The organism is Saccharicrinis aurantiacus (genome assembly GCF_947489045.1).
GTDB lineage: Bacteria > Bacteroidota > Bacteroidia > Bacteroidales > Marinilabiliaceae > Saccharicrinis > Saccharicrinis aurantiacus.
This window is the reverse complement of sequence record NZ_CANLCN010000022.1, coordinates 1-57,671: the sequence shown is the minus strand read 5'-3', so window position 1 is coordinate 57,671 and position 57,671 is coordinate 1. Positions and strand designations below refer to the sequence as shown.

General features: G+C 34.5%; 40 protein-coding genes (1 of these 40 running past the window's edge). 9 read left to right on the top strand and 31 right to left on the bottom strand.

The features are described from left to right. Positions 1 to 2,326 carry the 5' portion of a beta-mannosidase gene (locus QMO11_RS19025; RefSeq protein WP_282039251.1) on the bottom strand. Its footprint begins 251 nt before the window's first position, so 2,326 of the gene's 2,577 nt are visible here — the first part of the coding sequence; it begins with the start codon at positions 2,324 to 2,326; the stop codon falls past the left edge of the window. Positions 2,327 to 2,508: 182 nt separating this feature from the next. Here QMO11_RS19025 and QMO11_RS19020 point away from each other — a divergent pair, with 182 nt between their 5' ends. From QMO11_RS19020 to QMO11_RS19010, 3 genes are read left to right on the top strand one after another with little or no spacing between them, the layout of a single operon-like run. Further along, positions 2,509 to 3,507, top strand: a complete 999-nt coding sequence (locus QMO11_RS19020) for a LacI family DNA-binding transcriptional regulator (protein ID WP_282039249.1) — start codon at positions 2,509 to 2,511, stop codon at positions 3,505 to 3,507. Between the two features lie 53 nt (positions 3,508 to 3,560). Further along, positions 3,561 to 4,634 (top strand): ROK family protein, encoded by a 1,074-nt coding sequence (locus QMO11_RS19015; RefSeq protein ID WP_282039247.1) that lies wholly within the window; start codon positions 3,561 to 3,563, stop codon positions 4,632 to 4,634. Between the two features lie 33 nt (positions 4,635 to 4,667). Beyond that, positions 4,668 to 5,639, top strand: coding sequence for a type I phosphomannose isomerase catalytic subunit (locus QMO11_RS19010; RefSeq protein WP_282039245.1), 972 nt, complete (start codon positions 4,668 to 4,670; stop codon positions 5,637 to 5,639). A gap of 512 nt (positions 5,640 to 6,151) precedes the next feature. Here QMO11_RS19010 and QMO11_RS19005 read toward each other — a convergent pair. From QMO11_RS19005 to QMO11_RS18905, 21 genes are all read right to left on the bottom strand, one after another. After that, positions 6,152 to 7,618 carry an ankyrin repeat domain-containing protein gene (locus QMO11_RS19005; RefSeq protein ID WP_282039244.1) on the bottom strand — a complete coding sequence of 489 codons (1,467 nt, stop codon included), beginning with the start codon at positions 7,616 to 7,618 and terminating at the stop codon, positions 6,152 to 6,154. Positions 7,619 to 7,777: 159 nt separating this feature from the next. Next, a complete protein-coding gene (locus tag QMO11_RS19000) occupies positions 7,778 to 8,449 on the bottom strand; it encodes a hypothetical protein (protein ID WP_282039243.1) in 672 nt (223 codons plus the stop codon). Positions 8,450 to 9,087: 638 nt separating this feature from the next. Beyond that, positions 9,088 to 9,798 carry a DUF6261 family protein gene (locus QMO11_RS18995; RefSeq protein WP_068471780.1) on the bottom strand — a complete coding sequence of 237 codons (711 nt, stop codon included), beginning with the start codon at positions 9,796 to 9,798 and terminating at the stop codon, positions 9,088 to 9,090. Between the two features lie 519 nt (positions 9,799 to 10,317). After that, a complete protein-coding gene (locus tag QMO11_RS18990; RefSeq protein ID WP_282039240.1) occupies positions 10,318 to 11,946 on the bottom strand; it encodes an outer membrane protein assembly factor BamB family protein in 1,629 nt (542 codons plus the stop codon). A gap of 208 nt (positions 11,947 to 12,154) precedes the next feature. Beyond that, the gene (locus QMO11_RS18985; protein WP_282039239.1) at positions 12,155 to 13,780 is read right to left on the bottom strand and encodes an outer membrane protein assembly factor BamB family protein; all 1,626 of its coding nucleotides are present in this window, start codon (positions 13,778 to 13,780) and stop codon (positions 12,155 to 12,157) included. A gap of 15 nt (positions 13,781 to 13,795) precedes the next feature. Continuing rightward, positions 13,796 to 14,167, bottom strand: coding sequence for a hypothetical protein (locus QMO11_RS18980; RefSeq protein WP_282039238.1), 372 nt, complete (start codon positions 14,165 to 14,167; stop codon positions 13,796 to 13,798). Between the two features lie 83 nt (positions 14,168 to 14,250). Continuing rightward, a complete protein-coding gene (locus tag QMO11_RS18975) occupies positions 14,251 to 15,417 on the bottom strand; it encodes an outer membrane protein assembly factor BamB family protein (protein WP_282039237.1) in 1,167 nt (388 codons plus the stop codon). A gap of 12 nt (positions 15,418 to 15,429) precedes the next feature. Beyond that, complete coding sequence (locus QMO11_RS18970; protein ID WP_282039236.1) at positions 15,430 to 15,831, bottom strand: hypothetical protein; 402 nt, start codon at positions 15,829 to 15,831, stop codon at positions 15,430 to 15,432. 193 nt (positions 15,832 to 16,024) lie between these two features. Then, on the bottom strand, positions 16,025 to 16,861 hold the full coding sequence (locus tag QMO11_RS18965; RefSeq protein WP_282039234.1) for a hypothetical protein: 837 nt from the start codon (positions 16,859 to 16,861) through the stop codon (positions 16,025 to 16,027). Beyond that, complete coding sequence (locus tag QMO11_RS18960) at positions 16,851 to 17,039, bottom strand: hypothetical protein (RefSeq protein ID WP_282039232.1); 189 nt, start codon at positions 17,037 to 17,039, stop codon at positions 16,851 to 16,853. Before QMO11_RS18960 ends, QMO11_RS18965 begins: the two co-directional genes overlap by 11 nt. Next, positions 17,036 to 17,290 carry a hypothetical protein gene (locus QMO11_RS18955; protein ID WP_282039231.1) on the bottom strand — a complete coding sequence of 85 codons (255 nt, stop codon included), beginning with the start codon at positions 17,288 to 17,290 and terminating at the stop codon, positions 17,036 to 17,038. The genes QMO11_RS18960 and QMO11_RS18955 overlap by 4 nt, the downstream gene beginning before the upstream one ends. A 76-nt stretch (positions 17,291 to 17,366) precedes the next feature. Beyond that, on the bottom strand, positions 17,367 to 18,401 hold the full coding sequence (locus tag QMO11_RS18950; protein WP_282039229.1) for a beta propeller repeat protein: 1,035 nt from the start codon (positions 18,399 to 18,401) through the stop codon (positions 17,367 to 17,369). 275 nt (positions 18,402 to 18,676) lie between these two features. Continuing rightward, complete coding sequence (locus tag QMO11_RS18945) at positions 18,677 to 20,293, bottom strand: outer membrane protein assembly factor BamB family protein (protein WP_282039228.1); 1,617 nt, start codon at positions 20,291 to 20,293, stop codon at positions 18,677 to 18,679. A 15-nt stretch (positions 20,294 to 20,308) separates the two neighbouring features. Beyond that, the gene (locus QMO11_RS18940; RefSeq protein ID WP_282039226.1) at positions 20,309 to 21,616 is read right to left on the bottom strand and encodes a hypothetical protein; all 1,308 of its coding nucleotides are present in this window, start codon (positions 21,614 to 21,616) and stop codon (positions 20,309 to 20,311) included. Position 21,617: 1 nt separating this feature from the next. Continuing rightward, positions 21,618 to 22,658 (bottom strand): type VI secretion system tube protein TssD, encoded by a 1,041-nt coding sequence (gene tssD / locus QMO11_RS18935; protein ID WP_282039224.1) that lies wholly within the window; start codon positions 22,656 to 22,658, stop codon positions 21,618 to 21,620. A 401-nt stretch (positions 22,659 to 23,059) separates the two neighbouring features. Beyond that, positions 23,060 to 24,136 carry a methyl-accepting chemotaxis protein gene (locus tag QMO11_RS18930; RefSeq protein WP_282039222.1) on the bottom strand — a complete coding sequence of 359 codons (1,077 nt, stop codon included), beginning with the start codon at positions 24,134 to 24,136 and terminating at the stop codon, positions 23,060 to 23,062. 168 nt (positions 24,137 to 24,304) lie between these two features. Then, a complete protein-coding gene (locus QMO11_RS18925; RefSeq protein WP_282039220.1) occupies positions 24,305 to 25,135 on the bottom strand; it encodes a glycoside hydrolase family 2 protein in 831 nt (276 codons plus the stop codon). A 147-nt stretch (positions 25,136 to 25,282) separates the two neighbouring features. Then, on the bottom strand, positions 25,283 to 27,481 hold the full coding sequence (locus QMO11_RS18920; protein WP_282039219.1) for a T9SS type A sorting domain-containing protein: 2,199 nt from the start codon (positions 27,479 to 27,481) through the stop codon (positions 25,283 to 25,285). A gap of 133 nt (positions 27,482 to 27,614) precedes the next feature. Beyond that, positions 27,615 to 29,183, bottom strand: coding sequence for a hypothetical protein (locus tag QMO11_RS18915; protein ID WP_282039218.1), 1,569 nt, complete (start codon positions 29,181 to 29,183; stop codon positions 27,615 to 27,617). 24 nt (positions 29,184 to 29,207) lie between these two features. Then, complete coding sequence (locus QMO11_RS18910) at positions 29,208 to 31,028, bottom strand: RagB/SusD family nutrient uptake outer membrane protein (protein ID WP_282039217.1); 1,821 nt, start codon at positions 31,026 to 31,028, stop codon at positions 29,208 to 29,210. Positions 31,029 to 31,041: 13 nt separating this feature from the next. Continuing rightward, positions 31,042 to 34,155 (bottom strand): SusC/RagA family TonB-linked outer membrane protein, encoded by a 3,114-nt coding sequence (locus QMO11_RS18905; RefSeq protein ID WP_282039215.1) that lies wholly within the window; start codon positions 34,153 to 34,155, stop codon positions 31,042 to 31,044. Positions 34,156 to 34,443: 288 nt separating this feature from the next. On the opposite strand from QMO11_RS18905, the gene QMO11_RS18900 reads away from it, so the two are divergent. Next, the gene (locus QMO11_RS18900; protein WP_282039213.1) at positions 34,444 to 38,583 is read left to right on the top strand and encodes a two-component regulator propeller domain-containing protein; all 4,140 of its coding nucleotides are present in this window, start codon (positions 34,444 to 34,446) and stop codon (positions 38,581 to 38,583) included. Positions 38,584 to 38,676: 93 nt separating this feature from the next. On the opposite strand, the gene QMO11_RS18895 is transcribed toward QMO11_RS18900, so the two are convergent. The 6 genes from QMO11_RS18895 to QMO11_RS18870 all read right to left on the bottom strand — a co-directional run bounded on the left by QMO11_RS18895 (position 38,677) and on the right by QMO11_RS18870 (position 45,932). Continuing rightward, on the bottom strand, positions 38,677 to 39,843 hold the full coding sequence (locus tag QMO11_RS18895; RefSeq protein ID WP_282039212.1) for a T9SS type A sorting domain-containing protein: 1,167 nt from the start codon (positions 39,841 to 39,843) through the stop codon (positions 38,677 to 38,679). A 349-nt stretch (positions 39,844 to 40,192) separates the two neighbouring features. Further along, positions 40,193 to 41,338: a CaiB/BaiF CoA transferase family protein gene (locus QMO11_RS18890; protein ID WP_282039211.1), complete on the bottom strand. Its 1,146-nt coding sequence runs from the start codon at positions 41,336 to 41,338 to the stop codon at positions 40,193 to 40,195. A gap of 4 nt (positions 41,339 to 41,342) precedes the next feature. Continuing rightward, a complete protein-coding gene (locus QMO11_RS18885) occupies positions 41,343 to 42,488 on the bottom strand; it encodes a CaiB/BaiF CoA transferase family protein (RefSeq protein ID WP_282039209.1) in 1,146 nt (381 codons plus the stop codon). Between the two features lie 3 nt (positions 42,489 to 42,491). Continuing rightward, the gene (locus tag QMO11_RS18880; RefSeq protein WP_282039207.1) at positions 42,492 to 43,628 is read right to left on the bottom strand and encodes an ABC transporter substrate-binding protein; all 1,137 of its coding nucleotides are present in this window, start codon (positions 43,626 to 43,628) and stop codon (positions 42,492 to 42,494) included. A gap of 67 nt (positions 43,629 to 43,695) precedes the next feature. Continuing rightward, positions 43,696 to 45,144 (bottom strand): aldehyde dehydrogenase family protein, encoded by a 1,449-nt coding sequence (locus QMO11_RS18875; RefSeq protein ID WP_282039204.1) that lies wholly within the window; start codon positions 45,142 to 45,144, stop codon positions 43,696 to 43,698. Positions 45,145 to 45,158: 14 nt separating this feature from the next. Then, complete coding sequence (locus QMO11_RS18870) at positions 45,159 to 45,932, bottom strand: enoyl-CoA hydratase/isomerase family protein (RefSeq protein WP_282039203.1); 774 nt, start codon at positions 45,930 to 45,932, stop codon at positions 45,159 to 45,161. 792 nt (positions 45,933 to 46,724) lie between these two features. Here QMO11_RS18870 and QMO11_RS18865 point away from each other — a divergent pair. Then, positions 46,725 to 47,465: a hypothetical protein gene (locus tag QMO11_RS18865; protein ID WP_282039202.1), complete on the top strand. Its 741-nt coding sequence runs from the start codon at positions 46,725 to 46,727 to the stop codon at positions 47,463 to 47,465. Between the two features lie 11 nt (positions 47,466 to 47,476). Then, entirely contained in the window at positions 47,477 to 48,592 is a 1,116-nt protein-coding gene (locus QMO11_RS18860; RefSeq protein ID WP_282039200.1) for a methyl-accepting chemotaxis protein, read from the top strand. Positions 48,593 to 48,654: 62 nt separating this feature from the next. Here QMO11_RS18860 and QMO11_RS18855 read toward each other — a convergent pair whose 3' ends face one another. Beyond that, the gene (locus QMO11_RS18855; RefSeq protein ID WP_282039198.1) at positions 48,655 to 50,547 is read right to left on the bottom strand and encodes a methyl-accepting chemotaxis protein; all 1,893 of its coding nucleotides are present in this window, start codon (positions 50,545 to 50,547) and stop codon (positions 48,655 to 48,657) included. Between the two features lie 127 nt (positions 50,548 to 50,674). After that, positions 50,675 to 51,892 carry a glycoside hydrolase family 117 protein gene (locus QMO11_RS18850; RefSeq protein WP_282039196.1) on the bottom strand — a complete coding sequence of 406 codons (1,218 nt, stop codon included), beginning with the start codon at positions 51,890 to 51,892 and terminating at the stop codon, positions 50,675 to 50,677. A gap of 502 nt (positions 51,893 to 52,394) precedes the next feature. Here QMO11_RS18850 and QMO11_RS18845 point away from each other — a divergent pair. After that, positions 52,395 to 53,909, top strand: a complete 1,515-nt coding sequence (locus QMO11_RS18845; RefSeq protein ID WP_282039195.1) for a sulfatase family protein — start codon at positions 52,395 to 52,397, stop codon at positions 53,907 to 53,909. Between the two features lie 20 nt (positions 53,910 to 53,929). Here QMO11_RS18845 and QMO11_RS18840 read toward each other — a convergent pair whose 3' ends face one another. Continuing rightward, entirely contained in the window at positions 53,930 to 54,235 is a 306-nt protein-coding gene (locus tag QMO11_RS18840) for a transposase (protein WP_282039193.1), read from the bottom strand. A 426-nt stretch (positions 54,236 to 54,661) separates the two neighbouring features. Here QMO11_RS18840 and QMO11_RS18835 point away from each other — a divergent pair, with 426 nt between their 5' ends. Together QMO11_RS18835 and QMO11_RS18830 are read left to right on the top strand one after the other, a co-directional pair. Continuing rightward, entirely contained in the window at positions 54,662 to 55,780 is a 1,119-nt protein-coding gene (locus QMO11_RS18835) for an ABC transporter substrate-binding protein (protein ID WP_282039191.1), read from the top strand. 26 nt (positions 55,781 to 55,806) lie between these two features. After that, a complete protein-coding gene (locus tag QMO11_RS18830) occupies positions 55,807 to 56,670 on the top strand; it encodes a tyrosine-protein phosphatase (protein WP_282039190.1) in 864 nt (287 codons plus the stop codon). The last annotated feature ends 1,001 nt before the right edge of the window (positions 56,671 to 57,671 follow it).

The following is a 57,671-nucleotide window of genomic DNA, read 5'->3' as shown; positions in this document are numbered from 1 at the left end:
AAGTAAAATAGTACTTTTGTTCAGCCAAGAGTTTATCGTTATCCTTAAGGGTAATTGATAAATAGGTTTTCTTTTTATTTATGCCTTTTAACTCTGAACTTGCAAATGTGAAAATTTGCGTTGACGTATTGGCTTCGAGTTTAAGCTGCTGGTTAATTGTTTTGAGAACCTTTCCTCCAAAATCTTTTAGCTCAATTTTTAGAGATGCTTTCCTCTCTTGCTGAAAGTCAGAAACACCATATATTTCAATATTCCCCTTATTCTGCGTTGCACTAATTATTATAGGTTCAAAAGCTCGTTTAACCGCATAATGAACCGCTTTCCAATTATGGTAATAGTCTGTGCTGCTCCAACTGGCAACAGGCCAACAATCGTTTATTTGCCAATATAATGAACCCATACAATAAGGCATTGCTCTTCGGTGCGCCTCAATGGCCATACCAATACCTTCTGCTTGTAAAACATGACTCATATATAGAAACTCTTCAAAATCAGCAGGCACATTATAATACCAACTCATGTATTCTTTAATTCTCAAATTCCCAATTCCGCTGCGCTGATGTGCTGCCATTACATCAGATTCGATATCGAAATCCTCATTGCTCGCATAGGTTTTTACCGTATTCAATTCAGGAAAAGATTGAAACCCATATTCGCTCATAAACCGAGCTTTATATTTATCAAAATCTTCAAACCGGTGCAAACCATGCCACACGCCCCAATAATGCATGTCTCCAGATGTATTTACATCACTGGCATGTTGATCTATATCATAGCCTGCTTGTGGTGACGATGGCCAATAGTCGGCATTATTTGTAAATTCATCCACAACATCAGGTAATACTTTATGAAAGATATTCACATAAGCCTCCTGTATTTCTTCTTGCTGCGCTGGTGTGTATCTTTCTTTCCAGCCCCAGCCTCCTTTTCCAAAGTAATGCCATGCTATATTTATTTCGTTATTACCGCACCATAATACAATTGATGGATGATTGCGTAAACGAATTACATTATCTTCAGCTTCCTTTCTGATATTGTTTAACATGGCCTCATCGCCTGGATACATGGAACAAGCAAACATAAAATCTTGCCAAACCATGATGCCGTTTTTATCGCATAAATCATAGAAATAGTCATCTTCATAAACACCACCACCCCAAATGCGTAACATATTCATATTGGCATTTACAGCATCGGCAACAACTTTATCATAATCACTTTTTGTAACGCGAGGTAAAAAACTATCATTAGGTATATAGTTGGCTCCTTTTGCAAAAACACGAACTCCATTTAATTCAAAAAGAAATGATTCTCCTTTCTCATCTTCTTCCCTCACTAATTTAATTGAGCGTAAGCCTGTTGATATACTCTTTGTACTCACCAAATTAGTACCATTGCTAATTTGAATTTCAAAATCATACATATTAGGCTCTCCTAAACCTCTGCTCCACCATAACTTTGGATTTTCAATAGTAAAAGGAATGGCCACTTTATTCTCTCCTTTATTTATTTCAAAAGCTTGCTTTGCAACTATACTATTATCCTCTTTATTTCTAATGATGGCTTCTACATTAGAATGTGACTCTGCCTGAATATGAATTTCTGCCTCAAGTTCTGCAACATCATTATTCACCATTAATTGCATTAGATAAACCGATTCAATTTTGTAATCATTCCAAGCACGTAACTCAACAGGACGCCAAATACCAGAAGTAACAAATCGCGGTCCCCAATCCCAACCATAATGATAACCAGCCTTACGCGTAAAAACGGACACTTTTTTATCACCTAACTCTCCATTCTCCGATTGATCATTATTAGCGGGATAAGAATAAGGAGACGCATTATATAATTCTAAACCCTTTTTAATAGGCGAATGAAAAACTATTTTTAAATGATTCTCACCAACCTTTGCAAACTGCTTTATATCTGCATCCCACTCCCTGTGCATATTAAAAGCTTTTAATACCAAGTAATCATTTACAAAAACATCAGCATAAGTATCTAAACCATAGAAATGTAATTGAAGTTTATCTTTTGATAACAATGCCTCTTCAATCTCAAAAGTAGTTTCATATACCCAATCCTTTTTATCAACCCATTGTTGATCACGTTCGTTAGTTCTGTAAAACGGGTCTTCAATTTGCTTATTATTTAATAGATCGGTATGAATAGTACCAGGAACAGAAGCAGCTCCTCTATGTGATCCATCAACTTCGCTATAAACCCAACCTTCATTTAATTGCCTTATTTCCATAGATTCTTTTTTCTCTTGTTTACAAGCACTGAAGGCCATTAAAAGTCCTATAAAATAGATTATGCGCATACGATTTATTTTTGTGGTTATTTGTAGTATCATCATTAACAAATATAAACCTCAGCTCCATTTCATTTAAATGAAAATCTAACCATATATGATACTATTTCAACAAAATACACCATAAATAATGTTAGATTATTTTTTTATAAAGAAGAAAAATATACTTTTGCTAAACCGATTTAGTATAGATGGCAAAAATATCAATAAAAAAAATAGCTGAACTAGCAGAAGTTTCAAAAACTACTGTCTCATTCGTTTTAAACGGACGAGGAGATGAAAAAAATATTAGTAAGGCAACTCAAGATAAAATTACTGCCATAGCCAAAGAAAACCAATACCAAGCAAACCACATTGCACGAAGTTTAAGTATTGGCAAATCGTTTACAATTGGATTTATTGTTCCGGATATTTCAAACCCTTTTTACGGAAAAATAGCGCGCCATATTGAACAGTTTGCCGAAGATAAAGGCTATTCGGTAATGGTTGCGAGTACAAATGAAGATTTAAAAAAAGAAAAGAAGATTATTGATCAGTTTAAAGCACGACAGGTAGATGGTATTATATTAGCTAGCAGTGCTCCAAACTTAAGTACCTTAAATATTACACTAAATAAAAATTTACCAACCGTTTTATTTGATCGAGTTTTTAAAGATTCATCTCAATCCTTTGTTGATATTAATAACGAAGAAGCTGCAATGCAACTTACTGAAACACTCATCAATAAAGGACATAGCAGAATCGCCTTCTTTTCAACAACATCCTATTTACCAAATATTTCTGACCGAACTAAAGGCTACAAAGCAGCATTAGAAAAAAATGGAATTACATATGACAGTAAGATTCATTTTGAAATTGATTTTAAAAACAAAAAAGAAGAAATAGTAAATGCTTTTTCAAGCCTAATGAATACCGAAGATTGTCCTACAGCTATCTTATTTGTAAATAATGTATTGGCATCTGAGGCATTATGGTGTGTAAATACAAACTTTGCTGCATATAAGGATCAACTATCATTTGCCTGTTTCGATAATCTTGACCTATTTGATTACTCTTTACCCAAAGTAAGCTCTGTTATTCAACCCAGTGAAGAAATTGCCAACCAGTCAGTTTTCATGCTTTGCAAGCAAATAGAGGATACTATTGATAAGGAAGGCATTCAATTAAAAACAAAGATTATAAATAGATAATATATTTTTTATCGGTTTACTAAACCGATTTACTAAATGAAATAAATGATACTATGAATATATTTTCAGACGAAAGATTAGTACTAACCTTAGATGCGGGTGGAACTAATTTTGTTTTTAATGCAATTAAAGGTGGTAAGGCTGTACTTAAACCTCACGGAACACCTTCGTATGGTGATAATTTAGAAAAGTGCCTGCAAACCATGATTGATGGTTTTGAGCATATCAAATCGCAATTATCCGAAGATCCAATTGCAATAAGTTTTGCATTTCCAGGGCCAGCTGATTATAGCAATGGTATTATTGGTGACCTAGGTAATCTACCTGCATTTAGAGGAGGTATTGCTTTGGGTGATATGTTGAATAATCACTTTAACATTCCTGTATTTATTCAAAATGATGGAGACTTATACACTTACGGTGAAGCTCTTGGAGGTTTATTAATTGATGTTAACAAGCTATCGGAGAAACAGTATAAAAACCTTATAGGCATAACCTTGGGTACTGGTTTTGGCGCAGGCTTGGTACATAACAATACGCTTATTACTGGTGATAATTGTATTGCTGCCGAGGTATGGTTGATCTCTAATTCAATAAGTCCTGATAACAATGCAGAAGAAGGCGTAAGTACTCGTGCGATTATTAATACATATAATGATGCTATTGAAACGCCTGATTCTACTTTAATGCCAAAAGATATTTACGATATCGCTACAGAGAAAAAGGATGGTAACAAAGCAGCTGCTCTAAATGCTTTTAAGTTATTTGGTAAGCACCTTGGAGACTCTATCGCCAACCTAATTAATCTATTTGATGGTTTAGTGGTTATTGGCGGTGGACTAACAGGAGCCAGCAGTTTATACATGCCCGAAGTAATGAATGTGCTCAAGGGTAAGTTTAATTGCGGACAAGACCGCTTGGTACACAAAGTATATTGCCTAGATGATGAAGCGGAGGCTAAAGCTTTTACACAGTCGAATGGCAAACAAATAAAAGTGCCTTTCTCTGATAAAACAGTAAACTACGATGCAGAACAAAAAATAGCTATTGCAACAAGCAAACTTGATGCAAGTACAGCAATTTCGTTGGGTGCATATGCTTATGCTATAAAGGAGTTAGACAAATAGAAATTCACAAAAAGAAACGATAATAAAAACACTATGTTATATCCATTAAAATTTAATCCCATACTTAAAGAAATGTTATGGGGAGGAAAAAAGATTCCAGCAAAACTTAATATTGATGTGGCTGATGATGCTACTGTAGGAGAAAACTTTGCCATATCAGGTTTAAAAAATGATATGTCGGTAGTGAGCGAAGGCGCATTAAAAGGGAAAGCACTTGCTGATTTAATTGAAGAGCATAAAGGTGCGCTTATTGGCGATAAAGTGTATGAAAAATTCGGCACTAAATTTCCTTTATTGCTTAAGTATATTGATGCGAACGATGATTTATCAATACAGGTACACCCTAACGATGCTTTGGCTGCAGAGGTGCACAACTCGTTTGGTAAAACAGAGATGTGGTATGTTGTTGAATCAGAAGAAGGCGCTGCTTTAAATTCTGGTTTCTCTAAAAAGACTACAGCTGCCGAGTTTGAGCAAATGCACAACGAGAATAAAATAATGGATTTAATGAGCCCACACAAAACAGAAGAGGGCGATACATTCTTTATTCCTGCAGGTAAAGTACATTCAATTGGTAGTGGTAACTTAATTGCTGAGATTCAACAAACTTCAGATATTACTTATCGTATTTACGATTTTGACAGACGCGATAAGTTCGGAAACCCGCGCGAATTACACCATGAATTGGCTATGAATGCAATGGATTTTTCTGATGATGATTCTGGTAAAGTTGATTATTCAATTAAAGCAAACGAGTCGGTTAACTTGGCGACTTGCGAATATTTTACTACAAATATCATTGAAGTAAAAGAAAAAATAGAAAAGGATTACAGCGCTATTGATTCTTTTGTGATATTGATGAATGTAGGAGGAGCATGCAACATTGAGTGCAATGGTACAACTACTTCTGTTAATGAAATGGAAACGGTATTAATACCGGCTTCAGAAAAGAGCATTACAATTCAAACAGAAAATTCGGCTAAACTATTAGAGGTTTACTTATAATGATAAAAGGGAATCCATTTTCGGATTCCGTGATCTTACACTATCACAAAAACTGTGTAATTGAAACTACCAAGGGGATTACCCTTCGGTAGTTTTTTTTATTTTTAATAATTTACACAGTATGAAAAAAGAAGATTTATTACAAGATGATTTCCTTTAACAGTTTAAGAACGGAGATGCGTTAAACTGATTATTGAGTAGAAAAAGCATTGTACATCCGTTGCCTGCACAAAAATGGCAAGGTGCTTTTATCTCTATTTGTCATTGGGCATAATTTCAGCAATAATCAAATACAACAAACTCCCTAATCTTAAGACCAGGGAGTTTGAATGTTTATATTATTTAAAGCAAAATTACTTCTTACTCTCATCGAAGTATAAAGTAAACGAGCGACTATACACTGTACAATACTATCAGTCTAGGTTCAATAGATAGTCTTTTATCTCTTTATGAAACCGTGTGCAATCTATCGGCTTTTTCCCTTCAAAATCTTTTATTGTTTTATCAGCTCCTTACGCTGTTAAGAATTTTACTGCTGCAAGGTTTCCTAATTCACAGGCCAAATGTAGGGGTGACCTTCCATACTTATTTACAGCATTTATTTTTGCACCATTATTTACCAAAAGTTCAGCTCTATTTAGCTTATGTTTTTTTATAGCTGTAAATAATGGTGTTTCACCATCAATATTAATCGCATTTACATCGGCTCCTTTATTAATTAATTCATCAATGAAGATACTTTTATTTTCACGCCGCGATCCAGCTATTACATGAAGAGGTGTATTATTCCTAGTATCTCTACTGTTTATGTTAACTCCCGCATCTATTAGTAATCTTGCAATAGAAGTATCATAACATTTAAAGGCCTCATGTAAGGGTAAAGAACCTGCTGAATTTGCTAATTCTAGATCAGGTTTATACTTTAATAAACTGGGTAATACATATTGTTTATCGTTAAGTATAACAAGCATCAACGGGGTATTACCATCACTATCCTGTTTGTTAATATCGCCATTATTATCAATTAATGTTGATATAAGCAAGTCTAACTTGTCAGTCCAATAAACCTCATAAATATAATGTAAAGCTGATCGCCCATTATTATCAGCAATGTTTGCATTAAACCCCTTCTCATTAATAAAATAACGAATCATTTCACTAGAGCCTCCTAAAGTAGCATAATGCAATTCTGTTGCACCCTTATTGTCTTTACTTAAAATTGATCCATTGCGAAGTAATAATTTTGCAATATCAATATGTCCAAGTTCTAGGGCGTAGTGCAATGGAGTTACCCCTTGATTGTTTGCCTCGTTTATATCATAGCCAAACTGAATAAGGTAATTTACAATATCAATGCAATTACCACTAACTGCACGGTAAAATGCATTAGTTCCATCATTATCAACTACCATTATGTCAGCGCCCCTGTTGAGTAGTAGCTTTACAAGTTCAAAATTGTTATGCTGAGTTGCCAGATGAAGGGGTGTCACTTTTAAAGAACCCTGAAGGTTTAAATCAGCACCTCCTTTGATTAATAAATCTACTGTTTCTTCGCGTCCGAGATATGAGGGGTTAATTACTGATTTATTGTAATGTTCGCTTTCAACAAAATAATGAATTAGTCCAAATTTATTTGCCGAATATACTCCATCAGCCTTTGCTCCTAACTTAAGCAACGCTTCAATAACTTTTGTATTACGTGCCATAATAGCAAAAAATAAAGGAGGATATGACGAGCTTGCTTCAACAGTTGATCTATAAACCATGTACCCTTTATGCAATACATATTCATATGTATTTATAGTGCTGTTTTTAGTATCGTAATTAGGATTGAGTCCTAATTCTAAAATATGCAATACCTCTTTAGTATCGCCAGAATTAATGGCATTTACATATTGATTAAACAATTCTTGTTGATGCTGAGAAAACAAATTTAAGCTGCTTAGCAAAAGGCTAGTTAGTAAGAGATATTTGTTCATTGTAGGATTTTTATAATGCTTACTTTAAGGTTGTTGCTATTTCTAATAAATCAACACTTTGTAATGAAGTGGTTTAATAGATTTTATCATTTTTTATTCTGTATAAAAAAGACTAAACCTATTAACAGTCGTACTATAGTTAATAACAAATTAAAAGCATCAGTCGGTTATAATAATCTCTACAGGCTCAACAGTTGCATAGCTAGGTAATCTCCAAAAACTATTTTTATCTATCACACAAGTACCCTCTTTTATTACTTTAACGGCATAACCTAAAGAATTTAGGCGCTCTCCATTATTTATTGAGGATGAACTAGAAGTACTTCTTATATCAAAAAAGTCATTCTCTTTTAATGTCAATTTTTGTTTGGAACTGAAACTATAAAATACTTCAATAAAAATTAAATCGTTTAGCTTGGCGCTTGATGGCGATAAAATAGATATACTCTCCGATTCCCTTTTTACCGTATTAATTTCAACTTTATTTGAAACATATTCTTTACCCAACAAAGTGATACTATATGGGCCATAAGTATTTAATCCAACTTTATCTGGCGTTACAGTAATCGAAGTCCCAAACCTTCTATTATTATGAATACCCCAAAATTTATCAGAAGAGCTATCCTCTTGTTCTCCCAAGTTTATATCAAGCCCCTCTAACTCCAAGCTTATTGTAACTTGAGAATCTACAAAACCAGAAAAAGCCGATGTTTTAGCCACCAAACGTATTTCTTTTGCAACTGATGGTTTCTTTTTATGCTGTACTTTACTTGTACACGACAATAAAATACTTGATAAAATAAAAATGGTAAGGGTTTTGGTGCTAATCATTGTATAGGTTTTTAAAATTAATTTATAGTTAGGTATGCTCGCGTAGAGCGAAACTTTTGATATAGGCTTCTGTTTACATTTGCGCCAAAATACCACTGTTTAGTTTTAAAAAACAAACTTAACATAAATCAACAACTCTACAATATTATTCAACACATTTTATGCTTACACAGCTATTTAAATGTTATTGGATAGCACTTTTTTTCACATCATAATTGGTTTTATACCAATGTTGTCCCAAATAAATTTTCACTCAAGCCGTGAAGGCTTCTACTTTTTTCTACAGTCAAAAAAGTAGACAAAAAGACCGTCGACTGCACCCATTTCACTCAAAAACTTAAATTGGTGCTGAAACAATTAAGAATACTCAATTCTTAATTGTCCCGATATTTTAAACTCGCATCTTTTCGTGCCTCAAAGCACTCAAACAGAAAACAATTTTTAAACGTCAAATGCGAAGCTATTCATGAAGCCCTTTAGAATTAGACTTCCCTGAATAATTCAATCCAGTTTTTTGGTTCACTGGCTGAGGTCGATACTAAACAAGGCGTGCAGCACGTTATATAAAAACGTTTAGGATGCGATTGATAGTATTTATATAAAAAAGGGCTGAATAAACAGCCCTTGTTGAATAACACCTATGCCTCTACTTTCTTTTTACTACGACTTTTTACGGTAGTGTTATTGGTATCAATAATTTTATCAATGGTTAAGGCCAAACTACCATAAGTGGCTTGGTTTGCCTTTTGCATGGCGCCAAGGTAAAGTACTATATCGTTATTAACGATACTACATACCTCTTTTTTAATAAGCGAAGCACTTTTTAACTTGGCTTCTTGCGAGCTTTGTTCTTTATAATGAAGTTCGGCGGCATTAAATTTATTTTGCGCCGTAGCCAAAGCCTCAAAGGCATCGCTAACACCTGCTAATACATCAACATGCCCTTTTAATTCGGGCTTTAACATATCGGCCATTAGCGATTCGGTAAGCGAACTTTGCACGGCATAACTTTCGCTAATTATTTTAACGCCATACTTATCGTATACCTTTTTAAGGGCTGTTGCCGATGTTCTGAATGTTGGATTAGGGTTACGCTCAAAACCCATAAGCAGATAGTTTACCGACTGAATTAACTCGTCTCTAACGGCATCGAGCGTATCGAGTTCCGATTCAACAGAATCGCGTTTTATGGCAGTGGATAATTCGGCCACTTTAGATGTTAATTGATTAATAAGATTTGAGATATAGGTATCGGCACTTAAATCGACCCTACTAAAGGCTTCAAGTATAAGCTTGCTTGTTGCATCAACTTCGGTTACTCTGCTTTGTGTAGACAATTTGTTAATCATAATTAATAATTTTAAGATTAGTATATAGATGTTATTTAAAGTATTTTATTGGATTACTTGGCACTCAGGCTAGCTTTAAAAACGTTTTATTGGCTTCGGCCAAGCTCAGGTGCGCTTTAAAAGTATTTTATTGGCTTACTTGACTCTCAGGCTAGCTTTAAAAACATTTTATTTGCTTACCTGACTCTCAGGCGGGCTTTTATAATAATGTATCGCTCGGTTTAGTTACAACTTACCATTCACCAGCAATTATATGGCGAAATTTCTATTATAATACGAGATGCTTGTTTTTTACGTGGTGTACAATTTGAAGATGTGCTAGTAATGAGGGTGTGCTTTTGGGGTATCATAAATATTTAGGTTAAAGAATTTACTTATGTAAAAATAAAACCTTTATCCTAATTAGCAATTATTTAGACAAAAAAAAGAGTCCACCTTAAATTAAAATGAACTCTCATGTATCCTATTTGTGCATAAACTTGCCCTTTATTATTTCAATCTGAAAAAAATTAACAGTTATCAGTCATTAGTTTCCTCTAATATTTTAGCTGTGAAATAAACTTTATCGAAATCACTTTTTATGGTATACCCCGTTAGATTGTTATCCTTAACTATTTCGCCATTATACATTACAACTCTGCCTGGCATGGTAAATTTAATAGCTAACTTCTCGCCAATGGCATCTTTTGTTTTAATGTAAAGTACAAAATCTCCTATTATATCCTTTTCATCCCACTCTTCACCTATTGTTGTTCTATAACTTGTTGATATTAATACTGGCTTGGGTTCTTCTTTTTCTTCTTCTTCCTTCTCCTCGGGGAAACTCAGCATGGCGGGTTCCCATTTCTTTTTATCATTTTTTTTACTCACATCTATGGCTACCAATCCCTCAGCATCGGTAAAGTACAAAATATCATTTTCGACCACCAAATTTGAGGTAATCTTTGAATAGGAAGGAAATTCCCATTCTATATCACCTGTTTTACTGTTAAAAGCTGTGATAATATTCTTTTCTGTGATTACATAAACAGTATTTTCATTCAAGTATATAGGTATTCTGCCAGAAGGTCTGATAACACCTTCACCTTTAGGAAATAAATAACTCCAGCTTCTGCGAGGATACCTTAAATTAGTATACCTAATGTTATCATCTGGCAATTGCTCTAAAAAACCATTATTTGTTGGATAAAAATATCCACATTTAATTTGTGATTGCTTTGTTTTACCATTCTTGATATTTATTACAGAAAGGTTTTCGTTACCATCATCTAACCACAATAGATTATCTGTGATGTACATAGAATGATACCTACTAAACGGTTTGCCTATATTGCTTTTTTGCCATTGTAACTTACCCGTTATTTTATTAGTGCAAGTAATAGTCCAATTTGTATAAATATTTCCTTTTCCATCAACTGCATTATGTTGATGCATAACAATTTCGTATTCTTTATGATTGAAAATTCGTGTTGGGATAGGTTCGTTACACTTTATTAATTCTCCCGATCTATCATTTATTTCGTATAATTGATTGCTCCTATTGATAAATGGTAAATTTGAATATGAAGAATCTGCAGTCATTATGTATTGAGCACTATCAATAGACCACACTAATGTACCGTTTACTTTACTATGAGCATTTATAATATTATCATAAATAAAAGGCAGGATAATTAGGCTATCGGATTGTATTATACTTTCTTGTCTTTTAGAATAATTACAATCTGATTTCCATAAAATCTCACGGGTATCAGTATTAATTGACCATAATAAATGGTTTGCATATAGAAACAGAATATTATCATCTATTACTATTGAAGAATATCGTAGGTATTTGCGAGATATAATTGTACCTAAAAACCTTGGTGATTGAGAATAAGTAGAATCTCTTTTTTCCATCCATATTCGGTTTTTTACAATTGTTTCAACTTCCGTATAATTATCATAAGCTTCACTAAAGTTATTATAAACTTCCCTGTAAAGCTCTGTATCTTTACCTACCGAATCTGCTTTTAACTGTCTAAATAGAGCAAGCTTCTGTTTTACATCAGATTTTAAAGAATCTAACTGAGAAACTGATTGCCCCTTCACTGCACAGGGTAACAAACAAAGTATTACGCCTAGTATTATATATTTTATTTTCATCATTAAACTAAATACTAATTAATAACATCGTGTACGGCAAACATGTAATGGGTTATCAGGCATATAGTAATATACAAATCTCATGTGTTCTGTATCAAGTATTTTATACAAAAAGAAAAGAGTCCACCTTAAATTAAAATGGACTCTTATGTATCCTATTTGTGCATAAACTTGCCCTTTATTATTTCAATCTGAAAAAAATTAACAGTTATTAGTCATTAGTTTCCTCTAATATTTTAGCTGTGAAATAAACTTTATCGAAATCACTTTTTATCGTATAATCCCTTAGGGTGTTATCCTTAACTATTTCGCCATTATACATTACAACTCTGCCTGGCATGGTAAATTTAATAGCTAACTTCTCGCCAATGGCATCTTTTGTTTTAATGTAAAGTACAAAATCTCCTATTATATCCTTTTCATCCCACTCTTCACCTGTTGTTGTTCTATAACTTGTTGATATTAATACTGGCTTGGGTTCTTCTTTTTCTTCTTCTTTCTTCTCCTCGGGGAAACTCAGCGTGGCGGGTTCCCATTTCTTTTTATCATTTTTTTCACTCACATCTATGGCTACTAATCCCTCAGCATCGGTAAAGTACAAAACATCATTTTCTACCACCAAATTTGAAGTAATCTTTGAATAGGAAGGAAATTCCCATTTTACCTCACCTGTTTTAATGTTAAAAGCTGTGATAATATTCTTTTCTGTGATTACATAAACAGTATTTTCATTCAAGTATATAGGTATTCTGCCAGAAGATCTGATAACACCTTCTCCTTTAGGAAATAAATAACTCCAGCTTCTGCGAGGATGCCTTAAATTAGTATACCTAATGTTATCATCTGGCAATTGCTCTAAAAAACCATTATTTGTTGGATAAAAATATCCACATTTAATTTGTGATTGCTTTGTTTTACCATTTTTAATATTTATCACAAAAAAGGTTTCTTTACCATTATCTAGCCATAAAGATTCATTTGTGATGTGTAAATCATAGAATGTTAATGGCTCTTGTATATTACTTTCTTCCCATTGCTGTTTACCTGTTAATTTATTAGTGCAGGTAATAGTTCTATTGATACAATTATATCCTTTTTCATTGCGTATTTTATTATTTAGTACCACTATTTCGTATTCTTTATAATTAAAAATTACCGAAGGTGCAGGTTCTTTGCGCTTCAATAATTGACCCGTTTTACTATTTATTTCGTACAACTGATCATTCTTATTTATAAATGAAATGCTCGGATAGGTACAATCAGCTTGATTTATAAAATTAGAGCTGTCGATAGACCATGCTAATGCCCCATTTGCTTTATTATAGGCATTTATATCACCCTTATAATTAGCCGGTAATATAATAAGACTATCGGATTGTACGATATTTCCTAACCTTATAGCGTATCTACACTCTGATTTCCATAAAATGTCACGAGTATTAATGTTAATAGACCATAATAAATGATTATGATGAAGAAATAAATCATTCCCGTCTATTGCTAATGTAGTTCTATTTAAAAAAGAAGATGATATAATTGTACCTAAAAACCTTGGTGATTGAGAATAAGTAGAATCTCGTTGTTGAATTTTCCGATCAACAATGGAATCATATTCTACATCTTTGTATTTGCGCCATGCATCTATAAAACCCTGACGTGCATCCTGATACTCTTGGGTCATTTTTGGTATTGAATCTGCTTTTATCTGTTTAAATAGAGCAAGCTTCTGTTTTAAATCAGACTTTAAAGAATCTAACTGATAAACTAATTGCCCATCCACTGCACAGGGTAACAAACAAAGTATTACGCCTAGTATTATATATTTTATTTTCATCATTAAACTAAATACTAATTAATAACATCGTGTACGGCACACATCTATTGGGTTATCAGCCATATAGTAATTTACAAAGGCTGGTTCAAATCCAAATATTTTACTTGCTAAAAATTTATCGGTTATACGGACTGAGGTAGCTTGGATATCCTTATTTTTATAACGCTCATTTGCCTCTGTTTTATATACTAACATTAATGGCGTCAATCTCGCATTGTTTTCAATATCACAAATAGCCCTCCATTTTAAACCACACGAACTCACTAAACTTTCATTCAAATCATTCTCAAAATTAGCCCAAAAGTCATTGCCTAGGGTTAAAAAAGCAGACACTGCAAAACCTGGTCCAGTTCCAAAACATGCCCCTACGCCTGATAGTAAATTATCCATCACCGCATCCTTATTATGGGCATCTTTTAAACTTAATACGGCATCCACTAAAACAAGGCCACTCTTGGTTCTTTAAAAAGAAACTACTTTTGCTTAATTTTCTTATTAACATCCAAAGCAACCAAAGTACCTAGGGTTGTACCAAAGTACAGTATGCCATCTTCCTCAACTAAGTTGGACGATATTTTACAACGTGCATCAAATTCCCATAGCAGTTTCCCTTTTTTTGTATCATAGCATTTTATTTTGCCACTATGTGTGGGTAAATAAAATTTACCATTGCTATAAAGCAACCTATCGCGAGGTATAGCAAACCTCCCATCATCAGATTCAGATTCTATGGTAAGGTTACGTTGTGGTTTTTTAAAGTTAATAATTTTACAATATCTTGATGTTAATTTTACGCATCCTGCATCTGTAGCGATAAATCGATGACAAGGTACAGAATCGGATTCGCTATAACATATTTTACCATTTTTACTATTAACTACGATGAGTGTGTCTCGCATAGAGTCTCGTATCAATAACCTGTTTTCAATAGGGTATACCGATGGTGTAGAATAAACATCGGTCCATAAAGTCTTTTTTTTGGTAGGATTGTAATATCGCACTGTATCATCTATCTCTGAAGAAAGTACCTCGCCACGTAAAATTGAAATTATATTACCCTTATACATGGATAGGCGAGTGTATGAAAACGGTAAGTTTAAACTATCGGGCAAAGCGGTTTCGTTATTTATCAGATAATCTTGCCCATCGCTATGTACAAAAGGTGACGAAGTATTGGGATTATTACGGTATTGATATACTAATTTTGAACTATCATTTTGCCAATATAAACTTCCATCGTTCTTGTTTATGGCACGTAATATTTTATCAAAACCAAATAAGATTATATGATCTTTTGTGAAGTTGAAGCTTTTGGTAACATAGTGCTCGTATGTTTTTTTCCATTTTAAAGTTTTACTTTTTGCATTGTAACAATGCAACTTGTTATTCATATAAACAAATATATGATTATCACTAACTCCTATTTGAATGCCCATATTCTTTGAGCCTAAATAAACAGAACCTTCATATAGCTTTTGCATAGAATAATGCATCCTATTCTCAGCTTCTTCAACTCTGTAAAGTGAATCGTATTCGCGTAATTTTTTTGTATAGTATGCAGCCCAATCTGTTTCTTGGGCACAAATTTTATTACTACTAATTACACTAAGCAACATAATTAAATAAAATGATATTTTCATAATCTTAGTTTTTTACCTCGGATAAACATCACTATACCTTGTTCTGCATACGTTATTGGGCTGATCTGCGGCCATGTAGTTTACAAACGAAGGTTTAAAGCCAAATATATCCTCAGCAGCAGACTCTCTCACTATTCGTATTGATGTAAATTCTATATTCTTATCGAAGAAACCTTCATTTTCTTCTTGTTTGTACTGAAATAAGAAATGAGAGAATTCAGGAAAAATCAAATTACGTCCTTTATCATGAGAAGCTAGTATTTCCCAAGGAATACCACAGGCAGCAAGGGCTCTTTCGCTAAACTCAGCGAATTGTCTTGCCCAAAAGTCATTTCCCAAAGCAATAAAAGCCGTAACAGCAAAGCCAGGCCCTGTGCCAAAACAACTGCCAACTCCTGATAAAAGATTATCCATGATTGTGTCTTTATTATGGGCATCTTTTAAAGATAAAACTACATCAACCAATTGAAAACCTGATTTAGTACGCTTTAAACCGAATACGCCTATTGCGGTACTCTCTATCGCCGGTATATATTTTTGGTTCTAAGGCACCTTTTCCGTCTATCTTTTGCAAAAGGCTAGATCTATTTCTTTATAAAATAGATCTTCATTCTGTCAACTCTATCTGCTCTTTAAAATATTTTTTCAGATATGGTTTAAGCTCATCAAACGTAAAGAATAAATCAAACCCGGGTTCGTACCCTTTAGCCCCCCATGGATAGTCATACGAAAATAGGAACCTTATACCACCAACGCTACTCTGATTTAAAACCAATATAAAATCATTCATGTGATGAAAGTTGTATTCAAAACTATACTCTTCAAAAAAATCAATAAATTCAGGATAATATTTGTTTAAGATGATTTCCTCTTCTACTGTTTTGGCTACCTCCTTTTTTATCAACTCTAATAACTTGTACTGATTTTTTATACTGAAAATACTATCGAGCTCTAAAAAAGCCATTGTCATTAAATTGATAGTGTAGTTACTATTAAAAGTGGTAGCATAATTATAAATATTCCACTCATGGCGTACACTAAATATGTTATTCGAATTATAATTTATGGTAAAATTATGATCAACTAACTGGGTTAATTCGTTCTGCTTGCATACAATACCTAAGGAATCAATCACTTCAGACAACATCACTTCGAAAGGCATGCTGGAATAATCTTTATTAATTGGTAAATCACTGATATTATTAGTCGATTCTAAACTTAAATGAAGAAAGAAATAATTCAACTTACTAGCAATGGTTTTATCTGAAGAAGTTATTTGTAAATAACGATACGGATAAGCATTTAAATAATCTATTGAACAGGGAATTGTATCTGTTTTTTGTGAAACTGATAATGAATCTTTTTGTTTTGAATAAGTCTTATTTGGGAGAAACAAGAAAACCATTATAGCAAAAACACAATAAATTGCTTTATTACTTCTCATCACTAACATTGGTATTAATTGGTACAATATCCATACTTAATTCGACTTGTAAAGTTAATCCTATGGGTTTCATTTTTTTCAAAGGTTCTTCAGTCAGGTTCTTTAATAATCTCTCTGCAGCAATATCTTTTAAGTTATAGTTTACAGATTTATTTTCCTTGTTTCTAATTTTTTTCATTTTATCCTTTGACAAAACCACATGGCAGATTGAACTCTATAAATAACATTACTGCTATCAGCAAGTTTATAAAAATTACATTCAAGAATAACTAAATTAATAACCTTACAGAAATCTATATACCCCTCTGGATCTCCTGGTATATCAATAAAATCTATTCCTTTCCAATTCATATTTTTTTCTCTTTTTGTGCAAAAAATAAAAGCAAATGCAATTATTAGTAATACGCTTATTTTTACTGCAAATTTCATGAGTTCTGTATCAAGTATTTTATACAAAAAGAAAAGAGTCCACCTTAAATTAAAATGGACTCTCATGTTTATAAAGTTATTCTGTAATCTGACGAATACCTAGGCGTGCTCCTCTTTCTTCGCGTTTTGCTCTTATGTATCCTATTTCTGCATAAACTTGCCCTTTACCGTAATAGCCAATAGGGCTTGGGGTAACAAAGAAATCACGTAGTTTCTCGGTATGCCATGTTTTGCCTCTATCCTCACTATATATATAATTAAACCATGATCCATCTTGATTCATTGCATGAATATAGTCTCCATGCACAGCCACATCTGTATACCTTTTAATACCCTTTGGGAGCTTTATAATTTCATTAGTTTCTATAAACTTTATATGGCTTTTATAGTCAGATTTATCCTTTTTAAACGATACATATAGTTGTTTTTTACATGTACTGACATTAACATATAACTGATGCTTATAACTTTCAGGAAATACATCTGTAGCAATTATTTCTTCTTTTCCTAAAGCAAAATTATACCTTATATACTGGTTTTGGTACAAATATTCTACCTCATGTTCTGATACAATTCTGGATATATTAATATCATAATCCGGATAATGTGCAAACCTATGCCAGGTTATACCTCCATCGATAGTATATTTATTTATTGCCTTGTTGATATTATTATCGTAAAAACAAGCAACTCCTATATCTTTATTTAAAAAATCGATTTTATAGATATTTACATTATCATAAGTCCCAACTATCTCCCAATTTTCAAATGTAGCATCGCCCTTTACTAAATATGAAGACCACCCTTTATTACCTGTATCAACAACCACATAAAAAGTACTATCAATATTTATTGCAAGCTCGCAAACTCCTTTGCCGAGTATAGTTTTCTTAATGTTTTCACCGCCATCATTAGATGAAAATACTATTGCATCAGAACCTGTATCTGGCACAGAATCGAGAGATTGAGGTAAGTTGCTCCCAACAATAATAAATTGCTTCTCCGTTACGCCTAATATTACCTTCATATCGTAATTACTTAATGCAGAAGCAAAACCCATATACATTGATTCTCCTGGTATATCAATAAAATCTATTCCTTTCCAATTCATATTTTTTTCTCTTTTTGTGCAAAAAATAAAAGCAAATGCAATTATTAGTAATACGCTTATTCTTACTGCAAATTTCATGAGTTCTGTATCAAGTATTTTATACAAAAAGAAAAGAGTCCACCTTAAATTAAAATGGACTCTCATGTTTATAAAGTTATTCTGTAATCTGACGAATACCTAGGCGTGCTCCTCTTTCTTCGCGGTTTGCTCTGATGTATCCTATTTCTGCATAAAATTGCCCTTTATTATTTCAATCTGAAAAAAATTAACAGTTATCAGTCATTAGTTTCCTCTAATATTTTAGCTGTGAAATAAACTTTATCGAAATCACTTTTTATGGTATACCCCGTTAGATTGTTATCCTTAACTATTTCGCCATTATACATTACAACTCTGCCTGGCATGGTAAATTTAATAGCTAACTTCTCGCCAATGGCATTTTTTGTTTTAATGTAAAGTACAAAATCTCCTATTATATCCTTTTCATCCCACTCTTCACCTGTTGTTGTTCTATAACTTGTTGATATTAATACTGGCTTGGGTTCTTCTTTTTCTTCTTCTTTCTTCTCCTCGGGGAAACTCAGCATGGCGGGTTCCCATTTCTTTTTATCATTTTTTTTACTCACGTCTATGGCTACTAATCCCTCAGCATCGGTAAAGTACAAAATATCATTTTCTACCACCAAATTTGAGGTAATCTTTGAATAGGAAGGAAATTCCCATTCTATATCACCTGTTTTACTGTTAAAAGCTGTGATAACATTTTTCTTTGTGATTACATAAACAGTATGCTCTTTTAGGTATATCGTTCTATCATAAGGCCAAGTAATACATTCTTCTTTGAGAAATGAATGCGTCCATCCTTTGCGAGGATGTTTTATATTACTATACTCAATTTTATATTTTGAATGCCTTTTAATAAAACCATTATTTGAAGGGTAAAAGAACCCACTTTTAATATGAGATTGCTTTGTTTTACCATTCTTGATATTTATTACAGAAAGGTTTTCGTTACCATCATCTAACCACAATAGATCATCTGTGATGTACATAGAATGATACCTACTAAACGGTTTGCCTATATTGCTTTTTTGCCATTGTAACTTACCCGTTATTTTATTAGTGCAAGTAATAGTCCTATTTGTATAACTATTTCCTTTTCCATCAACTGCATTATGTTGATGCATAACAATTTCGTATTCTTTATGATTGAAAATTAGTGTTGGGATAGGTTCGTTACGCTTTATTAATTCTCCCGATCTATCATTTATTTCGTATAATTGATTGTTCCTATTAATAAATGGTAAATTTGAATATGAAGGATCTGCAGTCATTATGTATTGAGCACTATCAATAGACCATATTAACGATCCACTGGCTTTACTATAGGCATTTATATTAAAATAAGGAAGTATAATTAGGCTATCGGATTGTATTACATTCCCACTCATCTTATCATATCTACAATCTGATTTCCATAAAATTTCACGGGTATCAGTATTAATTGACCACATTAAATGATTATTCTGTAGAAATAAATTATTCCCATCTATTGCTAATGTAGTTCTATTTAAAAAAGAAGATGATATAATTGTACCTAAGAACCTTATATGTTTAGTATATAAAGAATCTCGTTGTTGAATTTTCCGATCAACAATGGAATCATATTCTACATCTTTGTATTTGCGCCATGCATCTAGAAAACCCTGACGTGCATCCTGATACTCTTGGGTCATTTTTGGTATTGAATCTGCTCTAATCTGTTTAAATAGAGCAAGCTTCTGTTTTAAATCAGACTTTAAAGAATCTAACTGAGAAACTGATTGCCCATTCACTGCACAGGGTAACAAACAAAGTATTACGCCTAGTATTATATATTTTATTTTCATCATTAAACTAAATACTAATTAATAACATCGTGTACGGCACACATCTATTGGGTTATCAGGCATATAGTAATTTACAAAGGCTGGTTCAAATCCAAATATTTCTTCTGCAGTATTTATATCCGTTATTCGAATTGAGGTAGCCTGAATATCCTTATTTTTATAACGCTCATTTGCCTCTGTTTTATATACTAACATTAATGGCGTCAATCTCGTATTATTTTTAATATCACAAATAGCCCTCCATTCTAAACCACACGAATTCACCAAACTTTCATTCAAATCATTCTCAAAATTATCCCAAAAATCATTGCCTAGGGTTAAAAAAGCAGACACTGCAAAACCTGGTCCTGTTCCAAAACATGCTCCTACACCTGATAGTAAATTATCCATCATCGCATCCTTATTATGAGCATCTTTTAAACTAAGAACAGCATCTACCAATTGAACACCTGATTTAGTACGCTTTAAGAAATTTGATTTTGTCATTTTTTCTATAAACTCGCCTTTACGTACACATTTTTTGGCAGCATTTAAATCGTTATTGAGCAAGGGCTTTATTTCCTTATTTAATTTATACGTTTTAAGCATATCCTTTTCAAAACTTACTTTTTCAAGCTTTTTGGCACTAATAAAGTCATCTATTTTTGCCCAATTATTTTTTATTTCTTGCACTTGATTTTTAGATGCTCCCAAAGCTTGCAATATTTTCTTGCGTTTTTGACCACTAAAATCACCTGTTTTTATATAATGTTCAGCATTTATAAGTGTAGTTCCAATTATAGCCTTGCCCTTATTGTTAAAATAACTTTTCACATATGCTAAAGTAAGTTCTGCTATATCCTGGCTAGCTTTAAATTTTGAAAAGTGATTTATAACAATTTCGCTTGCTATTTCTTTCGGATTATTTACCTCTTCTTCAAGCCAACCTTCATCCTCAAGCATATTAAACACCGCCTCTTCTTTAAGCGCAAACATTCTTCTTTGGTAGTATTTATATACTGTTGCTATAATAAAACGGGCTTCTTCTTCAATAGCAACAATAGCAGTACCTTTGAATAAATCATTAACAAAATCGGCACAATATATTACTCCTGAGAAATCATCTTTTTCATCTCCCTCCTCATAAAAAGATTCATTTTCTATATTGAATGGATTTCGCTTATCTTCATCGTTAATTAAAACATCAATACGTGTTCTACATATATACGCTATTATTTCTTGCAAACCACCTCCTTGCATATCGGAGTTTTCTTTAAGGTCGCTACCATTCCAACTATCTTTAATTTGGGAGTGAGATTCAAAACTTACGTCTATTATATCGGCCATTTTATTTTAATTTAGGTTTAGCTACTAATGTTATGCTATCTTCATTACTTTGGATGGTATGTGTAAATGAGTTATTCTCCAATATTACTCCATTGTGCTCTATTACTCTATTGGGCATACCTAGATTTACTATTACGTTCTCGCCAATTGCATTGGATGTTTTTATATAAACAATAAATTCTCCGTGGTCTATATATTTAGTCCAAGGTTTACCATCTACACTTTGACATTCTACTTGTAGTAATTCAGGTAGTAGTTCTTCCACTGGCTCATCCTGCGCTACTGGCCCGGGGCCAAAGGCCTTATCGTTAGGGGTTATATCGGTAACTTTCCACACTTTTTCGTGTTCGGCACTGCGGTTACGCGTAATACCTGGCGATAAACGCAGGTTCATCATCATGGCGGTGCTTCCTATGGCCGTCATTTGCTCACCTACACCAACACAATAGCAATCCCAAAACTCTATTTTAAAAGCTTGGTCGAGGTCGCCATCGTAAAACACCAGTTTACCTTGTTTGGTATTGCCCTGCAATAGCCACTCGTACAAAAAGTCGTCGTCGCCAGTACTTTGCAGTTGCATATTAAAAACACCCCCAATTTTATTCATATTTAGTTTAGCCGTTGGATTGTCCAATGGCCTTAGGTATTTATCGTAGTTATAGCTAAAGTTAGGGGCTATACCGTAATCTAAACCTGCCTTATGGCGTGCCAATGCCAAGCTATTATAATAGGCTGTTTCATATATCTCATCGCCAAATTCACCTAAACTATTGCTAAATAACTCAGGAGGGCTAAAAAATGAAGATTCTAATTGGCGCTTACATTCGGCTTCTAATTTTTCATCAAGTAAACTAGGCCTAATAGTGGGTACATTATGGCCTTTTGCTTTTACTTTATCTGCATCGCCCGCTTTATAAGGGAAGTTTTTTTGCAGAAACTGCCTGTACAATTGTTTATCTACTTCTACAGGACAGAAATACTCATAGTGCAGCGTTGATATCCAACGCTCGTGGCTATTAACCACTAGTTTTATTTTATACATAAGTTTTGGGAAATGGGTAAGATACTATTGTATTTGGCATTTGAGTTTGGGATAAAATCTTTTACTAAATTTGGTAGTACAAGTATAACATAAGATTTTATAATTAACAAAGATATACTCTGCATTTCAACAGCTTTAAGCCTCAAAACTAGCTACTTTGATACAAAAACCACATAAAACGTAGTTAACACATACAAGCAAACGCTTGTTTTTATTGACTTCTGCTCATTTTCATTTAAAAGCTATGACTAAGTAATTAAAAAATGAGTTTTTACAACTGAAGATCAACACATCACTATCAAAGCTCCTCGTTATAATGGCATGAGTCCACTAGGGTGGTAATTATTTAATAATTTGAAACCAACATGAAAGAAATTTCAATAACAAAACCTATTCTTATTTCAATTGGCCACTTTGTATAAATCAACCGTTGTGTTAAGGTCTTTTATGTAGTTTGTAAAAGCGCCAAAGGTATCGTTAATATAATCTACTGTGGAATTTAAGTTTTTAATGGCTTCAAGTAATTCGTTACCTTCATCAAGGTTGGATAAAGAGGCCAATTCAATGGTGGCAAAAGCATCCTGAAATGTTCTATTCTGAAGTAAATTCTTATCAAACTGACTTACTATGGTATTATTCTCTTTTTCAGTTTGTATAAGTTCATCACGCAAAGTGTTAAAGATATTTTCCACCTCTACAACTGATACTGAAATACTCTCTGCTAATTTACGAACTTCGTTTGCGACTACAGAAAAGCTTCGCCCATGTACACCCGCTTTAGCAGCTTCGATACTGGCATTTAATGCCAAGAGATTAGTTTGAAATGCAATATCCTTAATAAATTTCACTATATCATTAATGTCTTCTATTTGGTTACCTAATTTGGCTACCACGGAAGAAAAGGCGTGAATACTATTCGATGTATTTTTAATGTTAGTAGTTGCCGAATTTAACGATTGTTTGGTAGTTAATACCTTATCTTGTATTGTTTTTGATTGGTCGTTTGCTTTATATACCGACGAGGTAACCTGCACTATAGTAGCGTTTAAATTATCAATGGAGCCATCCACATTTTTTTTATCACCCGAGATATTACTTGCGGTTCCTGAAATTACTTTTATTTCGTTTACGAACTCATTTAAACGCTTAATAGCTGTATTAAAACCATCGGCTATTTCACCAACGGCATCGTTACTATCAATATCAACAAAAACAGAAATATCGCGATTGGAAATTTTACTAGCCACCACAGAAATCTTCAATAATTGCTTGATGAGAATAATCTTCACAAACCAAAAACTAACAGCTCCCACGGTTATTCCTGCAGCAATACATCCTAATAAAAAAAATGGAAAAAGACCCTCTTTCCATTCTACAAAAGCACTTGCATATACTGGGAATATAAAGCCCATTGTAATGCCAAAGCCCATCATATAAATAAATAATTTACGTAGGATACTAGCAGATTTACTTTTCATAAGTTAAGCTTTTAGGTGTTTGAATACCAAAAGATAACAATTTAACCTGAACTTATTTTAATCCACAATGCATAATATTACGAATAACATGATTTTCTTTATTAACTTCAATTAGGAATTAATCCCTGAGATGTTCCTTGCTTTTATATTCCCAATGTATTTAACTTTTTACTTTAGCTTAAGCTCTGTTTGATATACATCAACGAGCTTTTTATTTGAGTATATTTTAGTCATGGCTAAATAGGGATCGGTCTTTTTTCCGTTTGGAGATGACAAACTATTAAAAGGAAGCGCTTGTTTTAAAATAGTTTTTCCAGGTTTAAGGATATAACCGTGGTTATTAAGCTCTAATATTGGTTTCTCATGGGCATCAAAAACCTCTGTTACAACATCAACCGTTTGGTGGTTTGAATAAGCGTTATAAAGATTAATGCTTAACTGATAACTCGATTGACTATTTGCTGATTCTACCCTATTTAAATGAGTTCCTTCTATGGGAATATGTAGCTTATTAAGCTTAACCAAACACACATTTTTACACATGCCCGCGGTATCGTTAAGCGATGGCACCAATTTAAACATTACCTCATTCACTCTTCCATCACTTGTTATATAGTTGCTTATATCGTAATAAAAAGATGAATCTCTGCTTTGCCTATTATCTAGCTTATGGCCGTTTATCCAATATTCTGAATCATCAGATACGCCACTAAACCATAAATAGGCTTTTTGATTATATGATAGATTAAGATTAAAATGCTTTTTATAATAGGCTACTTTTTGAGCTAATTGAGACGATACTTGGGGTTGATGCCAAGTATGAGGAAAATTGACTAATTCCCATACACTATTTTGAGACGCATTAAGTGTAGATATTGTATTATCTGAAAACGTAAAATACCAATTTTGGTTAAAATCGAAATTACGTTTAAAAGGCTCTTGTTCTTTACACGATATAAGAACAAATAGGAGCAGGAATAGAATAAAACCATTTTTCATGAGATTTTATTTTTTACGCTTTAGTTTAAAAACACCTAAAATCCGCAAGGAATCATCTATTGCACATTCAAACATCACTTCCTTGCTGAATTTAGATAATCATTGGCCATACCAAAACCTAATTTCGGAGATGGTATGTTGATTTCATTACCTTCTAATCAATATCTTTTGACTATGCAGTCCTGTTTTTGAATGCACAACTACTACATAAACTCCATTAGCATAATCGCCAATGGGTATTCTTGAATTTGATTGATTGATATTCTGCGACAATATTTTTTGTCCTTGCACAGTAAATAATTCTAGCTTTTCTATTTGTTGCGAACCCAAACTTGAAACTTCTATAAAGGATGATGCTGGGTTTGGTTTAAGGCTAAATTCAGATTGCTTAATGGGTTTAACTGCGGTATCCTTTTGTAGGGTTCTATCAATTTCTCTTGAAAAAGAAAATGCCTGTAAAGCCACACTTGATATATAGCCTCCATCATCAGAAAATTTAACCGATATATTGTTATCCGTATCTAATAATTCATATGGAACTGCTACCTCAAGCACGCCAAAGAAGGTATCACGATCTTTCTGGTCATCACCTTTATAATCTTTTATTACATCTAAAGGCACACCATTAAAATCTATACTAGGGTAGATTTCTTTACCATGATTACGACCTACCCCAATTCGCAAAATAGCTTCTCCATAATCTGATGTAGATACATTTTTAATTTCAAAATGATTAGCCGTATTGGCTGCTATTGGTTTATAGTATTCTGTAGCGTAATATTTTACTTCGTTTGAAGTTTCATCAATTACAACATCATCCGCAAAAGTATACTCAAGTACCAAGGTGGCCTCAGGAGCCATTTCAATAGCATCTGGTAAATTATTATAAACCTCCTCTGTTATTACAGGGCTGTCCTTATCTGTTGTTCCGTTTAAATGGTGGTGTTTCGCTTTTAAGGATTGAATGGCATTTCCTTCAATTCTAATATTAACCTTAACCTTATAATTCTCAGTTAAATCTAAACTATTTACGATTACATACACTTTATTACCATCTACATAACTATCGGTAAGTACATCTAAAACATTTGGTTTAGAATCTACTCTGATACCTTTTACATCCTTCCACAGTTCGTAGGTTTGTACCATTTCAGAATACACCCAAGTTCCGGTATAGCTGGCAGGTTCATCCTCTCTACGTAACAAGCGATGATTATAAGTATCATTAACTCCATTTGTACCCCAATCGGCTTTAACGGGTAAAAAGTTGATGGTTTTATTAATAATATTGGCACGGCTCATAAACTGCATCATCATACTGTTAACCGATTTTAAGTGTAACCAATCGCGGTAAGGCGACCAGGCACCGAAATAATCGTGCATTTGTGCACCATACTCCGATATCATAAATGGTTTTACCTCGTCAAACGATAGGTAGCTGTATTGCTCCATCATATCGAAGGTAGCTTCCATTTGAGCACCTTTACGATACTTTTGTTTGCCATTATTTATGGATGGAAAATCATAAAGGTGAATAGTCCAGTAATCAGAGTTTTCACCTGCTATATCCATGTATAGTTTCCATCTTTCTTCCCATTGTTGAAAATCGTTTTTTTCGATATCTGGAAAAGCTGTACAGAAACCACCTACCAAAACATCATCATTGTATTTTTTAATTTCTTTGGATACTGCATTATGAAACTCAAAAACCTCTTCGGGAGTATTGGTTTTATCCATATCAACCAAATGCCAAAGTGGCTCGTTAATCACCTCGCAGTATTTAGGTTTAACTTTTCCTGTTGTTCCTCCTGTGCCATAGTACTCTTTTAAATAGCGCCCCATAAATTCACCAGTGGCAGTTCCAAAAGGTTCTTCATCTGTATCTGTTTGCGAAAATGCCCAATCGTTATAGCCCATCTTTTGTCCGTCGGGCCAAAAGGGATGAAGTTGTGCACATAGTATTTGATCGTTTCTATGTTCGTAAGGGTGCCATTCTGTTTTAGCAGCATAATTATTTTTTTCGCGAGTTGCATTCGTTACTATATTGGCCGGATCGGCAAAACCCTCGCGAGCCGGATCTTCTTTGGTCCAATAGTTTAATTGCCATTGAATGCCTCCCGTGTTTCTACCTAGGTATACATCATATCCATTTAAAAAGTGATCGCGTAAATCATCGGTAAAGTTTGGTCCATAATTATCATCCCATTCATTTTCGCCAACATCAGCATGGATGGTTACAAATTTATTTCTATCGAAACTTGATACTTCTCCGAGTATATGTTTAACATCAACATTAACATCAACCGTTACCGTATCTGTATCGGCAGCTTTAATTGTGTTACTCATGAAAAAGCACAGAAGTAGTAAGCTGTATTTTAAGTAACTCTTCATCATGTGAAATATGTGTTAGTGATTGCTTTTACCCATAAAACCGGAAAGGCAAAGCCTTTCCGGTGTATATAAATAGATGTGATGATGATTATCTATCCTCTGTTTCTGAAATACCTATCTCGTCAAGATAAACTTTCAATTGTCCTCCATTTCCTTGGTTATTACCTCTGATTTGGAACGAGTTTAAGCCCGCACCTGGTGAAGCAACTACAAAAGAAGAGTAAACCCATTTTCCGACTGGGAATTCATCATTAAATACCGGACATCCTGGTACTGACCAATCAGTACTTGTTGCCCAATAGTAACGTAAATCAACACCTGCAGGATCATTGATAGCACCTAAGTCTTCAACATAAACCCAACAGCTAACTCTATAATTAACCCCGGCTTTAAGCTCAAATTGCCCCCAAACATCACCTGTTTTTTGACCGGCAATCATTCCGCCACCTGGCTCCATTACTATATACGAAGACTTAGCTCCAGAATAAGCTTTTGCATCAGTAATATCCATAGTGTATGCATCCCAAGGAGCACCCCACCATAAATAATTCCAGTCATCGTTCGTAGTTGTTTCAAAGCTATAATCAAAGCCTGATCCTTCAAGAATATTGGCACGTATAAACTCAACATCAGCTGCAAATGTTTCTACTTTGGTGTAGCTAACCGACTCTAAATTACCTACAGCATCATCGTAGTTAACAACTACATTATCGCTACTGTATAGATCTTGATTTAAATTAAGGTAAACGATGTTTTTAAGATCCGCATCTTGTGTTATACTAGAAACAGATACACCAATAGACTGGCTTCCATTTGTAACATCTAATACAAAAGCACTAGTCGGACAGGTTGAAACGTCGTTTAACTCAGAATCAAACTCAAGAGTAATTTGATTTCTCTTTTCCTTTGTATTCTTAGTTGACAATAATAATATTGGATCTTCAGTATTGGCTAATACTTTTACGTAATCCATATAAAGTATTGTATCTACACTCCATTCATTCTTTGCCACTAATTGCATATCGTATGTTCCAACACTAATAAAGCGATGACTAATAGTATCACCTTTATAAGATGTAAGAACTCCTGCGTCACTAACAAAATTATACTGTACTTCATTAGGTTCACCAGTTCCGCCATATTCAAATACAACCGGACGACCTGCTAATACTTCATTCAACGCACCATTCTTATTTTCAAATACATTCTCTGTTTTAAGATCTGTTGCTGTAAAGCTCGCTTTAACAGAATCAACAATTGTTATTGTTAATTCCGTATTAAATTCATCCACATCAAGCTGTTCTCCTTGCGCATAAACCGGTCCGTTAAACTTTTGTGCCAAAGGAATTTTATATTCCCCGGGTTTTGTAAAACGTACTTTAACAACACTTTCGTCAGATGTTGTAATAAAAGTAGAATCAGCATCTAAAACTACACCTTCTGGGAAAGTCCACTCTCTACTAGATACGCCTCTTGATAGATCAATAAGGTCAAACGATTCATAGATTTGCGTATAGTTTTGGCCCGTACCAAACGAAGTTTTAATAAACGAATGATTTGGCTCTTCTGATGGGATTTCATACTCATCGTTACACGACCAAAGTAGAACTAAAGCCAAAGAGAGCACCCATGCTATTTTATGATTTATTTTTTTCATTTCTTGTCTTTTAATGATGAATTATTAATCAATAACACGATTAGATGTACGTTCCTGTGCAGGAATTGGGAAGAAATCGTGGTTTGCTGAAGAGTAGTTTTGAACAGGCACTTTAAAGTCTTCCCTTACTCTCTGATTTAAGTACAATGGCCATTGTCTTGGAGCTGTTGCCGGAATAGCCCATGAATCCTTATCTGGGTCATACACCATTAGCATATTATAGATTTTAGCTTCTTCTGTAGCGCGTGCTTCAAGTACATTTTTAACCATACCCCAACGTACTAAATCAAACCATCTGTGTCCTTCGAAAGCAAGTTCTACAGGACGCTCAACCATTTTTATGTGGTTCAATAAATTGGCTGCATTCCAAGCAACAAGCGGATATGTTGATAATTCGTTAGCAAAACGAGAAACACTTAAGTTAGGGATTTGACCACCATACATTGTTTTATACTTTTCTAAAGTAATAACGGCAGCTCTTCTTCTTAACTCATCAACATAAAACATGGCTTCATCTAAAGCATTAGCTCCATCTTTTTCAAGAATTGCTTCGGCATACATTAGGTAAACATCAGCTAAGCGAATCATTCTGAAGTTAATTCCTGAACGACAATCATTATCTGAATCTTCAGCATCTAAATAATTCCAACCCGTCCATTTTTTCACTTTAGAACCTTGTCCGAATGAGAAATTGGCTTTACTTTTTTCATCATCAGTTTCTAGTAAAGGTGCATTGTAATAACGCTCACCTTCTTCACCCCAGTTATTCTCTGTTCCACGCTCGTTTAATACTACGATTGAACCAAAAGTACGTGACGAAACGAATTTGCCTTCATTGCGAGCATCAGTTACATCCATTGAGTCTCCTGATACAAAAAGCTCTTGCAACCAATAGGTTGGCAAACAAGTATTATATCCACCAGCACCAGTAATACTAGCAAAGGCTGAAGATATTGAAGTAGCCTCTGAACCTGAAGTTCCGTGAATATCATCTACTCTACCTCCAGGTGTTCCTGGTTTAAATTGATCTGAGTACGAAATTTCAAGTATCGATTCTTTATTAAACTCATTGTCGGCAGTGAAATTATCCATATAGTTATCCACTAAACCATAAACCGTTTTTTCATCAATAACTTCTTTGAGATACATGGCTGCATTAGCCCAATCTTTTTGGTATAAGTAAGTTTTACCTAGCATTGCTGTAGCAGCTCCCCAAGTATATTTGCCAGTAAACTTTTTATCTTCCCAAACTTTTGGCAAATAGGTACGAGCAAACTCAAAATCAGGAATTACCATATTTGTAATCACCTCACTACCTTCTGTTAGCGGTTTATGTAACTCCTCATCAGTAAGAGGCATCACATCGTGCACAACTGCTGTATTAAAGTTGGCTACCAATAAAAAGTAGTTTAAACCTCTCACAAACTTGGCTTGTGCAGCAATCACATTTTTTTCATCCTCTGTATAAAAATCCACTTTCTCTAAATAGTAAAGAACCTGGTTTGCTCTGAATACACCAATGTATAACTCAGACCATTTTGCAATAACACTTGGTGAAGCATCATTCCATGTATACTGACTGTATTGCAGGTCATTTCCATACCACGATTCTGCACCGGCCAAATCAGTTTTCATCATGTTCATCACGTTATCTCTACCACTAATGCTGCTAAATTGTAATGCACTATATAAGGCATTAAGAGCATAATCAAAATCCTGTCTGCTATTCCAGAAAGAATCTGTTGTCATTGCATTGGGATTTACTTGTGTAAGTAAATCATCCTCACAGCTTGAAAAGCTTGTGGCAACAACAAGACTAATAACTATATACTTTAATATTTTCATTGCGTTCTAAAATTTAAAAGTCAATTTGTACTCCCATTAAAAACTTACGAGAAACTGGATAATTTCCTTTATCGATACCTCTATTAGATACTCCATTACCACCAATCTCAGGATCGTAACCTTCATACTTTGTGAATGTTAATGGGTTTTGAGCAGTAATATAAAAACGTAATTTATCTATGTTACCGTTAAACACACTCTTTGGTAGTGTATAACCAAATGATAGATTACGCAAACGAAGGAAAGAACCATCTTCTAACCAATAATCTGATCTAGTACGGAAGTTATCATGCGTATCGCTTGTTCTGGCTGCCATAATATCAGAATTAGTATTGGCAGGAGTCCACATGTAGTATAAATCTTTATGACGGTTATTACTGTATGCAAATAACTTAGAGCCATTATAAACTTTATTACCATGCGAATAATATAATTGCATGCTAAAGTCAAAACCTTTGTAATCTAAATTCGCAATTAAACCAGCTTCAAATACTGGCATACCTGAACCTTGATAAGTTCTATCATTATCATCAATTACACCATCACCATTTACATCAACATACTTTAAGTCACCTAATTGAGCGTTAGGCTGAATAGGATTACCATCAACACTATGAGCTTCTAACTCAGCTTGCGTTTGAAATATTCCATCTGTTGGGATTAAGAAAAAGGCTCCAGCTTCGTAACCCGGACGCATATAAGTAGTAACATCTTGCACTGTTGCTCTCCAAGTACCAGGCTTACTATCCCCTAAAGGAATTTCATCAAGATCAGATCCCAAATCAGTAATTTCGTTTATGTTTTTAGTAAATGTTCCTGTGATTTGCCAATTTAAACCGCTTTTTGTTCTTGACTTATAATAAGATGATAACTCAACCCCTTTATTAGTCATGTTACCTACATTAACCATACGTGTACTGTACGAACTATTCCAATCGTTAGGAACTGTTGTACCTGTAGATAATGGAATTGGTACTTGCAACAACATATTACGCTTATCGTTCTGATAAAGATCAGCAGTAAAATTAAATTTACCTTTAAACATTAATAAGTCGACACCAATATTACGAGAAAGATTTGTTTCCCACTGCACATCAGGGTTTGCGTATCCTCTTTGGATAGCACCTGCACCTAAATTATGGTCAGAACTGGTTTCTGCAGCCCAAGGGTAATCAATATTTGCATCAACATAAGCAGCATATAAATATGGAGGAATACCTTGGTTACCAACTTCTCCATAACTAGCACGTAATTTCAGGTTTTGTACAGATTCTAAATTATCCATAAAACCTTCTTCACTAATATTCCAACCAGCAGATACCCCTGGGAATGTAGCATAACGGTGGTCGTTACCAAAGTTAGAAGATCCATCGTGACGAACACTTGCAGAGAATAAATACTTCTCATCATAATTGTATTGAACACGCAATAACTTACCTACAATTCCTTGTGTATTTTCTGTACCATTTGTTGCTGTTGGTGTTTTACCACCATCAAATACAGGTACTGTATTACTTACCCAATCCACTTTACGTGCAATTGTATTTTTGTAATTTGTTTCCTCACGAGTATAACCAGCAATAGCACCTACACTATGTTTTCCGAATGTTTTGCTATAATTTAATAAGAACTCCATTGTAGTTTTGCGAGAAGTAGTATACGTTTCTTCTAAAACAGCTTCGTTTCTACTACCCAACTCATTTGGATTTCCTTCTACATCATATACTAGGTACTGAGGTTGCCAAAAACTTCTTTGGTATGCCCAATAGTTATAACCTAAATTCGATTGTAATGAAAGTCCATCCATTAATTCAAATTTCAAGTTAGTTGCAAAATTGTAACTATCCTCTTTTCTAATATCATCCTGAGTTAACAGTTTTGATAAAAAACTAACATGATCAGGGTTATTACCCGGAATAACTACTGTATTTTCAGTTGTTTCATAGTCTGCCAAAGGTGGACGATAAGGACCTTGGAAAATTGCAAACTCATATAAACTATACGGCTCAACTTCTTTTTCAGAATGCATTAATCCTAAACTAACAAAAGCTTCAAAGCGTCCCTTTTTCATATTTGCATTGGCACGTGTATTAAAACGTTCGTAACCTGACTGAATTAAAACACCATCTTGCTCAAAGTAGTTAGCATTTACATTAAAGGTAACATCCTCTTTACCACCCGACATTGTAATACTATGATTTTGAATACTTGCGTTATTGTTTGTAATACGATCAACAAAATCAGTATTATAATCCATTGCATCAGGGTTATAAAACAGAATATTAGAAACACCACCAGCTGCCGCTTGATTCATTTCATCAACATAAATATGTTCTGGCGTATTTAATAAAGGCGTACCTGAAGTAATATTCTGAATACCATAGTATGATGATAAACTTACTTTTGTTTTACCTGCTTTACCTCTTTTTGTAGTAATTAAAATAACACCATTAGATGCACGAGTACCGTATACTGCAGCTGCTGCACCATCCTTAAGAATATCCACTGTTGCAATATCCTCAGAAGCAATATTTGGATTACTATTATAAGGAATACCATCCACAACATATAAAGGAGATGATGTACCATTGATAGAACCTAGTCCACGAATTTGAATATTCGCTTCCTCACCTGGTCGACCACTACTTTCAGTTACATTAACACCAGCAACTTGTCCTTGTAGGGATTTGGTAAAATCTGAAGCTACAATCTTAGTCATCTCTTCAGTTTTAATTTGAGCAACAGCACCTGTTAACTCTTTCTTTTTCTGAACACCATAACCAACGGCTACAACTTCATCTAAAGAAACAACATCGGGAGCTAAAGAAACGCTTAACGATGTTTTACCAGCTACATCAACACTCTTAGTTTGGTATCCTATAAAAGAGAATCCTAATTGAGCATCGCTAGCAGCACTAATATTATACTGTCCGTCAATGTTAGTAATTGTACCATTTGTTGTGCCTACGATATATACACTAACACCAGGGATAGGATCTCCTGTTTCCCCATCCGAAACAACCCCTGTTATTTCTAAATTCTGGGCCAACACTGAAACACTGTTCATGGAAAAGAGAACTGCTAGTACTAGCAATACCCGCCATGCATTTGTTTTCATTCTTTTCATAAAACTCTTAATTTTTGGTTTAAATCCATTTTTCATCTTAGATCGAGCATTAAGTCTTCGAATCATGTTAACAAATGTAAATAGGTATTAAACAGTGTTACGGTCGTATTTTGTCGTTTGAAAGTCGCTATTTGAACACATAGGGGGCAATAGGAAACCATGGGTAGGTATTTGATACCTACTAAGTAGGTAGAAGGCCGCATTACTTTCTAAAAACTTTACACGCTTTACTAAATAGACAATAAAATTTATAATTTTGGGATTGAAACACGTTAATCGATATCCACTATGAGAAATGTAATTTTCACATGCCTTAACATCTTTTTAATATTAGTACCCTCAATAGTATTATCAGCAAATAATGTTGATAAAGCCCTCATTAAAATTCGTACCCTAGAGAACCAACCTCAAAACGAGGTAAACTTTATATTTCAGGATAAGAATGGTTTTATGTGGATTGGCACTTTGGATGGCTTGCATAAGTATGATGGATACACCTATAAAACATATCAAGTAGAAAATAATAGCAATAGTATATCTAGTAACCTTATAAAAAGTATAGCGGAAGACAGTAAAGGAAATATTTGGGTTGGAACCTACGATAAGGGTATTTGTAAATTAGACCCGCGCACAGACGAGTTTACTAATTATTATAATACACCTACGAAAAAATATTTTAACACTAACGATATTACAACCTTAATAATTGATAACAATGATATTATATGGACTGCAAACTGGCAGGGTATTAATAAAATAAAAATGGATTCAACAATGGCGAATATTGAATCTATTGATATAATACCATTTGATACACGCAAAGAGGGATTCATTAAAGTATTACATCAAGATAAATTCAATAATATTTGGGTTGGAACCAATAATGTACTGCTTAGACTATTAAACCCTGATGCTGCTATATCCGACATAAAATATCAAAGTTTTAATATTAACAGTGAAACAATCTGCAATAGTGATAATGGTATTTATGTGGGAAGTGTTAGCGTATACCATATTGAAACCAAAGATATAGGCAACAATACACAAGCTCAAGTAATTGATGCCAAACCAAGTTCTGCATTATTCTGGCATAATAATATTTTATGGATAGGAAATAGAAATGGTTTATTCAAAAAAGAAAAAATAAAAGACCACTGGCTAGAAACCTTACCTTTCATTGATGATTTTACTAGAAATAAAATTAACTGTAACATCGTTTCGTGGATTACCTCCGACAAAAATAACCAAATATGGATTGGAACAAGGGGTGGCGGTGTTAACATTGCGAGGGAAAGTAAAAAACCATTTGAACACTATAAAAATACAACAGAGCAAGGTAGCTTAAGCAATAACTTATGCAGAAGTGTATTTGAAGACAGTGAAGAAAATTTATGGGTTGGTACCGAAGAAGAGGGCGTCAATTTCCTAAAAAAGGGATCAGACTATAAATCAGGATTTATTAAACTCGATGTAAATAAAGACAGTACTAATAATAGAGCGTATGCCATTGAAGAGTCTATTCATCCAAAATCAACGAAGCACAAACGTATAATTTGGGTAGGAACTAGTCATTCTACAAACTTATGCGGCATAGATGCTAATACGCTAAAGCAAGTTGCAACTCCCCCATATATTGGTTCGTTAGGGTTTGTGTTTACCATAAAGTGCTACAAAAATAAATATTTATGGGTTGGAACTTATGGCGAAGGCCTATATCGCCTTGCTTTAAACGAGCAAGGTGAGATTAGTGATTACTTAAAAATGACTCCTTCATCGAAGGATAATACATCTATTTTATCACATATAATCAGAAGTATTAACATTGATTCGAAAGGCAACCTATGGGTTGGTACCGATAAGGGGTTAAACGTACTCCCGGCAAGTGAAATAAATTCAGCCAACCCTAAATTCACACGCTATACTAAAGGTAGTGCAGATGGAGAATTAACTCATGATTATATACTACAGGTATATGAGGCAAAAAATAAAGATATTTGGGTTGGCACCATGGGTGGCGGCTTGATGAAATTTAACGAAGGTATTGGTGGTAACAAACCAATTTTCACAAATTACACTAAGGCTAATGGCCTACCAAACAATACCATAAAATCGATTTGTGAAGATACTGAGGGAAACCTATGGTTAGCAACTAATAAAGGAATTTCTAAATACAATACTAAAAACAAACAATTTACCAACTACGATAAAAGCCATGGTTTACAGGATAATGAATTTTCTGAAATTTGTGCCATCACTCGTAATAATGGCCAAATTGTAATGGGAGGAATCAACGGTTTAAATATATTCTCGCCTGAAAAAATAAAAAAAGACCTTCTTAAACCGAATATGTTCTTTACTAATTTTTATATCGATAATCAGGAAATAACAACGCATACTGAAGGTGAATACAAAGGAATATTGAAAAATAACATTCAATATACCAAAGAGCTCGAATTAGATTACGATAACAATAGCTTTTCTATAGATTTTGTGGCCTTAAACTATACATCGCCACAAAACAATAAATATCAATATAAACTCGAAGGTTTTGATGAGCAATGGTACAAAGCCAGTGCAGGATACAGAACGGCTAAATATACCAATGTTCCGCCAGGAACTTATACTTTTAAAGCCATAGGTTCTAACGGAGATAATGTATGGAGCGATCATCCGGCTAGTGTAAGCATAACCATAAACCCTCCATTTTATAGAACTTGGCTTGCTTTCATATTCTACTTTATTGTTTTAGCAATGCTTGCTGTTTTACAAAGAAGAACAGCTTACATGCGACATAAAAGAAAAAATGAGTTGATTATAGCTAATATTGAGAAAAATAAGATTGAGGAAATTTCTCAAATGAAATTAAAATTCTTCACCAATATTTCGCATGAATTTAGAACTCCCTTGACTTTAATTTCAGGACCAATTGAGAAGTTACTGAAAGACAATAATAACTCAAATCCTACCGACAGAAGATCGTATCTAGAATTAATTAATCAGAATGTAAAAGTGATGATGCGATTAATTAATCAGTTGATGGATTTTAGAAAAATGGAACAGGAAAAATTACTTTTAAAGGTGAATGCTTTTAATATGGTTGAATTTGCTGCTACTATTTTTAATTCGTTTGCTGAATTAGCGAATCAAAAAGAAATCAACTACGAATTTATTCACCAACAAGATGATATACAAGTATGGGGCGATCAAGATAAACTTGAAAAAGCCATTTATAACCTACTTTCGAACGCATTTAAATTTACAAAGAACGAAGGTTCAATTATTGTTGAACTGAAAGTTGATAGCAAAAATGCTTACATATCAATTAAAGATACAGGCTTAGGTATCAGCGAAGAAAATCAGAAACAAGTTTTTGAACGATACTTCAGAGACCGAACACATTTACAAAGCAATGCTGGTGGCACAGGTATTGGCTTAGCACTAAGTAAAGGAATGGTTGAATTGCATAGTGGTAAAATTACTTTAGAGAGCGAACCCGATGTTGGTAGCACATTTACAATTATATTACCACTTGGTAACCATCACTTTAAAAAAGAGGAAATTGAACAAACTCCAACAGCATATGATTTTAACCAGTTATTAAAGACTCAAAGTTATACGGAAGAACCAACGGTGATTCAGGATGATGAAGTGACCATACAATCTCCTGCCCGAAAAGCGAAAATTTTAATTGCTGAAGACAACAATGACCTAATGGTATTTATTACTAAAATGCTTAACAGTCATTTTACCATTATGCAGGCTGAGGATGGAAAAATTGCCCTCGATCTGTGCAAGAAATCGATACCTGATCTTATTATTAGTGATATTATGATGCCTAATGTAAATGGCATAGAATTGTGTAAAACAATAAAATCAACTGAACTAACAAGTCACATACCAGTTATTCTGTTAACTGCTAAAAATACCATCGAATCACAAATTGAAGGTTTAGAAACGGGAGCTGACAGCTACCTTAATAAACCATTTAACTTTGAAGTACTTTTAGCTTCAATAAATTCAATACTACAAAACAGGGCGCAGCTACGTAAAAAGTTTCAAAAGGAAATTGAAATTAATCCAACCATTATTGCCAATAACTCAACTGATACTAAGTTTATTGATAAGATTCTCGCTATTATAGAAGAAAACTTATCAGACTCTTCTTTTACTGTTGAGAAATTAGCGGAAACCTATGGCGTTTCACGAATCTACTTAAACAGAAAAATTAAAGCCTTAACGGGAGAAACTTCGAACCAATTTATTAGAAATATAAGACTAAAACATGCTGCTGAATTATTGAAACAAGGCAATATGAATGTGTCTGAAGTTACTTGGATGGTAGGTTATAACGATTTGAAAACTTTTAGAGTTAGATTTAAAGAAAAGTTTAATATTAGTCCTTCAGATTATTCTCAACAATTTAAATAGCGAAAAAAACATTATACCATTAACAAAAAAGCGTTCTAAAGAATTATTCAATTCATTTAGAACGCTTTTTTGTGATAAAATTGAATTTAAAAACTATTGACGGAGAACACGTTCAGAAAATTGTATCCCATTCTTATCTATTACGTTCATAATGTAAAAGCCTTTTGATAAGTCTGCAACTGAAAATTCAGCTGCTTTTAAATCCACATTAATTTGCTTAACTAGATTACCATCTATTTGGTAAAACTTAATCGTTTTAATTTGTCCAGCCTCTTTAACTCTAACTGTATTCTTAAGAGGATTAGCGAATACAAGCAAATCAGATACCTGTGTCTTATTAATATTTGTTGCTTCTACCCTTTTGTAGGTACGAATCCAATCAATTTTAAATATATTATCTTCTTCAACTGCTAACTCTGCAGCCGTTGGATAAACTCCATTACTAACTTGCCAACCCTGTGCAGCTCCTGAAAAAATAATAGATTCAGGACTTGACAATCCATTGCCATCTAAATGTTCATGAGGATCAATTATATCAGCTCCGGAAACGGTTCTTACCAAATTGCCATCAATATAATACTCTAGGTGAAAAGGATCTCGCCAATATACACCCACTGTGTAAAACCCATTTCTCCAAAGCGAGCCATGTGGCATTAAGCGATAATAACTTCCTGCATCAGTAGGTTGGTAATCTTCTTTATTTTCTGAAAAAGTATGATGACTTAAATGCATCCGTTCAGCAAACCAATTTTTAGACGAATTGGTACTTTCAGACCAACTTGAACCATATGCCTCAACAATATCAATTTCTTCACGGCTATTGGTACTAAGCATCCACACAGCATTTGCCATTACTGCGTTCATAACCTTCATTCGAGTTTCAACATATACTGGATAAACTACCTGATTTCGTGCATGTATGGCACTAAAAAAATTATGCCCTGCCTTTTCTGGATTCACCGTTGCTTTTAATTCTAAATTACCATTAGTTACCTTTGAATTATCGGGTGTCCATATTGTATTTCCAAAACCTGGCCACGAATTAATATAACCATCTTCCCATTTTGAATTAAATATTTCGCCTTTATCTGAACCAGAAGGGGTTTCGTAGTTAAAATCATCAGATAAGGCTTCCACCATTTCCCAATCAAATTCACTATTACCTGCCTCCGCAGGAATATCAATTCCATCCCAATCATATTGGGCAAAAACAACCACTCCATAAATAATTGCAGCTATTGTTAGTGTAATCCTTTTCATATCAAACACATTTTTAATTGTAAAATTTATACCATCAGCCAATAGTAAAAGCTTTAATTTATAAAGCAGAACTATATTCTTATCCCCTTACAACAGGTAAGGATTGATAAACCTAGAAGTATTTTTCGAGACACTAATTGGCAAACAGACAATTAACAATGTGTATTTGATAACTTACAGAATACGCCGCCTTTAAAATGCTTAAGACTCCACATTAAGTACAATCTAAATATTAAGGTATCTTCAATTTCCAATAAAAAGCAAAGCGTATTTGTAAATCGGAAAAATGCACCACCATTCTTAAAATTTTCACAAATACGCTTTCAAACTCCAATAACAAATCTTTTTTCTAAAGGCTAAATTCCTCCTTAATTTTAGAGGTATGCTCACCTTTCATTGGCGACCCTATTTCTGATTTTAATAATGCTCCATTAATTTGAATAGGACAACGTGTGGTTTTGTATGAAAATCCATCGCCCATATTTACTTCCTGAATCATATCGAGTATTTTAAAGGCCTCGGTATCAAACAGTGTTTTCCAATCCATAATTTCAGCACACCAAATATCTGCGGGTTCTAAAACTGCTAACCAATCTGCAGTGTCTTTAGTTTGCAGGTGCTTTCCAAGGATATCTTTAATTTCATCGCGCTGCGTAAACCACGATTCTACTTCAGTGAAAACTTTAAGCTCTTCGCAATTTAACAGCTCTCCTAAAAATGGAATTTGCCCCATCGCTAAAGCGATAAAACCATTTTGTGTAGGATATACACCGTAAGGTGCTCCCAAATAAGCATGTGCACTATTGGTTTTAGCTCGCACTGTTGGTTGTCCTCCATCTGTAAAAAAAGCTGTGATAGATTCAAATTGATATTCTATGGCAGATTCTAACATACTCACTTCTACCCTTCCTCCAACTTGAGCATTTAACTTTCGATATAAACAAGCTAATATTCCTTGACAAAGGTGTGATCCTGATAAAATATCAATTACAGCTAATCCTATTGGTACAGGCCCTGCTCCTTCGTTACCATTTAAGGTAGTGAGGCCTGATATTGATTGTAACATCAAATCTAATCCTGGTCTATCTTTCCAAACACCTTCTTTGCCATACCCGCTTAATTCGGCATACACAATTTGTGGATTGATGGCTTTAACTGCTTCAAATGACATGCCTAATTTTTCAGCTACTCCTGGTCTGAAATTATGCATTACCACATCTGCTTTTGCAATCAACTTATATACTTTTTCTCTATCAGAAACGTCTTTCATATTGGCCTGATAGCTTTCTTTATTTCTATTAATGGCATGAAACATTGATGATTCGCCATTCATCACCAAGTTTGAGAAGTACAACTCACGTGTACTATCACCAGTAATGGGTTGCTCAATTTTAATTACTCTAGCTCCCAAGTCGGCCAAACGCAAACTTGCTGAAGGAGCAGATAAAAACTGACTAAAATCGACAACTAATATTCCTTCTAATGGTTTTGACATGACTCTAATTCAATTTAAATTCTTTTTCTATTGCTTCGTTATCTTCTCCTGGTTTCGGTGCCGATTTGCGACTAAAGAGCTTCTGTCCATCAATGTAAATAGGACATCGCGTTGTTCGCATCTTAATATGATCTGAAGTTTCAACTTCTTGATCCATTTGTAGCACTTTATAACCATCGTGATTGAGAAGCTGCTCATAATTATAAACAGGCGCACATTTTAAATCGAGAGCCTCAAAAATATCCATCCAAGTATCCGTACTTTCCTTAATAAAACAGCCGGCCAATAATTCCATAATCTCATCACGATGCGTAAACCAAGTATTTTTATCGGCATATATCGAAGGCAATTCAATTTCCATAGCCTTGGTTAAGATATTTAAAGGCGTTAATGCAATGGATATATAACCATCCTTAGTTTTATAAACACCATATGGCGCTGCTAAAAAAGCATGGGCATTTCCTTTTTTAGCTCTTTGTGGTTGCTTCTGTCCATTGTTTAAATAGGTAGTAATTAGTTCAAACTGAATATCTAAAGTAGACTCCAATAAACTCACTTCAACAATAGACCCTTTACCTGTTTTTGTACGATCTATTAAAGCAGCTAAAATTCCTTGCACCAAATGAACTCCCGTAAAAATATCAGACGTTGCTAATCCGCTTGGGGTTGGATTATCATCCGCATTACCGCTTAAATGGTTGAAACCGGTAAGCGACTGAATCAATAAATCTTGCCCTGGTTTTTTTGCCCAAGGCCCTTTTGAACCATAACCAGAAACCACCCCATAAATAATACGAGGATTTATAGCCTTCACCGTATCATAATCCAAGCCAATTTTTTCCATCACTCCTGGGCGAAAGTTATGCGTCATAACATCTGCCTGAGCAATAAGTTGCTTTACTTTTTCAATGTCTACAGCATCCTTTAAATTGGCTGCATACGATTGCTTGTTGCGATTGGCAGTATGAAATACCATACTACTTTCATCAATATATAAATTTTTGATGGCAATATTTCTACCTGCTTCACCAGTACCCGGACGCTCTACTTTTATAACTTGTGCTCCTAAATCGGCCATTTTTAAACCTGCCGACGGACCTGCCATAAATTGAGCAAACTCCAATACTTTTATTCCTTTTAACGGTAACATATATTATTTTTTCGACTGTTTATACAAAGTATTTAATGTGTGTAATACTTCTTTAGCATCACCGCCATTCATCATAAACTCACGTATCGGTGCTCCTGCATTATCCTGAAAGAACATGTGCCCATGATATCGCGGACGAAGAAAGGCTCTATCCAAAGCAGGCAAAGTATCTTTAAAACAATCCATACTATTAAAATTGACATAAGTATCTTCCCATGCTTTTCTGTGACCTGGCTGACCTCCATTATCAAAGAACAAAGTACTTTGAGTTAACGGCGCTGCAAAATACTCAACATACTTAGCTGCAATATCTTTATGCTTACAATCTGAAGAAATAGCCAAACCTGTACCTCCTAAAGTAGAAATCAATTTCTGATTATCAATAGCCACCATATCATGGAACTTTAGCAATTTATTGGCATACCCTCTTTTTGAATAATTGGCATAGCCATAGGCGAATGGCGAATAAGCATATTTATCGCCTAAAGTCATAGCCTCATATACTTTAATTGGGTTCATATCGTAACATTCTGCATCAATGTACTGACCTAAATCACGTAGCATTTCTAATGCCTTAAGTCCAACCTCATCGCTTATTACTTTATCTTCTGATTTACATACATCTTCACCCAAAGTAGAGCATACCATATAAAAGCTCATCAGTGTATCCTGCGGAATACCCGGGATGGCGACTTTACCTTCTTTGGCAAGATTTACTAAATCATCCCATGTTGTTGGTAATTCAGGCAGTAAATCAGGACGGCTTGCAGCTACCGGAGTAGCAGCATCAATGGCTAGAGCCCACTGATGATTATTGTAGCCATAGCTCTCGTGAGATTTACCCACAGTATTCACTGCTAAATCTGCCATAAAGGCTTCTGGCAAATGTTCATCTAAAGGAACAATTACACCTGTACGTGCAGCAAAACCAGCCCATGGGTGGTCGATAATTAATAAATCGTAACGTTTTGCCAATTCATTAATAGGCTCATCGGCGAAAGCCTGAAGAGAACGTTTTTCCCAAACTATTTCAACATTTGGATGCAATTCATGAAACCTTTGCGCTGTAGCTACTGCTGATGTAAAACCTCTACTATGATCCCATGTAATCCCCTTAAGGGTGATATTTTTTTGACTCATTTTAATATTATTGTTATTTTTTATTTACAAGAATAGATTTTCAATGATTGCCTAAACATTCACTCAACTAACTTGAATAATCCATGTAAATGGTACGCTTTTGTAAATATTCTTCAATTCCATAAACACCATCTTCGCCACCAAAACCACTCTTTTTATGTCCGGAATGATAGCCTTGTATGTAACCTACGATGTGCTTATTCATAAAAATAGTTCCGATTTGAAACTCTTGTATGGAGCGCATCATTATATTATGATTCTGAGTATATAAGTAAGCAGATAAGCTATCGTCACGTTTATTCAGGAGTGCTTTTGCTTCCTCGTAACCATTGATTTTTACAATTGGTAAAACAGGGCCAAACATTTCTTCTTGAATAGAAGCGTGATCTTCTTTAACATTTAGCAGAACAGTTGGCTCGTACCAGTTTCCTTTTTCAAACTCAGCTCCTTCTGGTCGTTTTCCTCCCAAGGCTAACTCGGCACCTGCTGCAATATTTTGCTGAACTATTTCATTAATTCGTTTCAATCCAACTGGGCTAACATTTGGCCCCATATCAACTGCAGTCATTGGGTTACCCACTCTAATTTGCTGAACACGTTTTAATAATTTATCAGTAAACTCATCTGCAATTTTATCATCTACAAAAACCATTTCGTTACAAATACAAACTTGTCCGCAATTGGCATAACGAGAAATTACTGCAGCTTCAACTGCCTTATCAATATTCGCATCTTCGAGCACAATGAATGGAGCTTTGCCACCCAATTCTAAAACTAAACCTGCCACATTAGTTGAGGCCGATTTGTAAATAGCTTGCCCCGCACGCGTGCTACCGGTCATTGATATTAAGCGGGTGATAGGGTTTTCAACTAAAAACTTACCTAAACTAGGCCCATACCCTACTACCATGCTAATAACACCCTTTGGCAATCCCGCATCGTGCACAAGTCGGCAAAACTCTGAAGCCGTTATTGGAGTTAACTCAGAAGGCTTAATTACCATAGTATTTCCGGTAATTAATGCAGGCCCTATTTTACGACCAATTAAGGCCAAGGGATAATTAAAAGCCATCAGGCCCACTGTAACTCCATAAGGGACTTTATGTATTGATAATTGTTCATTGGGATTATCAGATGGGAATATGCTTCCTTGAATACGCCTTCCTGCTTCGGCAGAATAATTAATATAGCGAATGGTATCGTCTACTTCTCCATATGCTTCGGCAAGAGTTTTTCCTTGCTCCATTACCAATAATTTGGCAAAATGTTCTTTCTCTTTCCCTAATCTATCAGTGATAGCGTATAAGTATTTTGCACGCTCATTAGCTGGTAACATTTGCCATGCAAACTGAGCTTTCTCTGCACTTTCTAAAGCTAATTGCGCTTCGCTCTCATCGCTCACATACATTGAGGCAAAAACTTCACCATTTGCAGGATTCTCAACCTCTATTTTTTCTCCAGAGCTTTTTTTAATCCACTCACCGTTAATATAACAATCGTAGTTTTTAATTTCCATAGCCGTAAATTCTATTATTTAAAATTTGGATTCCTCTTTTCAACAAATGCCAAACTACCTTCTTTAGCATCGTCAGTATCATATAATGTATCAACTAGCTTCGATTCTAATTGCAAGCCATCTTCTAAGGATAATTCTATTCCCATTTGTACACTTTGCTTCACTGCCGCAATGGCTTCCAATGGTCCATCTGCAATTTTTTTAGCAAAAGCATGTACTTCTTCCTCAAAAGTATTCTGCTTAAGCAGATGATTAACCAGTCCTAATTCAAATGCTTTGTCAGGAGATAAGTTATCTCCGCTTATTAATAATTCTAAAGCCTTACCTGCCCCAATCAAACGAATTAAATATTGCGAACCTCCATTACCTGGCATTAAGCCCAATTTAATTTCTGGTAAACCCAAAAAGTAGTTCCCTTCAGAGGCCAAACGTATGTCACATGCCATAGCTAATTCAAGTCCTCCTCCAAGAGCATGACCCGCAATAGATGCAATGGTTATTTTTTTGCTAGTGTGTAATAAGTTGGCCACTTTTTTAGCATACTCAACCATCAGCTTATTTTCATCTACACTATTTTGTTGAAATACTTTCACATCGGCACCTGCACAAAAGAATTTATCAAGCGCACTTTTTAAAACGATTGCTTTAATATTGTCATCTTGTATGGCTTCTTCTATGCAACTCAATAACTGTTTATGAAAATTAATTTCGTAACAATTGGCTTTGGGGCGGTTAATTATAATATAACCTACTCTTTCTTTTATCTCTAATGATATTACCTGATCCATTATTTTGGGATTTAGAATTACAATCACATATAAATCAATCTTTCATATATGAAATTACATAAAGTAAAATTATCTATAAATCACTATAAATATGAGTGGTAAATACATTTGAAAGATGCCCTTTTTGATAACAAAGTATAAATCGATGTAAATTTCTGTACAGTTTTTAACTAGACAGCGATCATACATTGAGGTTAACAGTACATTAATCATTACAATGCAGGATTAAATACATTTCCGCAATCACATACTTAATAACTATATTTATAGCTTAGTATTCAGTAAATTAAGAACAACGACAACTTTAAACCTTTTGCTAACATACCCATTCACGTGTTATACAACATGCTTTTTTCACAAACATTATATTTAACAAACAGTATACTTGCACAAAGTAAATAAGTGAAGATTTATTCTTTTAAAACACTGTTTAATATTTGTAACTAATACAAACATCAACTTTAAACTCACTTTTTCATAATTATGAACAACCCAAACAAGAGGAATCTCGCATACGAGAATTTCAGATTGTTCTACAAGGACTCTGCCCAAAGTGGGGAAGCTTTAATCAGTGCATCGTCTATCAAACTTAAAGCAACACGAAGTTTAATTACGGAAAGAATTACCTTATTAAGAAACTCTTTACTTGTACCTTCTGAATTTGCATGGGCTCTGAATTATATTTCTATTAATTTAGAGATATTTAGCAGTCTTTTGGCATCACATACTAAAGTTTTAGACTTAAACAAAAAAGATAGTCTAATAACGCTATGTTGCAGCTATATAAAATCAATGAAAGGCGCATTACTTAAAGGGCTTGTTACTATGCCTGATGCAAAGGAGAAAATACACAAATTAGAAAACGAAGCTGTAAAGAATAAGGTAAAAATTGTATGCCTTGAGGACCATTGGATTTTAAGAATGCCTAAAGGTCCAAGCTCATTTATATTAAAACCTTTACTTACTAGCCTTAACACAGAGGTGGTTACTAAAAAACAGAAACCAGAATTAAAATCTATAGAAACGACAAAACATAACTTTAAACTTAGTGTTGACTTTGGAAGTGGTTTTAGTAAACATATATTACATAATGAAAAATACCACATTGTTAAACAAGGTGATTTTTCTTCAGGTATTGATTACCTTGTTTTTCTTGCTGATATAACAAAAGAAATAAATAACACTAAAGATATATCTCGTGGCGCAGCAGGTGTTGGTAGAGATAATCCAATTTTAAAAAACTTAGTAAATTGTCAAACTTCAGAGGTGAATACTTTAATTCAAGATTCTGACAAGAAACCAAAAGCTAATTTAAGAGGCCTATATGGCTATATTGCTAAACACGCCATTAAGTTGCTTCCCCGAGAACTTCAAAACGGAGCAGAGATTTTCCTTACTGGGGGTGTAGCTAAACACAGAACATTGCAAAAAATATTTGAGGAAAAAGTTTTACTATTATTAAACCTAAACTTGAAATTATCCCTTAATATATCTTTGCTTTTAGCTCTGCTCTTTACATATAAAACCTTATAATTTTAATAAATATGAATACTTTTCTTTTAGGCTTAACTGCTATTAATTTATCAGCAGCATGTGTTTGGCTAATAGTTTACAAATTATTTAAGAATACTTTTATTCTTTACATAGGCACTATTATTTTTATTACCATTACAATAATTGCCAATGTTTGCTATACAATTGGTATGCAAGGATTAATGCACCTTACATGGGGTGTTCCTGTATCAGGTTTTTCCGTTATTTATAGCTATGTCATACTCGCAAAAAGGGTGAAAGATCCAATTACCCATGTTACATCTATTATTCAAAAGATGAGTAATAAGGACTTATTAGTGGAAATTGACGATAAGTATAGAAACGAAAAGTATGAAATAAAGAATATAATGATTGCCATTGAAGAGCTCTTAAAAAATAATAAAGAATTAATCAATCAATTGGATGAAGGTTCTGATAACATACTCAACTCGAGTACACAAATTAGCTCCAGTGCTAATACAATTAGCACTGGAGCTTCTGAGCAAGCCAGTGGTATCGAAGAGATTTCTACATCCATCGAAGAAATGACCACTAGTATTCAAACAAACTCAGAAAATGCCAACGAAACAAAGGATATTTCTCTAATATCGTATGAACAGCTAAAGGTATCGCACACAAAGGTTGCCAAAACTGTAGCTTTAATGGATTCTATTTTTAGTGAAGTATCTAAAATCTCTACAATAGCAGATGAAACAAACATTCTGGCTCTCAATGCTGCCATTGAAGCAACAAGAGCAGGAAGTGCTGGAAAAGGATTCTCAGTTGTAGCCAACGAAGTTAGAGACCTTGCTACAGAATCGAATCAATCTGCTGAATTAATAACACGTTTGGCAAAAGAAGGTGTAACTTCTATTAATGAAGTTATGAGCGATATTGAGATACTCAATGAGAAAACTTCAAAATCTACTGAGTTAGTAACTGAGGTAGCCGCAAGTAGTGTAGAAATGTCATCGGGAGCAAATCAGATTAATTCTGCTATTCAAGAAATGAATTCTGTAATTCAACAGAACGCTGCATCAAGCGAGGAACTAAATGCTTCATCGCATTCAATGCTTGATTTTGCGAAGCAGTTATCTTCAATAGTGAAGGAATATCAGTACAAATAAAAAAATCCTAAGTAGAAAATACTCAGGATTCTTTAACCACAATACCTTAACCTAGGAATATCCTATACCTTAAAAAATTGAATAAGTCTCTGTAAGTTCTGAGCTTGTTCTGTTAAAGCTTCAGAACTTGCTGACACTTCTTCACTTGAGCTAGCTGTTTGAGTAGCAATACTACTTAATTCTGTTACTACATTGTTTACTTGCTCAATCCCTCGCTGCTGTTCTTTAATGGCTTGATGGTTTCCCTCAATTAATTCATTGGCTTTATCTAAACTAGAAACCATACTCGCCATTTGTTCTTTTGTGGCGGAAGTAAGCGCAAGACTATCGCCCGATAGGGTATTAATTTCACCCCCAGCCTGCTTACTCACATCAGCTAGCTTGCGCACCTCGTTAGCAACAACGGCAAATCCTTTTCCGTATTGTCCTGCTCTAGCAGCTTCTACTGCAGCATTTAATGCCAATATATTTGTTTGCATGGCAATATTGTTTATCACCGAGGTATGTTTCGATATCTCTACAGAAGCTTCCATTGCATCGCTCGTTTTATGACTGAGTTCGTCTACTTTACCAGAGGCTTCTTTTGCTATCTCAGCAGTTTTATTCGAGTTATAAGTATTTTCTTGAATGCTTGATAACATTTCATCCATGGTAGAAACTACCTCTTCAACTGAGGCGGCTTGACTATTGGCACCTCCAGATAACTGAACAGAAGTTGCTGTTAGTTGTGAACTTGCTGAGGCTACATTATTACTACTCTCTCCAATTTCGGTAACTACACTCTTTACTTTTGTAGTCATCGCATTTAATGCATTTGCTAGTTCTCCTACCTCATCGGCTTGAGCCAAATTAATATTTTGCGTTAAGTCACCACCTGCTACTTGCTGTGCAAATTGCACAACGATACCCAAAGGTTTTGTAATAGAATTAGCTATAAATCGGTTTACCATTAAAAATAGAACCATGATAACCAATACTGCAATCAGTAAGGTATTTCTGATGGCAGATACTGACTCTGAAATACTACTACCAAATATATTTACGAGTATATAAGCATCAATAATATCAACATAACGGTAGTACACAATTTGCTCATCTCCCTTTACAATAAAAGATACTTTGCCTTCTTTTGAATCTCTTCCTTTTATGAGCTTATATAAGTCTGAGTCTGCAATATTCTGCTGCTTCTCAGTTGGATGAATAATATAAGTCCCATCGGAATTTAATAATGATGGAAAGCCCTTATTTAAGTACTTTCTTCTTCCAAACGAATTTGTTAAAAACTCTAAGTCTTTTTCTTTTACAGCCGATGTAAGCATACCTATAATTTTACCATGCCGGTATATACCCTTATTAGCTGTCATATACCACTCTCCATTATGTAATTCTTTACTTGAAGAATAGGTACCTGTTTCAATTACTTTTATGAGTTCAGAATCATTTCGAATAAATTTACCAATATCAGGTTTTCCATCCTCTCGCAATATATTAGTAGAAACACAAACATATCCGTTATCTGCTTTTTGATAGAAACGGGTGTAACCATAGGTAGCTTCTTTAACTTGGTATGCAAAAATGGTATCTCCCAATAATGGTTTATGATTAATACTAACCATTGGGATTGAACATGCGAACTTCTCTTGAGACTCGTAATCAATAGCATCAATTGAATTAACAATTGACTCATCAATAGTCAACAAGGATAAATAGTTTAATTTACTTAACGCGGACTTGAAAGTGCTGCTTAAAGCATATTGGTTAGCTATTGTTTGCCGAACTAATAATTCTCTTAAATCGTCGGCCTGCTGATTCATAAATGAATCAGTATTCTGATATAACTGTTCTTTTTGTTTGGTTTGAATAAAAGCCCCAAGTAATAGAAAGCATATTAATACAGTACTTCCTAACACTATATTTAATCTTTTACCGATACTAATATTTGTAATAAACTTCATCTCTCTCAATTTTAGTTTTACAATCTCCCCTTAAGTAGGTTTTATTAAAGTATCATTTAACAACAATTATATTGAGCCAAAAAAAGGGAACGTTACGCTCCCTTTCTTATCACAAAACTAATCTATGTTACTCATCACTTCCTGCCTCTCCAATTGCAGTGTGATTTTTTAAAGCTCTTGATCTAAATCCTCTTATATATTGCCAATTGTAATTTTTATACTCATGCGTTACACCCCAACGTAAAATTTCGGTTGGATGCTTTTTAGTATCTGCAGTTCTATTTAACCCAATGGCATGAGGTGCCCCTTTAATAGCTGCTTTTATTTCGAAGTTAATTCCATCTGGCGACCATTGTACTGTATTTCTTTCTGGTCCATCGGTTGTTATAAGTGCAGCAATTCCACCATCTTGTTTCCAAACACAAATTTCGTGTCCACTATTACTAATTGGGTTGTAAGGTGATTTTACATATGGTCCTTCTGGTTTATCTGCTATAGCAACACCATGACGGATTTGACGACCACCCCAAGTAATTTCTTCTCCCATTTGCTCTCCTTTATAGTATAAATAGAACTTTCCTTTAAAAGGAAGAATACAAGGATCGTGTACTTTATGACTATCGAAATCTCCTTTTTTCTCTACTAAAAAGCGATTTTGAGTAGTTCCTTTCCAAACACCATTATCAGCAGGACTTAAAATAGGTTCTTTAGATTTTGTCCAAGGTCCTCTTGGCGAATCAGCCCATGCCAAACCAACCTGGTTTTTAACACGTACGTTATAAGGCGACTTAACGGTTTGGTAGCATAAATAGAACTTATCTTCCCATTTCATAATCTCAACAGTAAATACTGAACGGTCATCGTAAGCCCCTTTTTCTCCACGTTTTACAGCTGGGCCTTCTTCCTTCCAAGTGATTCCATCATCAGAGGTAGCATACCAAATATCACATCTATCCCAAGGGAATACTTTATCATTTTCAATATCTCCGGCAAATCCGTCTACTTTACCAGTACTTCGGGTATACCAAACAAAATATTTTCCGTCTTCTTTTATTATAGCACTTGGGTCTCTGCGCACCACGCCCTCTTCATAAGCTAAATCACCCTTTAAATCAAAAACCTCAAACTCCATGTACCAATCATTAGTTCTTTCGGGCCAATCTAAAGCTCTTTTAGATGCTGCACTCAAATGGTTTCTATCTGTTATCCCTAACTTATCCAATTTAGCATCGCTAATATTTGAATATTTATCTTCAGAACAGCAAGTCTTTTTCTCATCTGCTTGGTTACACGAAACCATACCCAAGGTTAATACAGACGCTAATACAATCAGTGATTTTTTCATATACAAAAATTTATTTTTTATGATCAGAGAACGTTCCATTTAAACAGTTAAAATATACGTTCATTTCATTCTCGTTTTTATTAAAATCCAATAATCAAATGTATTACTAATGATTCAGACAGCTAAGCTGTAAATAAGCATACTAAAAGTGTGTAAACGATAACAGGGGGTGCAAATTTACATCTACAAGGGTGGTGTTTGAAAATACACTTTTTTTACAGCCTTTTTTACGATAAAGTGTGTTAGAATCATCAATAATATAAATTGAAATTCCATCAGCCATATTTTAAACTTTTCATTTGTTTTTTTACCTCGGAGATATTCGTAAAAGTTGTGCTGTTTATAACTAGACATTGCTGAACAAATCAATCGAAACCCCTAAAAATTGCGCATTATTAAAAAACACCCCCTTACATAAAATGTATATTTCACTTATTCAGTTTGTGCGTTTTTATTAAACTTGTTTTGTGTAATAAATACGTATTTATAACAAACTATACATATGAAATTAATAAGTATGATTAAGCTTGCAGCCATAGTTCTTATTATGTCTGCTTGTCAGAATTCAGCTACTAAAAAAGTGGCTGAAAAACCTAATGTAATTATCATTTATGTAGATGACTTAGGATATGGCGACATTGGATGCTACGGAGCTACAGGAGTAAAAACGCCTAATTTAGATGCAATGGCTGCCAATGGTGTTCGTTTTACAGATGCACATTGTGGATCGTCAACGTGTACACCATCTCGTTACTCATTATTAACTGGCGAATATGCTTTTAGAATTAATGCCGCTGTATTAGAAGGTGACGCGCCATTACTGATTAATCCAGATTCTGAAACCATGCCCGATATGTTTAAAAAGGCAGGTTATACCACTGGCGTTGTTGGTAAGTGGCACCTTGGTTTAGGAAATGGTCAGTTAAACTGGAATGAAGAAGTTAAACCTGGTCCTCTTGAGATAGGTTTTGATTACAGTTTCTTAGTTCCTGCAACCGGAGATAGAGTGCCTTCTGTTTACTTAGAAGATTATAAAGTAGTGGGCTTAGATCCTAATGATCCGATTACGGTTAGTTATGATTCTCAGGTTGGAGATTGGCCAACAGGAAAAAGCAACCCTGAATTAGTGAAGCAGCTGGCCGACCCACAACATAGCGGAACCATTACCAATGGAATGAGCAGAATTGGCTTTATGCATGGTGGTGAGTCTGCCATTTGGAACGATGAAGAAATGCCATTTGTATTGGATAAAAAAGCCAAATCATTTATCAAGGATAATAAAGAAAATCCTTTCTTTTTATATTATGCATATCATGATATACACGTTCCGCGCATGCCAAATGAAAAATTCTTAGGAAAAAGCTCAATGGGTGTAAGAGGCGATGCCATTGCTCAAATGGATTGGTGTACGGGAGAGATTGTGAAATACCTTGAAGAATTAGGAATTGCTGAAAATACTTTAATTATTTTCTCAAGTGATAATGGCCCAGTACTTGATGATGGCTATGCCGACCAAAGTGTTGAACTTTTAGGTGGTCATAAGCCGGGTGGTGCATACAGAGGTGGAAAATACAGCACCTATGAAGCCGGTACACGCGTACCAACAATTACTTATTGGCCTGGTACTGTTAAACCGAGCACAAGCAATGCCCTTTTAAGTCATGTAGATATTTATGCTTCTTTAGCTTCTTTATTAAACCAAAATCTTGAGAATGGTGCTTCACCGGATGGTGAAAATCAAATAGATGCTTTTTTAGGGAAAACTACTAAAGGTAAATCTGTAATGCTAGAGGATTGCTACAATCCTGGCCTAAGAATGGGTAAATGGAAATTTATTCCTGCAACTAAAAGAAAAGCCGATTGGATTGCTAATGCTAAAGGGATTGAAAGCGGGATGGTAAATGAAGATCAATTATTTGATGTTGAAGCTGACCCAGCAGAGCAAAATAATATTGCTAAAGATAATGCTGAAATTGTTACTGAAATGAGAGCAAAACTTAAGGCAATAAAAAAATAATATCATTCAGCTCCCTCTTATCAATAAGAGGGAGCTGATGAAATGAAATTGAATAGACCCGAAAACGTACTGTTTCGACCTCTTGGTTTATCTATTTCTACTTCGCCAAAACTTGTCTTGAGTTTCTTGCTACCCTTACCATTTTTACGATTCTTCTCTTTTCCTGTCTTTAGGTGAGCGTCCAGTTCTCCTTCTAAACTAGCATTGAATAGGCGCTTTAACAAAGGGGCTAACACGCCATCTGCACCCTCTAAAGGTTCTCCGACTTGAAGCTTTTTTATCGCTTCCTTTTCAAAATTCTTAAAATCAAAATCTTCTCGTTCCATAATCGTCAAGTTATAATTATTCGTTTATATACTTGGCACACTTCAATGAACAGACTCGAATAGACCCAAGAAGTATTTCTTCAAACTTATTTTTGCTGCTACATACTGCAAGTGTATCTCTACAAACCAATTAATAGCATACCCCACTATCAAATACAATCCTTCTCACCATAGTTTTTAGCTCAAAAAAAATCCTATTATCCCAATCAGAAAACTTAGAACCTCAATACAACATCATACGCCCTGACAGTTATGCAACCAGTTGGACCTTCCGATTACAAATAACACCCGTTATTGGCAGTCCTTTTATTTAAGCAATTGTTTCCTCTATGTCTATTTGGGATATGGATGCGTCTTATCAGATTAAAAACTCCTGCAAAACAAGTGCACCTTTGTACTATACAAACAACTACAAAACATTACGTCATGAAACTATTTAATAAATTAACATTCGTAGTACTTTTTACTCTAATTACATCCTTGCTGTTTACAGGGTGTCAAAATGCAGAAAGCGACAACAAAAAAAATGTAGCTAACGAGAAGTTACAATTAAAAGTAGCTGGCTACGACTTAGACAGATTAGAAGGAATCTTTAAAGGCAAAGTGCCTATCGAAGGCTGTGAAATAGAATTTCAGAAATTAGGAATTGGCGATGCCAATACGGCTGCCTTTAGTGGTGCCGGCACCTACGATATTACAGAAATAGGGCTACACCCTTTTATGTTAGCCTATGCCAATAACGACTTTAGAGATTACACCTTAATTCCGGTATTTCCCATTAGAACATTTCGTCATAAAAGTATTTTTATACATACCGATAGGGGCATAAACTCACCAGAAGACCTAAAAGGAAAGCGAATCGGAACACCTGGTTATTCTTCTACTTCACTTACGTGGATCAGGGGTGTATTGAAAGATGAGTATGGCGTAGATCCTGAAGATATTACTTGGGTATTATCCAACAAAGATTCATCGGCCGAAGCAGCCGGAAAAATTTCAGCCGAAGAACAAGTGGTTCCTGAAGGCATCAATGCTGTTTATGGCACTGCGGGTAAAGATGAGTCGGAACTATTATTAAGCGGAGAGGTAGATGCCCTGTTTCATGCAGCAGAACCTAAAGCGTATATAGAAGGTAACCCTAAGGTAAAACGTCTTTTTGATGATGCTCGAAGCACTGAAAGAGCCTATTACTCAGAAACAGGTATTTTTCCGATAATGCATGTAATTGCCATTAAAACGGAGCTTGTTGAAGAAAACCCTTGGTTAGCAAAAGCTGTATTTGAAGCTTATTCTAAATCTAAAAGTATGCATTACACCAAGTTAGATAAAATTGGTTGGGCCTATTCATCGCTACCTTGGTTTGCACAAGAATACGAAGAAACAAAGAAACTAATGGGCGATAACTTTTGGCCTTACGGTATCGAAGCCAATCGTAAAACATTAGAAACCCTTTTCAGATACTCATATGAGCAAGGCTTGGCCAGCAAGCATTTAACTATTGAAGAGTTATTCTGTGCAGAAAGCCTAGAATTATCAGAAGAATAAAAACAACAACCAGAACATTATAACTTATGAAAACACTACATATTATAAGCCTCATTTTGCTTTCTACTTTTTTACTGCAGTGCAAACCAAAAAGTAACGATCACTTTAAGAGAAGCATTGCACTGCATGGACAAAGTAACTTTAGAGATATTGGCAACTATACAAACGAGGATGGCGAAATGATGAAATCAGGTTTGGTTTATCGTTCTGGTGCGCTCTCAAAGTTAGATTCTACCGATATAATTCAGCTTGAAGAACTCAATATAAAAACGGTTGTAAGTTTTTTAACCCCTGGGGAGATTGCTAAATATGGGATGGACAAATTACCCAATGGGGTTAATTACTATAACTATCCCATAACTGGCAATAACAACGAAGCACAAACCGTATTGAAAGCAAGGATGGATGGTGATTTCTCCAAGGTGCCGATTTCATTTAACTACGATATTCACCAACTTCTTATTGAGGTTGGGCAATCGGCTTACCTAAATTTATTTAAGCTATTGGCTGATGAAGATAACTACCCCATCGTTTTTCATTGCTCGCATGGTGTGCACCGAACCGGAACGGCAGCTGCACTTGTTCATGCAACTGTAGGAATTCCCTGGGAAACCATTACTGAGGACTACCTTTTATCGAACCAATGCAGAAAAGAGGAAGTATCTAAAAGAATTAACGAGTTATCTAAATTGGCTAAGAATAATCCTTACGTATTTAATATGAAGGAAAACAAAGAGAATATAACGGCTTTTTATAAGCTGAAAAAAGAATATCTCGAAGGCTGTGCCACAGCTATACAACAAGATTACGGCAATACCAATAATTACCTTCAACACATTGGACTTACTGAAAACGAAATATCAAACATCAAAAGTATTTTACTACAATAAAATATACACTGATATGCGATCTCAAGGATGATTGTACTTTATAGAATTAAAAAATTACAGCTAGCCTTGAGATTCCTTCGTGCCTACCAATGACAGAAAATTATATTTACCTGTTTAATAGTGCTTTATGAAATTATCATTAACATCTATTAACAAGTGGCTTGATCCCTACCAATGACAGAAAATTATATTTACCTGTTTAATAGTGCTTTATGAAATTATCATTAACATCTATTAACAAGTGGCTTGATCCCTACCAATGACAGAAAATTATATTTACCTGTTTAATAGTGCTTTATGAAATTATCATTAACATCTATTAACAAGTGGCTTGATCCCTGTCATCAACTCATTATGGCTAATTTTTATTGGTTGGCGGCTCGGAATGACGAGGTGCTTAATTTGAATAATTCGAACGCGAAGGGATTCACGCACGAGCGCTTAAAAATTACAACGCATATACGATATTGCGTCATCGCGAGGAACGACGCGATCTCAAGGCTAACGGTAAAACGTTTATAATTGAACACTTAGTAGAAGCTTTGGGGCTTGAGCATTACAATAACGCATTGGGCTGTCTGCCCAAACCTGCCTACCGGCAGGTAGGCCCGACCTACTTTTCTTTTCTTGATAAAAGAAAGTAGGCAAAGAAAATCAAGGCTGCTTTACAAACTACTTTCTTATTTATCTAAAGCTTAAGTGCGGCCAAGCGATTTTCGAGCAAAGCTCTCAACTTCTTGTTCTTACTATAGCTTTATCTAAAACAAAAGCATTTTGTAAAGAGGCCATTATACGAGGCGCTTAAAAATTACAACTCGTATACGATATTGCGTCATCGCGAGGAACGATGCGATCTCAAGGCGAGCTGTAAAACAGTTTATAACTTATCACTTAACATTTATAACTCATTCCTTGTGCAGGCTCTCCAAATACAGCCTCGGCCTCTTTTTAAATGGCTGCTGTTTTAATAAGCCTTTTAGTAAGACCAAGAAGTTAGGAGC

Coding starts and splice junctions, on each gene's coding strand:
- QMO11_RS19020 (WP_282039249.1), top strand. CDS start 2,509: ATGGCAAAAATATCAATAAAAAAAATAGCTGAACTAGCAGAAGTTTCA.
- QMO11_RS19015 (WP_282039247.1), top strand. CDS start 3,561: ATGAATATATTTTCAGACGAAAGATTAGTACTAACCTTAGATGCGGGT.
- QMO11_RS19010 (WP_282039245.1), top strand. CDS start 4,668: ATGTTATATCCATTAAAATTTAATCCCATACTTAAAGAAATGTTATGG.
- QMO11_RS19005 (WP_282039244.1), bottom strand. CDS start 7,618: ATGAACAAATATCTCTTACTAACTAGCCTTTTGCTAAGCAGCTTAAAT.
- QMO11_RS19000 (WP_282039243.1), bottom strand. CDS start 8,449: ATGATTAGCACCAAAACCCTTACCATTTTTATTTTATCAAGTATTTTA.
- QMO11_RS18995 (WP_068471780.1), bottom strand. CDS start 9,798: ATGATTAACAAATTGTCTACACAAAGCAGAGTAACCGAAGTTGATGCA.
- QMO11_RS18990 (WP_282039240.1), bottom strand. CDS start 11,946: ATGATGAAAATAAAATATATAATACTAGGCGTAATACTTTGTTTGTTA.
- QMO11_RS18985 (WP_282039239.1), bottom strand. CDS start 13,780: ATGATGAAAATAAAATATATAATACTAGGCGTAATACTTTGTTTGTTA.
- QMO11_RS18980 (WP_282039238.1), bottom strand. CDS start 14,167: ATGGATAATTTACTATCAGGCGTAGGGGCATGTTTTGGAACTGGACCA.
- QMO11_RS18975 (WP_282039237.1), bottom strand. CDS start 15,417: ATGAAAATATCATTTTATTTAATTATGTTGCTTAGTGTAATTAGTAGT.
- QMO11_RS18970 (WP_282039236.1), bottom strand. CDS start 15,831: ATGGATAATCTTTTATCAGGAGTTGGCAGTTGTTTTGGCACAGGGCCT.
- QMO11_RS18965 (WP_282039234.1), bottom strand. CDS start 16,861: ATGAGAAGTAATAAAGCAATTTATTGTGTTTTTGCTATAATGGTTTTC.
- QMO11_RS18960 (WP_282039232.1), bottom strand. CDS start 17,039: ATGAAAAAAATTAGAAACAAGGAAAATAAATCTGTAAACTATAACTTA.
- QMO11_RS18955 (WP_282039231.1), bottom strand. CDS start 17,290: ATGAAATTTGCAGTAAAAATAAGCGTATTACTAATAATTGCATTTGCT.
- QMO11_RS18950 (WP_282039229.1), bottom strand. CDS start 18,401: ATGAATTGGAAAGGAATAGATTTTATTGATATACCAGGAGAATCAATG.
- QMO11_RS18945 (WP_282039228.1), bottom strand. CDS start 20,293: ATGATGAAAATAAAATATATAATACTAGGCGTAATACTTTGTTTGTTA.
- QMO11_RS18940 (WP_282039226.1), bottom strand. CDS start 21,616: ATGGCCGATATAATAGACGTAAGTTTTGAATCTCACTCCCAAATTAAA.
- tssD (WP_282039224.1), bottom strand. CDS start 22,658: ATGTATAAAATAAAACTAGTGGTTAATAGCCACGAGCGTTGGATATCA.
- QMO11_RS18930 (WP_282039222.1), bottom strand. CDS start 24,136: ATGAAAAGTAAATCTGCTAGTATCCTACGTAAATTATTTATTTATATG.
- QMO11_RS18925 (WP_282039220.1), bottom strand. CDS start 25,135: ATGAAAAATGGTTTTATTCTATTCCTGCTCCTATTTGTTCTTATATCG.
- QMO11_RS18920 (WP_282039219.1), bottom strand. CDS start 27,481: ATGAGTAACACAATTAAAGCTGCCGATACAGATACGGTAACGGTTGAT.
- QMO11_RS18915 (WP_282039218.1), bottom strand. CDS start 29,183: ATGAAAAAAATAAATCATAAAATAGCATGGGTGCTCTCTTTGGCTTTA.
- QMO11_RS18910 (WP_282039217.1), bottom strand. CDS start 31,028: ATGAAAATATTAAAGTATATAGTTATTAGTCTTGTTGTTGCCACAAGC.
- QMO11_RS18905 (WP_282039215.1), bottom strand. CDS start 34,155: ATGAAAAGAATGAAAACAAATGCATGGCGGGTATTGCTAGTACTAGCA.
- QMO11_RS18900 (WP_282039213.1), top strand. CDS start 34,444: ATGAGAAATGTAATTTTCACATGCCTTAACATCTTTTTAATATTAGTA.
- QMO11_RS18895 (WP_282039212.1), bottom strand. CDS start 39,843: ATGAAAAGGATTACACTAACAATAGCTGCAATTATTTATGGAGTGGTT.
- QMO11_RS18890 (WP_282039211.1), bottom strand. CDS start 41,338: ATGTCAAAACCATTAGAAGGAATATTAGTTGTCGATTTTAGTCAGTTT.
- QMO11_RS18885 (WP_282039209.1), bottom strand. CDS start 42,488: ATGTTACCGTTAAAAGGAATAAAAGTATTGGAGTTTGCTCAATTTATG.
- QMO11_RS18880 (WP_282039207.1), bottom strand. CDS start 43,628: ATGAGTCAAAAAAATATCACCCTTAAGGGGATTACATGGGATCATAGT.
- QMO11_RS18875 (WP_282039204.1), bottom strand. CDS start 45,144: ATGGAAATTAAAAACTACGATTGTTATATTAACGGTGAGTGGATTAAA.
- QMO11_RS18870 (WP_282039203.1), bottom strand. CDS start 45,932: ATGGATCAGGTAATATCATTAGAGATAAAAGAAAGAGTAGGTTATATT.
- QMO11_RS18865 (WP_282039202.1), top strand. CDS start 46,725: ATGAAAGGCGCATTACTTAAAGGGCTTGTTACTATGCCTGATGCAAAG.
- QMO11_RS18860 (WP_282039200.1), top strand. CDS start 47,477: ATGAATACTTTTCTTTTAGGCTTAACTGCTATTAATTTATCAGCAGCA.
- QMO11_RS18855 (WP_282039198.1), bottom strand. CDS start 50,547: ATGAAGTTTATTACAAATATTAGTATCGGTAAAAGATTAAATATAGTG.
- QMO11_RS18850 (WP_282039196.1), bottom strand. CDS start 51,892: ATGAAAAAATCACTGATTGTATTAGCGTCTGTATTAACCTTGGGTATG.
- QMO11_RS18845 (WP_282039195.1), top strand. CDS start 52,395: ATGAAATTAATAAGTATGATTAAGCTTGCAGCCATAGTTCTTATTATG.
- QMO11_RS18840 (WP_282039193.1), bottom strand. CDS start 54,235: ATGGAACGAGAAGATTTTGATTTTAAGAATTTTGAAAAGGAAGCGATA.
- QMO11_RS18835 (WP_282039191.1), top strand. CDS start 54,662: ATGAAACTATTTAATAAATTAACATTCGTAGTACTTTTTACTCTAATT.
- QMO11_RS18830 (WP_282039190.1), top strand. CDS start 55,807: ATGAAAACACTACATATTATAAGCCTCATTTTGCTTTCTACTTTTTTA.